Source organism: Herbaspirillum sp. GW821-FHT09A12 (genome assembly GCF_059418325.1).
Genome location: NZ_JBWKPR010000009.1, coordinates 1 through 56,781, shown reverse-complemented (window position 1 = coordinate 56,781; position 56,781 = coordinate 1). Strand labels below are relative to the sequence as shown.

Sequence of the window (56,781 nt, the reverse complement as noted above, 5' to 3'; positions counted from 1 at the left end):
CGCTGCTGGCCATCGCCGTGGTGGCGGCGGTTGCCTGGCTGGCGCATTGGCTGGCGGTGGGGCGTTATATCGAGAGCACCGACGACGCTTACGTCGGCGGCGACATCACCGTCATCTCCCCCAAGGTGGCCGGCAACATCGAGGCTGTGCTGGTCAAGGACAACCAGGCCGTGCATGCCGGCGACCTGCTGGTGAAACTGGATGGCCGCGACTACCAGGCCGCGCTGGCCAAGGCGACGGCGGCGGTGGCAGCGCAGGATGCGGCGCTGGCCAATCTCGACGCCGAGCGCCGCCTGCAGGCATCGGTGATCGACCAGGGCCGTGCCGGCGTGGCCGCGGCCGGGGCCGAGACATCGCGCACCCGCGACGACCAGGCGCGCTACCAGAACCTCTCGGCCAAGGCGGCGGTGTCGCTGCAGGCGGCGCAAAAGGCCGATGCCGACTACCGGCAGGCGCAGGCCAACGGCCAGAAGGCGCAGGCGGCATTGAACGCCGCGCAGCGCCAGCTGGACGTGATCGCCACGCAGAAGCAGCGGGTGCAGGCGGCGTTGCAACAGGCCCAGGCGGAGCAGCGCCTGGCCGAACTGAACCTGGCCTATACCGAATTGCGGGCGCCGGTCGATGGCGTGGTCGGCAACCGCCGCGCGCGGGTCGGCGCTTACGCCACCATCGGCGCGCAGTTGCTGTCGGTGGTGCCGGCACAGGGCCTGTGGGTCGATGCCAATTTCAAGGAAAGCCAGATCGCCCGCATGAAGCAAGGCCAGGCCGTCACCATCAAGGCCGACGTGCTGCCGGGCGAATCCTTCAGCGGCCACGTGCTGAGCCTGGCGCCGGCCACCGGCGCGCAGTTCAGCGTGCTGCCGGCGGAGAACGCCACCGGCAACTTCACCAAGATCGTCCAGCGGGTGCCGGTGCGCATCGCGCTGGACGGCGAGGGCGCGCGGCTGGGCAAGCTGCGTCCCGGCCTGTCGGTGACCGCCGAAGTCGACCAGCGCGCCGGCCGGAGCTGACATGGCGTCCGCCGCCACCGCCGCGCCGGTCGCGCCCCGGCCTGCCCCGGCCCCGGCCATGGGGCTCACGCTCACCACCCGCCAGCGCGTGTTCGCCTTCGCCACCATGTGCGTGGGCATGTTCATCGCGCTGCTGGACATACAGATCGTCTCGGCCTCGCTGGCCGATATCGGCGGCGGCCTCTCGGCGGGCGCCGATGAAACCGCCTGGGTGCAGACCAGTTACCTGATCGCCGAGATCATCGTCATCCCGCTGTCGGGCTGGCTCTCGCGCGTGATGTCCACGCGCTGGCTGTTCTCGGCCTCGGCGGTGGGATTCACCGTCGCCAGCCTGCTGTGCGGGCTGGCCTGGGACATCAACAGCATGATCACCTTCCGCGCGCTGCAAGGCTTCCTCGGCGGCTCGATGATCCCGCTGGTGTTCACCTCCGCCTTCTTCTATTTCCAGGGCAACCAGCGCGTGCTGGCCGCCGCCACCGTGGGCGCCCTGGCCTCGCTGGCGCCCACGCTGGGGCCGACCGTCGGCGGCTGGATCACCAGCAACTATTCGTGGCACTGGCTGTTCTTCATCAACCTGGTGCCGGGCATATTCGTGGCCGTGGTGGTGCCGATGATGGTGAAGATCGACAAGCCCGACCTGTCGCTGCTGCGCGGCGCCGACTATCCGGGCATGGTGTTGCTGGCGCTCGCGCTGGGCTGCCTGGAATACACGTTGGAAGAAGGGCCGCGCTACGGCTGGATGGGCGATGACGTGATCCGCGCCACCGCCTGGGTGGCGGCGATCTCCGGCATCGTCTTCGTCTGGCGCAGCCTCGCCTACGCGCATCCGGTGGTCGACCTGCGCGCGCTCAAGCAGCGCAACTTCGCGCTGGGCTGCTTCTTTTCCTTCGTCACCGGCATCGGCCTGTTTGCCACCATCTACCTGACGCCGGTATTCCTGGCGCGCGTGCGCGGCTTCTCGGCGCTCGACATCGGGCTGGCGATCTTTTCCACCGGCCTGTTCCAGATCCTCGCCATCCCGGTCTACACCATGGTGGCGCGCAGGGTCGACCTGCGCTGGCTGATGATGTTCGGGCTGGCCTGCTTCACGCTGTCGCTGTGGAACTTCACGCCCGTCACGCACGACTGGGGCTGGCGCGAGCTGCTGCTGCCGCAGGCGCTGCGCGGCTTCTCGCAACAGTTCGCCGTCGCCCCGGTGGTGACGCTGACCTTGGGCTCGCTGGCGCCGGAACGCCTGAAGCTGGCCTCGGGGCTGTTCAACCTGATGCGCAACCTGGGCGGCGCGATCGGCATCGCGGTGTGCGGCACCATCTTGAACGACCGCACCAACCTGCATTTCCTGCGCCTGGCCGAACACCTCAACGCCGGCAACGAGGCGATGGCCGACATGCTGCGCAACGGCGCGCACAACCTGCTGGCCGCCGGCGTGGATGCCGGCGCGAACGAAGCCGGCGCCTTGCGCAACCTGGCGCGACTGGCCATGCGCGAGGCGCAGACCCAGGCCGTGGCCGACGCCTTCTTCGTCATCATGCTATGCCTGCTGGCGGCCACGCTGATGGTGCCGCTGATGCGCAAGGTGGAACCGCCCAAGGCGCCGCCGCCGGATGCGCATTGAGGGATTGCGGGCAGGCATCGCTGGCCTGATCGAAAGCGGCGGCTGGCTCTATGGCCATGCCGCCGGCCTCATTTAGGCTCTGTCGTATCGCCCTTGACGGGCATCGACAAAGCCGGAGCGTTCATGTCCCGATCTTCCCCATCCTCTCCATTCTTGCCGGGCGTCGACGTCGAGATGCTGCAAGCCTTCTCGGACGCCTGGAACCGCCACGACCTGGACGCGCTCATGCAATTCATGCACGAGGATTGCGTCTTCCTGAGCGCCGCCGGCAATGCCGCGCACGGCACCCGCCATGCCGGCCATGCGGCGGTGGCGCAGGCCTTCGCCTCGGCCTGGGCCAGCTTCCCGGATGCCCAGTGGCGCAACGGACGGCACTGGGTGGCAGGCGAGCGCGGCGTATCCGAATGGACCTTCACCGGTACCGCGGCCGATGGGACGCGGGTGGAAGCCGACGGCGTCGACCTGTTCCTCTTCCGCGACGGCAAGATCCTGCAAAAGAACGCGTTCCGCAAGGACCGCCCGCGCATTGTCGCCTGATCCCTTGGTCGCCCGATCCCTTTCCGCCGCCCCTGCCATGAACCGTTTCCCTGCCGCCGCCGCTCCCTACGATCCGGCTTTCGATCCGCTGGTGTCGCAATCGCCCGGCCGCAACATGGACTACGCGCCTACCTACTGGGTCGCCAGCGCCGGCGCGCCGCCGGCCGATGACGGCCCCATTGCGGGCGACGTCGATGCCGATGTGGTCATCATCGGATCGGGCTTCACCGGCTTGGCGACCGCATTGTTCCTGGCGCAGGAGCATGGCATCCGCGCCACCGTGCTGGAGGCGAACCGGGTGGCCTGGGGCTGCACCAGCCGCAACGGCGGGCAGGGCCAGAACGCCAGCGGACGGCTGTACCGCTCGCAGTGGATCGAGCGCTGGGGCTTGCCCGCCGCCCTGCGCCTGGACCAGGAGATCCGCGCCGGCTTCGACACCTTCCGCCAACTGGTGCAGCAGATCGATTGCGATCCCCAGCCGGGCGGCCATCTTTACATCGCGCACCGGCCCAAGAAGATGGCCTTCCTGGAAAACGAGGCGCGCGTGATGCGCGAACACTTCGGCTACGCCACGCGCATCCTCGGCGGCGACGAAGTGCGGCGCGACTGGTGCGCGGACCAGGAGGCGGCAGGCGCCATGCACGAGCCGGAAGGCATCTGCGTGCATCCGCTGAAGCTGGCCTTCGGCTATCTGGACAAGGCGCGCGCGCTGGGCGCCCGCGTGCATCCGTCGAGCCCGGTCACCGGCTGGGAAACGCGCAACGGTGTGCATCATCTGCGCACCCCCGGCGGCATCGTGCGCGCCCGCGCAGTGGCGGTGGCCACCGGCGCCTATGGCTTGCCGGGCTTGACGCCGCTGCTGAAGAACCGGATTTTCCCGGTGCTCTCCAACTCCATCGTCACGCGCCCGCTGACCGACGAAGAACTGGCGGCGACCAACTTTCTCACGCATCAGGCCATCACCGATACCCGCACCTTGCGCTTCTATTACCGTTTGCTGCCGGACCGCCGCGTGCAGATCGGGAGCCGCAGCGCCATCGCCGGCGCCGACGCGCATCGGGAATCGCATTACCGCCTGCTGGCCGATGGGCTGGCGCGCAAGTTTCCCGCGCTCAAGGGCATACAGATCGATTATTCGTGGTGGGGCTGGGTCGATGTCAGCCACGATATGATGCCGCGCGTGGTGCAACCCGATCCGGCGCAAAGCGTGTATTACGCGCTGGGCTATGGCGGCAACGGCGTGTCATTCTCGGCGCACGCGGGGCGGCGCATGGCCGAGCGCATCGCCGGCTTGCGCGGGCCCGAGATCGATTTGCCGATCTACGGCAGCGCATTGCCGTTTCCGCGCCAGGGCGAATGGGCCGCGCCGTTCCGGCGGCTGGGGCAAAGCATGCTTTACCGCTGGTACTGGCTGCGCGACGAAGTGCTGTAGGCAACGGCAAAGGGCCAACGCCAGTAATGCCGTTCAGTGAAGCGCTGAACGGCATTTGTGTTTGTGGTGGTTTGTGGAGTCCAGATTCCGTTCGCCCTGAGTAGCTGCGCAGCAGCGTATCGAAGGGCAGGCAAAGCCGCTGACGCCGGTGCGCTGGCTTCGATACGGCCCTGGCGGGCCTACTCAGCCCGAACGGGGTCTGTGATGAGAGTTTCAGAATTAGAACGCATCTCACGCCTATTTATGAAATGAGTTCTAGTCTTGACTGAACGGCATTGTCCGCCGCCCGCCGCTTCAGCGCGGCGGACGCAGCCGGTTGGCCAGCGCGGCCAGTTCGCGGATGCCGGGTTCGATGCGCTCCAGCGCGATCGAGGAAAATCCCAGCCGCACGCAATCGAACCGGCCTTCTTGCCGCAGAAAGAAGGGGTCGCCCGACTCGATCAGAATACCCTGCTCGAAAGCCGTCTGGCGCAGCGCGCGCGTGTCGGTGCCGGCGGGGAAGCATCCCCACAAGGCCGAACCGCCGTCCGGCGCGATGAATTCCAGCATCGGCAGATGCGCGCGCACCGCTTCGATCAGCACCGAGGCGCGGCGCGCCAGCTCCTCGCGCATCAGGTGCAGGAAGCGGTCGTAGTGGCCGTGCGAGATGAACAGCGCCGCGGCCATCTGGTTGTTGCTGGCCGGATGGCGGATCATCAGGCGGCGCAGCACGCGCAGTTGCACCACCACTTCCGCCGGCGCCACGATATAGCCGATGCGCAGGCCCGGCGAGAGCGTTTTCGACAGGCTGCCGATATAGATCACGCGCTGTTCATGGTCGATCGCCTTGAGCGCCGGCGACGGTTTGCCGACGTATTGCATCTCGGCGTCATAGTCGTCCTCGATGATGAGGCCATCGTGCCGGCGCGCCCAATCGAGCAAGGCCAGCCGGCGTTCGGTGGAAAGCGTGATGCCGCTCGGGCACTGGTGGCTGGGGGTGCAGTACAGGGTTTGCGCCTGCCGCAGCAGGGCTTCGTCGGGCTGCACGCCGTCGCGGTCGAGCGGCAAGCCCACCAGGCCGGCGCCGCGCCGCAGGAAGATATTGCGCGCATCCATGTAGCCGGGATCTTCCACCGCCACGGTTGAACCTGGCGGCACCAGCAGTTCGCTCACCAGATAGAGCGCCTGTTGCGCGCCCACCGTGAGCAATACCTCATCGCGCCGTGCGGCGATGCCGCGCCGCGGCAGCACGCGTTTAATCAGTTGGTCCACCAAAGAGCCGTTGTCGTGGTCGATGGCATCCGGCGCCCAGTCGCGGATGGAGCTCACATCCAGCGCCTGGCGGCTGCATTCGCGCCAGTCGGCAATCGGGAACAGGCTGGGATCGAACTGGCCGTACAGGAAGGGATAGCGGTAGCGTTGCCAGTCGCCGGGCTTGTCCAGCCATTTCATCCCGGCCGGCAACGCGTGCATGCGCGCAGGCCAGTCCACCTGGCGTTGTTGCGGCCGCTGCTCGCCGGCTTGCGCGGCGCGCGCGCTGTGCCGGCTCTGCGGATAGCGTTCGCTGACGTAGTAGCCGTTGCGCGGCCGGTTCTCCAGATAACCGTCTTCGGCCAGCTTCTCGTAGACCAGCACCACGGTATTGCGCGAGATCGACAGCATGTCGGCCAGTTCGCGGCTGGACGGCAGGCGCATGCCCGCCATCAGGCGGCCGTCCAGCACCGCGTCGACCAGTTGCACGCGCAGCTGGCTTTGCAGTGTCGCCCCGTGCCGATCCGGATCGGGGAAAATCTGGCGCCACATCACCTGATGGGACTCGCTGCCGCGCACGGGGCTTCTCCGCAGTTGCAATGTTTTCCTTCACGCAGGAACCATGCCAGAACGCGCTCGCGCCTACATGCGGCCCTTCCACGGAATCAGTCGCTGCTCCATCTTGCGCATGAGCAGGTCGATCAGGTAAGCCAGCAGGCCGATCACGGCGATGCCCATGATCACCACATCGGTACGCAGGAAGTTGGAGGCGTTGAGCACCATCTGGCCGATGCCGGCCGTGGCCGCCACCATCTCGGCCGCCACCAGGGTGGTCCAGCCGAAGCCGACTGCGATGCGCATGCCGGTCAGGATTTCCGGCAGCGCCGCCGGAAACACCACCAGGCGGATCACTTGCCAGTGGCTCGCGCCCAGCGAACGGGCGGCGTTGATCTGCTCGATCGCCACCGAGCGCACACCGGCCTTGGAAGCCATCGCCAGCGGCGCGAAGCAGGCCAGGTAGATCAGCGTGACCTTGGCGCTTTCGTCGATGCCCAGCCAGATCACGATCAGCGGCAGGTAAGCCAGCGGCGGCAGCGGCCGGTAGAACTCGATGATGGGGTCGGCAATGCCGCGCGCCAGGCGCGAGGTGCCCATCGCGATGCCGAGCGGTACCGCGGTCGCCACCGCCAGCAGGAAGGCGGACATCACGCGGGTGATGCTGATCAGCATATGCTGGGCCAGCGGCGTATCGCCCTGCGTCTGCCCCTGCAGCGCGCCGACGAAGGCGGCGAAAGTGGCCTGCGGCGTCGGCAGGAACAAGGGCTTGATCCAGTGCAGCGCGGTGGCCATCCACCACAGCAGCAACAGCGCGGCGACGGTCATGGTGCTGATCAGCCAGGTGCTGCCCTGGCCCGGCGCGCCATAGCTGCGCATGCGGCGGCGCTTGCGCGCGCGGGCTGTCGCCGGGCCGGGGGCGGGGGCGTGGTGATCGTTCGTCATGGGCAACTCGCGGCAGTCGGTGGCGGGGGCAAGCTCGGGGGCAGCGGCGGCGCTGTTCATCAATGCGCTCCGGAAGAGGTCTCGTGCACCAGGGCCAGCACGCGCTCGCGCGCGGCGATGAATTCGGGATCGGCCTTGGTGCCGCGGGCGTCGCGCGATTGCAGGTAGCGGCGGGCGAAGGGCATGGGCAGGTCATGCATCACGCGGCCGGGGTTGGGCGCCATCACGATCAGGCGCGTGGCCAGGAACAGCGCCTCTTCGACATCGTGGGTGATGAAGAAGAACACGCCTTGCGCTTCGTGCCACAAGTTCAGCAGCAGTTCCTGGATCGATTCGCGGGTGAAGGCATCCAGCGCGCCCAGCGGTTCGTCCAGCAGCATGACCGCCGGCGACGAGGCGATTGCGCGCGCCACGCCCACGCGCTGCTGCATGCCGCCCGACAGTTCGTACACCTGCTTGTAGGCCGACGGCAGAAGGCCCACCTTGTTGAGGCATTCGAGGCCGATGCGGCGCCGTTCATGCAGCGGCATCTTGCGCAGCTTCAGCCCGAACTCGACGTTTTCCACCACATTCATCCACGGCATCAACGCATGCTTCTGGAACACCACGCCGCGGTCCGACCCCGGGCCGTCCACCGGCTCGCCGTCCAGCAACACTTCGCCCCGGGTCGGCGGGATGAAACCGGCGATGGTGTTCAACAGCGTGGTCTTCCCGCAGCCGGAGGCGCCCAGCGCCACCACGAACTCGCCCGCCGGGATCGACAGCGAGACATTGTCCAGCGCCAGGCTGGGAGGTCCCTTGCGGGCCGGATATTCGATCGAGACCTGGTTGATTTCAAGCATGTCCGTTCTCCGTGGATGGATGGCCGATGATGCCGCCGACGCCGCCGATATGCCGCTTACTTGTCGGCGGCGACCGCCTTGACGTATTGGTCGGTCACGCCCACCGAATAGTCCGGCAGGATGGCCTGCAAGGTCTTTTGCTCTTTCAGGAATTCAGCCGTGGCTTGCAGCGACTTGACCGCGCCCGCGCTCTTGCCGCCCGACAGCCACTTGGCCGAAGCCTGCTCGGCCGGCGTCGGGAACTGGTACAGCTTGAGCGCCGCCGCCACCTCTCCCGGCTCGCCGCCGGAGATGGCCGCCACCGCCTTGCCCTGTGGCGTGTCGCCGGTCCACTGGCCCGGATTGGCGCGGTACATGGCGTCGTACCTGGCCAGGATCCTGACGAAGCTCAGCATGAATTTCTCGTTGTCCTTGGCCCAGTCGCGGTTGACCACGAAACCGTCGAAGGTGGCGATGCCGGTGTCGGCGGCGATCTTGCCGGAGCTGGTCACCACCTTGCCGTTGGCGCCGATCTTGGCCAGCACCGGGTTCCAGATGTAGGCGGCATCGATGTCGCCGCGCTCCCAGGCGGCGGCGATTTCAGGCGGGCGCATATTGAGCACCTTGACGTCGGCAGGCGACAGGCCGGCCTGCTTGATCGCCAGCAGCGCGTGGAAGTGGCTGGTGGAGACGAACGGCACGCCCAGGCGCTTGCCCTTGAGTTGCGCCACCGAGGCGATGCCGGAACCGTTGCGCGCCACCAGCGCCTCGGCGTCGTTGATGTTGTCGAGGATCCAGAACAGCTGGATCGGCAGGCCCTGCGACAGGCCGGCGGCCACCGGGCTGGACCCGGCCTCGCCGATCTGCACGTTGCCCGAGGCCATGGCGCGGATCACATCGCCGCCGCCGCCGAACTTGCGGTAGTTCACCTTGTAGCCGGTTTCCTTGGCGGCTTCGTCGAGTTGCTGGGCGTAGCGCCACGGCACCATCATGTCCTGAAAGGCGATGGTGACTTCCTTGCCGGCGGCCAGCGCGTTGCCGGCGGCGGCGATCAGGCCGGCCGCGGCCAGCAGCCGGAGGTTGGAGATCATGCTGCGCAAAACAGATGTTTTCATGCGATACCCCTCGATGAGTTGTGATGTGGAGATCCAGCCGGCAAATGCCGCGGAACAGGGCCGCCATGTGGTTCGGCGCCGCCCGGCACGGCGGGACTGCATGCTGCAACGCATCTACTGTGACGCAGAAAGCGCGCCAGCCGATGGAGCCACAGCGCGCTTTCGATTGGACCAGTGGCGGCGTTGGCGCCGGCGCGGGCAAGCATATCCGGCGGTCGACGGCGGGAGCGGCCGGCACGGCGCCCATGGCGCGCAACCAGGCCGCCATGCGGGCACGGCGTGCATTCCCGCTGTGCAGCGATTCGCGATCGGCACCTTTTTTGTGCATGCGGCGCGGCCGCTTGCGCTGGCTCCATCGAAAGCCGGATTTGGCCTCATGCGTACGCCGCAAGCAATGCAATGATTGCGCCATCTCATCCTGGAGCCGGGCCATGCCTGTCGTCATCTATCTCGCCGTGCCGCGCATGCGCCGGCGCCGCCTTCTGCGGCGCGGAGGAGGCGGGGCATGAACCTGAACGCGGCGGCGCTTGCCGTGCTGCTCGCAGTCAGCCTGCTGGCCGGGTTGGCCAAGGGCGTGACCGGTTTCGGCGGGGCGCTGGTGATGGCGCCCTTGTTCGGCTTGGTCTTGCCGGCGCCGCAGGCCGCGGCGCTGATCGTGCTGGTCAATTGCGCGGCCTCGCTGCAAGGGTGCCGGCGCTGGCTGCGCATGGTGCGCTGGAAGTCGGTGGCGCCGCTGGCGGCGATCGCGCTGGCCTGTACCGCCATCGGCGTGCGCGTCATCGCCGGCGGCAGTTGGCAAGACCTGCACCGCGCCATCGGCATCTGCGTGCTGGCGGTAACGGCCCTGCATATGCTGGGCTGGCGCTGGCGGCATGCCGGCGGCGTGACGCCGACACTGGCCGCTGGCGCGGTGTCGGGCGCCATGACGGCGCTGTGCGGCATCGGCGGGGTGGCGGCGGTGTATTACTTCAATGGCATCGACGCCCAGCGGCGAGACGACGCGCAGGAGAGCGATATCGCCGGTCTGCGCGCCAACCTGCTGGGCTACTTCGCCTTGCTGTTTTCCGGCGCCGCGCTGATCCTGGCAATGGATGGCCAGGTCGGTGCGCCGCAATTGTGGACCAGCGCCGTGCTGGCGCCGGCATTCGCCGCCGGCGTGGCGCTGGGCGAGCGCATCTACGGGATGCTGCCGCAACGCTGGTTCCATCGCATCGTGTCCGCCTTGCTGCTCTGTGCGGGAGTGGCGGCGATGATGGGATGAGAGATCGGGCGCCGCGCCGGTTCCAGCGCCGACTGCAAAAGTAGGTACAAGCAGTCAACCGAACGGCGCCAGCCCCATGCGCCGGCGCGCCAGGTGGATCGAGCCGTTGCGCACCGCCCAGCGCACCGGCAGCGCGGCGACCGCCACCGAGCGGGTCAGCAGGGCGCTGCGCGCGGGCGAGCGTTGTGTCACGCCCAGCATCTGCTGCGCCCAGTCCGGCAGCAGGTCGACCCCGGCGCGCATCATCAGCCGCGTCCACGGCAGGGCCAGCGCGTTGGGCGCAGGCGCGTTCAACACCAGCTCCAGCGTCTTGCGGGTGCGGTCGTCGCAGCGCAGTTGCCGGCGCATCCCTTCGATATAGGCATCGGCCGCCGCGCGCGAACGCGGCACATCCAGCGCGCCCAGCGCCTCGGCCACGCGCGCCATCTCATCGAAGTAGCGGTCTTGCCCGGCGGGCGCGAAATCCGGGTTGCGGTAGCGCAGGTAGGCGCGCAAGAAGCAACTGACCTCGGCCGTGTGCACCCAGCTCAACAATGCCGGGTCGCTGGCGGCATACGGCGTGCCGTCGGGCCCGGTGCCGCTGACTTGCAGGTGGATATGCCGGACGCGCGCGATCAGCCGTTCGGCGTCGGCGCGGCTGCCGAAGGTGGTGCCGGCGATGAACTGCGCGGTGCGGCGCAGGCGGCCCAGCATGTCGTCCTGGAAATTGGAATGGTCCCATACGCCGGCCAGCGGCAGCGGGTGCAGCATCTGCAGCAGCAGCGCCGCCACGCCGCCGGTCAGCATGGCGGTGAAGTCGCTGTGCACCTGCCAGGCGGCCGAGTCGGGGCCGAACAGGCCGGGGTCGCCGGGCGGGGTGAGGAAGTCGGCGCTGCCGGGCGGACGGCTGATGGCCAGCACGCTGGCTTCGATGCGCTTGCGCAGGAATTCCATGCGATGAGAATCCAGGGTGATTGGGGGGAGAGCAGCAGGCAGTTTGCCACAGCCTGTCGGCATCTCTCGGAAGTGGCCGCCGTGGGCGCGCCTAACTGACATTTCTGTCAGAAAAAATTCCTGCCCGCCGGCCGGCACGCCGCGTTGTGCACCGCTACAATAACCGACGCTGCAGGCCGTTCACAAACAAGAACAGGCTAGTGTCCAGGACACTAGATCCGCACAGGCGAAAGCCGGCGGCAGGGGGAGACGGCCCGGCAAGGCATCAGGACTTGGAATCAGGGAGCGGGGCCGCACAGGGGATACGCGCGGCCGCGCATGACAAAAAAGCAAACAGGGCGGCCACGACACGCCGCGTCGCAGCCGGCGATAGCCGGAAACCATCGACGCGCGCTCGCCCGCACCTATTGATGAAATGAGTTCCACCCCATGAACATGGTTGCGCTGGCCTTGCGCCGCCCGTACACCTTCATCGTGATGGCGATGCTGATCGTCCTCGCCACGCCGTTGACCTTGCTCAACATGGCCACCGACATCTTCCCGGAAATCAATATCCCGGTGGTCAGCATCATCTGGAACTACAACGGCCTGTCGGCCCAGGAAATGGGCCAGCGCATCGCCGCCCAGAACGAGCGCGGGCTGACCACGGTGGTGAGCGACATCGAGCACATCGAGTCGCAATCGCTGGCCGGGGTCTCGGTGATCAAGGTGTTCTTCCAGCCCAAGGCCAACATCCAGCAGGCGATCGCGCAGGTGGTGGCCTCGGTGCAGTCGCAGGTGCGCCAGCTGCCGCCGGGCATCACGCCGCCGCTGGTGATCAAGTATTCGGCCTCCAGCATTCCGGTGATGCAGCTGGCGCTGTCTTCGCCGACCCTGCCCGAGCAGACCGTGTTCGACGCCGCGGTGCAGACGCTGCGTCCGCAACTGATCACCATCCCCGGCGTGGCCGTGCCTTATCCCTATGGCGGCAAGTCGCGCCTGATCTCGGTCGACCTCGACACCCAGGCCATGCAGGCGCGCGGGCTGGCGCCGATCGACGTGGTCAACGCGGTCAACACGCAAAACCTGATCCTGCCCTCCGGCACCGCCAAGTTCGGCGCCACCGAATACACGGTCAAGATGAACGGCTCGCCGGAAGCGGTGGCCGGGCTCAACGAGCTGCCGGTGCGCACCGCCAACGGCGCCACCATCTACCTGAAGGACGTGGCCAACGTGCGCGACGGCTTCTCGCCGCAGACCAACGTGGTGCGCCAGGACGGCGCGCGCGGCGTCCTGCTGTCGATCCTCAAGAACGGCGGCGCCTCCACGCTGGACATCGTCGCCAACCTGCGCAAGATGCTGCCGCAGGCGCAACAGACCCTGCCGGAAGACGTCAAGATCACGCCGCTGTTCGACCAGTCGCTGTTCGTGAAAGCGGCGGTGGCCGGCGTGATCAGCGAAGCCCTGATCGCCGCCGGCCTGACCGCGGCGATGGTGCTGCTGTTCCTGGGCAACTGGCGCAGCACGCTGATCATCGGCCTGACCATTCCGCTGTCGATCATGGCCGCCATCCTGGCGCTGGCGGCGCTGGGCGAGACCTTGAACCTGATGACGCTGGGCGGCCTGGCGCTGTCGGTCGGCATCCTGGTCGACCAGGCCATCGTCACCATCGAGAACATCGAACGCCACATGCACCTGGGCAAGCCGCTGCATGACGCCATCATCGTCGGCGCCGGCGAGATCGGCGTGCCGGCCTTCGTCTCCACGCTGTGCATCTGCATCGTGTTCGTGCCGATGTTCTTCCTCTCCGGCGTGGCGCGCTTCCTGTTCGTGCCGCTGGCCGAGGCGGTGGTGTTCGCGATGGTGGCGTCCTACATCCTGTCGCGCACGCTGGTGCCGACGCTGGTGATGCTGCTCATGGGCAGCCACGGCCAGGTCGACGGCGCCAAGAAGAGCCTGCTGCAGCGCGTCTACCTGGCCTTCGACAACCGTTTCGAGCGCGTGCGGCGCGGCTACACGCTGGTGCTGTCCTCGCTGCTGTCGCACCGGCGCCGTTTCGCGCTGGCCTTCCTCGGCTTTTGCCTGCTGTCCTGCCTGCTGTACCCGTTCCTCGGCCGCGACTTCTTCCCCAGCGTCGATGCCGGCCAGTTGCGCCTGCACATGCGCGCGCCCACCGGCACCCGCATCGAAGAAACCGCGCGCCTGGCCGACCAGGTCGAGCGCGTGATCCGCGAGCTGATTCCCGAGAACGAGCTGGAAACCATCCTCGACAACCTCGGCGTGCCCAACTCCGGCATCAACCTTTCCTACAGCAACTCCGGCACCATCGGCACGCTGGACGGCGAAATGCTGATGGCGCTGAAAGAGGGCCACCGCCCCAGCGAAGAGCTGATGGCGCTGCTGCGCGCCGAGCTGCCCAAGCGCTTCCCGGGCGTGGAGTTCTTCTTCCAGCCGGCCGACATCGTCACCCAGATCCTCAACTTCGGTTTGCCGGCCGCCATCGACGTGCAGTTCACCGGCGCCAACATGGAGCGCAATGCCGAACTGGCGGCCGAGCTGACCAAGCAAATCCGGCAGATCCCCGGCGCCGTCGACGCCCACGTACACCAGCGCCTGGACGGCCCGGCGCTGGACCTGCGCATCGACCGCACGCGCTTGCAGCAGTTCGGCCTGTCGGCCTCCAACGTCGGCCAGAACCTGCTGATCGCGCTGTCGGGCAGCTCGCAGACGCAGCCGGCGTTCTGGCTCAACCCCAACAACGGCGTGGTCTACAGCATCGCGGTGCAGTCCCCGCAATACACGGTCGATTCGCTCGACGCGCTGCTCAACATTCCGGTCGGCGCCGGCGCCAATGCGGCAGCCAATGCCGCGCTGCCCAACGCCAACACGCAATTGCTGGGCAACCTGGTCGACGTGCGCGCCGGGCGCCAGATGGCGATCGCCTCGCGCTACAACATCTCGCCGGCCATCGATGTCTTCGTCAGCGTGCAGGGCACCGACCTGGCCAGCGTGGCCGGCAAGGTGGAAAAGCTGGTGGACGAGGTCCGGCCCAAGCTGCCGCGCGGCAGCCAGGTGGTGATCCGCGGCCAGGTGGAAACCATGCAGTCCTCCTTCATCGGCCTGGGCGTCGGCCTGGCGATGGCGATCGTGCTGGTCTACCTGCTGGTGGTGGTCAACTTCCAGTCGTGGATCGACGCCGCCATCATCATCGCCGCCTTGCCGGCGGCGCTGGCGGGCATCGCCTGGATGCTGTTCATCACCGGCACCACGCTGTCGGTGCCGGCGCTGACCGGGGCCATCATGACCATGGGCGTGGCCACCGCCAACAGTATCCTGATCGTGGCCTTCGCCCGCCAGCGCAGGGAGGATGGCGCCACGCCGCTGGCCGCCGCGCTGGAGTCGGGCGCGACCCGCATCCGGCCGGTGCTGATGACGGCGCTGGCGATGATCATCGGCATGATCCCCATGGCGCTGGGCCTGGGCGAAGGCGCCGAGCAGAATGCGCCGCTGGGGCGCGCGGTGATCGGCGGCCTGCTGCTGGCCACCGTATCGACGCTGTTTTTCGTGCCGGTGGTATTCGCCGGCGTGCATCAGAGATTGGCCCGTCGGGCGGAGCGACGCGGATCGCCTATTCCGCCGGCCGGGCACGTACAGGAGAATTGAGTCATGTCGCAAGAACGCCATTCCGAACTGGGCATCCATGCCCTGCCTGATGAGGGCGAGCCGTTGAAGCGCCAGCAGATGATGCGGCGCGCCAGGCTGGTGCTGCTGGTGGTGCTGATCCTGCTGGTCGCGGGCGCCGCGCGCACCGTCATCAGCCGCGTGGCCAACGCGCGCGAACTGCAAGCCGGCACCGCCGAGCGCGCCAAGGTATTCGTGCGCGTGACCGCAGCCAGGAGCAGCGCTGAAGGCCAGACCCTGGCGCTGCCGGGCACGCTGCAGGGCTTCGTGCAGTCGCCCATTTCCGCGCGCTCCTCCGGCTACCTCAAGCGCTGGTACAAGGACATCGGCAGCGAAGTGAAGAAGGGCGAACTGCTGGCCGAGCTGGATACGCCGGAAATCGACCAGCAACTGTCGCAGGCCGTGGCCGCCCGCCAGCAGGCGGTGTCCGGCATGGAGCTGGCCAAGAGCTCGATGGCGCGCTGGGAAGCCCTGCGCAAGAAGGACGCGGTCTCGCAACAGGAACTGGACGAACGCCGCAGCGCCTACGCCCAGGCCAATTCCAACCTGGCCGCGGCCGAGGCCAACGTCGAGCGCCTGCGCCAGGTGGAAGGCTTCAAGCGCATCGTCGCGCCGTTCTCCGGCATCATCACGCGCCGCAACGTCGATGTGGGCGACCTGATCGATCCGGGCGCCGGGCGCGCGCTGTTCGTGCTGTCGCAGACCGACCCGCTGCGGGTATATGTGAACGTGCCGCAGTCTTACGCCAACCTGGTCAAGCCGGGGCAGAAGGTGGTCGTCACCCAGGCCGAACTGCGCGGCCGCAAGTTTGAAGGCAAGGTCGCGCGCACCGCCGGCTCCATCGACCCGTCGACCCGCGCGATGCAGATCGAGGTCAGCCTGCCCAACGTCGACAATGCCTTGCTGCCGGGCGCCTTCGTCCAGGTTGCGCTGCCGCTCAAGCCCAGCGGCACCTTGCTGGTATCGGCGGACACCCTGATGTTCCGGCGCGATGGGGCGATGGTGGCGGCCGTCGATGCGCACAACAAGGTGCGCCTGAAGAAGGTGCAGGTCGGGCGCAATCTCGGCTTGACGGTCGAGGTGCTGGACGGCCTGGACGGCAATGAAAAGCTGATCCTCAATCCCTCCGATTCGCTGGCCGAAGGCGACCAGGTTGAGCCGAGCATGGAGCAGAAGGAAGGCGGCAAGAAAGAGGCCGCATCGTGACTGCCCGCCGCACGCTGGGCACGTTGGGCGCATTGGCCTGCGCGCTGGCGCTGGCCGGCTGCGCCGTCGGCCCGGATTACAAGAAGCCGCAGGTCGACATGCCCGCCGCCTGGACGCCGGAAGCGCCGTGGCGCCCGATGCAGCCGCAGGACGCCGCCGCGCGCGGCGCATGGTGGGAGCGCTTCGGCGATGCCCAATTGAACGCGTTGCAGGAGCAGGCGCTGGACGGCAACCAGACCCTGGCGATTGCCGCGGCGCGCCTGTCGCAGGCGCGCGCGCAACTGAATGTGGCGTCGGCCGGGCAGTATCCGCAAGTCGGCATCAATGCGCGCGCGGCGCGCCAGCGCATTTCCGCCAACCGCCCGCTGACCAACTACAACGCGCCCAACTATGCGACGGTGCAAAACGACTTCGCGCTGGGGCTCAACGTCAGCTATGAGCTCGACCTGTTCGGCCGCGTGCAGCGTTCGGTGGAAGGCGCGGCGGCGTCGGCGCAGCAGTCGGCGGCCGACTTCGAAAACACCCGCCTGCTGCTCACGGCCGAACTGGCCAGCAATTATTTCAACCTGCGCGAGCTGGACATCGAGCTGGATGTGGTGACGCGCGCCATTGCGCTGCAACGCCGCGCGCTGGAACTGGCCACTGCGCGGCATGATCTGGGCGCCACCTCGGGCCTCGATGTGGCGCAGCAGCAGGCGCTGCTGGACAGCACGCTGACCCAGGTCGACGTGCTGGGCAAGCAGCGCGCGCAGTACCAGCATGCCATCGCCACGCTGACCGGCACCCCGGCGCCCGGTTTCTCGATCGCGCCGTCGACCGCCGCCATCGCATTCCCCGACATCCCGCTCGGCGTGCCATCCGAGGTGCTGGAACGGCGTCCCGATATCGCTTCCGCCGAACGCGCCATGGCCGCCGCCAACGCGCAGATCGGCGTGGCCAGCGCGGCCTTTTATCCGAGCTTCATGCTGCAGCCTGGATACGGCGTCGACAGCCGCAACTGGGGCGCGCTGTTCAACGCGCCCAGCGTATTGTGGTCGCTTGGCGTATCGGCCACGCAGAGCCTGTTCGACGCCGGGCGCCTGCGCGCCGGCGTCGATTTCACCCAGGCCGGATACGAAGCCACGGTCGCCGCCTACCGCCGCACCGTGCTGACCGCGATGCAGGAAGTGGAAGACGGCATCACCGGCATCGCCTCGCTGGACCGCGCCTACAGCCAGTCGCAAGCGGCCATCGCCAGCGCGCGCCGGGTGCTGGAGCTGGCCAACAGCCGCTACGAAGGCGGCGTCACGCCCTATCTCGACGTCATCAGCGCGCAGCAGGCATTGCTGAACAGCGAACGGCAGGCGGCGCAGTTGATGGGGCAGCGGCTGCTGACGTCGGTGTTCCTGTTCAAGGCGCTGGGCGGCGACTGGCATGAACGGCGCGAAGCGGCATTCCCGTCGCAAGCCCAGGCGGCCAGCCCGGGCGCGGGCAAATAATTGCGCCGGCGCACTATCGATCCATCACCCTTCGCCGCCATTGGGAAACGCCGGTCCTTGATGCGCCGGCCTGTGATGCGCCGCCGCATTTCCCATGGGCCATTCCTTGATTCAATGGCAAGGCCGCGCCGCCCCATGCCCGGCGCCGCTGACATCTTGCTGACGGCCTCTTGTCATGCCGGCGGGCAACTGCTCGCCAAGGGTTAAATTACCGGCTAAACCCGCCTGTGCTTGCCGATATGGCACATCGCATCCCTGCATAGAATCTCCGAGGGGACTTTGTATCAATCGTCAATTCGAGGGTGCCATGAACTGGTTCTACAACCTGAAAATAGCCAGAAAATTGATCCTTTCCTTTACCGCCGTGATCTTGCTGACGGTGATTCTGGGAGGCTTTGCCATCCGTCAGCTCAGTGCGGTGAACCAGGCGTCCACCGACATTGCGCACAACTGGCTGCCGGCCATCAAGGCCGCGCAAGCCATCCAGGCATCGATGCCGCGCATGCGCATCTCCGAATTGCAGATAGTGACGGCCAACCAGGACAGCGACCGCAATGATGCCGACAAGGCCATCAAGACGCGCCTGGAGATCATCGGCAAGCAACGCGCCGCTTATGAAGCAATGATCTCGGAGCCGGAAGAGAAGGCCCTCTACGCCCAGTTTTCCAAGACCTTCGCCACTTATATCGACGTCAGCAAGCAACTCAAGGCCCTGGCCGTGGACGGCAAGGAAGAAGAGGCGCGGGCGCTGTTCAAGGGCGAGTCCAACAAGCTGTTTCGCACGATGAACGAGCAGCTGGACGGCATCGTCAAGATCAACGATGCCGGCAGCATGCATTCCGACCAGGCCGCCGCGGACATGTACCAGGCCGCCAAGCTGTGGATCGGCTGCCTGCTGGCGGCGATCGTGGTGATCGCCTTCGGCCTGGCCGTCAGCGTGGCGCGCATCGTGTCGCGGCCGTTGGGCGATGCGCTCGAGGTCGCGCAGCGCGTGGCGCAGGGCGACCTGACGGTGGACATCCACGCCACCAGTACCGACGAAACCGGCCAGCTGATGCATTCGCTCAAGGCCATGAACGACAGCCTGCAAAAGATCGTCGGCGAAGTGCGCATCGGCACCGACACCATCAGCACGGCCTCGTCCGAGATTGCCAGCGGCAACCTCGACCTGTCCTCGCGCACCGAGCAGCAGGCCGGATCGCTGGAAGAAACCGCCTCGGCGATGGAAGAGCTGACCTCCACCGTCAAGCAGAACGCCGACAACGCGCGCCAGGCCAACCAGCTGGCGGTGTCCGCTTCCGAGATCGCCAGCCAGGGCGGCAGCGTGGTGGGCCAGGTGGTGGAGACCATGGGCTCGATCAACGCCTCGTCCAGGAAGATCGTGGACATCATCAGCGTGATCGACGGCATCGCCTTCCAGACCAACATCCTGGCGCTGAACGCGGCGGTGGAGGCGGCGCGCGCCGGCGAGCAGGGGCGCGGCTTCGCGGTGGTGGCGTCGGAAGTGCGCTCGCTGGCGCAACGTTCGGCCGCGGCCGCCAAGGAGATCAAGGGGCTGATCGACGACTCGGTGGGCAAGGTCGATGCCGGCAGCGCGCTGGTCGAACGGGCCGGCCACACCATGAGCGAGATCGTCAGCAGCGTGCAGCGCGTGACCGACGTGGTCAGCGAGATCACCGCCGCCACCCAGGAGCAGAGCACCGGCCTTGAGGAAATCAACCGCGCCATCACGCAGATGGACGAGGTCACGCAGCAAAACGCCGCGCTGGTCGAAGAAGCCGCCGCCGCCGCGCAGTCGCTGCAAGACCAGGCCGGCCGCCTGCAGCAGGTGGTCGGGGTATTCAAGCTCAGGCACTGAGTTTGCCCGCCTGAGGGCGTCTGTTCTCCGATCCTCCTGGCTTCCGGGAGATCGCGCAAACAGGCGCCTGGCGCATGTCCATTGGCATGGATCTTGCCAATCCGAGTTGACCAACGGCTCGATAGGACTGCGCATGCCATGACGCTACACAATCCCACCATCAAGCAGCTTGAGGCATTTTGTTGGACCGCCCGCCTGGGCAGTTTCCAGGCTGCGGCGGCGCATTTGTGCACCTCGCAATCGGCCGTTGCCAAACGCGTCACCGAACTGGAAAGCCTGCTCGGCGCGCAGTTGCTGGATCGCTCCGCGCGCAAGTCCAAGCTGACGGCGCAAGGCGAGAGCCTGTTGCTGCGCGCCGAAGACGTGCTCAGCGCCAACGGCAAGCTGCTGGCGACGATGAGCCAGGTCGCGGCGTATCAGGGGCGCGTCAAGCTCGGCGTGTCTGAACTCGTCTCGATGACCTGGCTCCCAAAGTTGGTGCAGAACATCCGCGCGAACCATGTCGGCGCCTTGCTGGAAATGCATGTCGATTCCGGCGTCGGCCTGCTGGCCTCGTTGCGCGAGGGCATGGTCGACGTCGCCATCTGCCCCGGCGCGATCTTCGGGCGCGAATTCGAAAGCATACCGATCGGCGCGGAAGATTTCGCCTGGCTGGCCAGCCCGGCGCTGGGCATTTCCGGCGAGAACCTGACCCTGGAGGGGCTGGCCCGTTATCCGATCCTGATCCATACGGCGCAAGGCGTGTCGGGGGCGAACATCAACCAGCATTTGTGCGGCATCCCCGGCAAGAACACCATGACGGCCAACAGTATGCTGGTCATGTCGCAGCTGGCGATCAACGGCGTGGGCGTGAGCTTTCTTCCGCTGACCTATCTCAAGCCGCATCTGGATGCGGGGGCGCTGGTCAAGGTCAGCACCGAGGCCGGCGTGCAAAGGCTGCCGTTCTACGTGGTCTACCGCAAGCACATGGTGCATCCGCTGACCGAATCGATTATTGAAGCCTCCCGTACCGTGTGCGATTTCTCGGCGCAGCCGTGGCCGCACATGCCGCCGCCGGCGCGCGGCGCCAAACGCGCGCCGGCCGGAAAAAGCCCCACGCGCGCGGCGCTTGCGGAAGACATCCGCCAGCGTGCCGGCCCGGCGCCGGCGGTCTTGCAATAGCCGGCGCCAAGGCCCTAGCCCGCCCGTTCCAGGATGGCCAGCCAGAGCGTCGTGCTCAGCACGGAAACCAGCGTGCTGGCCGCGACGCCGGCGGCAATCGATTGCTCATTGGCCTGGTAGCGCATCGCCAGCAGGTAAGAGTTGATGCCCACCGGCATCGCCGCGAACAGCACCGCCACGCCGGTAAACACCGGCGGCATGGAAAACACCCGCGTCGCCAGCAGCCATACGGCGAGCGGATGGATCAGGAGTTTGCCGGCGCAGATCAGGCCGATGCCGCGCCATTGCCCCGCCAGCCCCAGCCGCTGGATCGAAGTGCCCAGCGCGAACAAGGCGCAAGCCGACGCGGTGGCGCCCAGGGCGGCGACGATATCGCGGCCGATGCCGGAAAACGGGATGCCGGAAAAGCGCACCAGCGCGCCCAGCAGCAGCGCCAGGAACATCGGGTTTTTCAGCAGCGAACGCGCCATGCTGCGCATCGATGCCGATACCGATGTGCCGTCCTGCGCCTCCAGCACGAAGGTGGCCGCGCCCATCATCAGCGGCATGTGCAGCGCCAGCAGCATGAAAAGCGGCAGGGCGCCGGCATCGCCGAAGGTGTGCAGGATCAGCGGCACGCCGACGAACACGGTATTGGACTGGCTGGTGGAAAATCCCAGCATCGCCGCATGCTTGCGCGGCTGGCCGAGCCAGAAGCGGGCCGCCAGTGCGCAGGCGATCCAGACGATGGCGGCGCCGCCGAAATAGGCCAGCCAGAAGCCGGGCACCAGTTCGCCCTGGATGTCGGGCCGCGTCAAGGCATTGAAGATCAGCGCCGGCACGGCAATCGAAAACACATACTCGGTCAGGCCCTTCTCGACGTTCTCGCTGACATAGCGCAAGCGGGCCGCCGCCCAGCCGCCGAAGATGACGGCAAACACGGGAATGATTGCGGACAATACGCTCATCGGTAAATCCCCAGCACCTGCGCGCGCTTGCGCAGCAACGCGTGCACCACGCCCAGGGTCGGGACCGCGACCTGCTTCATGCGCGCCAGGTCGAGCAGGGCGCCCAGCAGGCTGTCGAGTTCGGGCGGCCGCAGCGCTTCGAAGTCCTGCAGCATGGAACTCTTGTGCCTGCCGATGCCCTTGATGAAACCATATTGATCGGCCGATGCGCGGTAGCCGCAGGCGTGGGAAACCGCGATCATTTCCTGCCCCATCGCCTGCACCAGCGGCAGCAGCTCGGCATCATCGATCAGGTCGGCGCTGCAGGCGCCGGTCAGCCCGCCCAGGGGGCCGGTCACGATGTTCATGAACAGCTTCTTCCAGATATCGTCGGCCAGTTGCGCCGACGCGATGCCGACGCTGTCATTCTGGTTGAGCAGCCCGGCCAGGTACTGGACCCGCGCCGAGTGCCGATGGTCGGGCTCGCCGAAGGTAAAGGCGCCGTGCGGGCTGGAGTTCCATATCACGCCCGGTTCGATCACCTGGTTGGCCGACCCGGCGATGCCGCCGATGATGCGCGGCGCATCGACTGCCTGCGATAACGCGTCGATGGTGGCGGCAATGCGGGGCGACCATACGGCATCGGCGCCGCCCAGCTTGTTGAGCAGCCACCACGGCAAGCCGTTGATCATGAACACCACGCCGGTATGCGGCATCAGCAACGGCGCAATGGCGCCGGCGACATCGGCCAGCGCGGTGGTCTTGACCGCCACGATGACGATATCCTGCGGCCCCAGCTCGCGCGCATCCTGCGCGGCGCGGATGGGCGCCAGCCAGTCGCGCCCGGCCGCCGTTTTCAGGCGCAGGCCGCGCGCGCGGATCGCCTGCAGCATCTCGCCCCTGGCCAGCGCGCTGACGTCGGCGCCGGCCAGCGACATCTTGACGGCCAGGTGGCCGCCGATGGCGCCGCATCCCAGAATACAAATTTTCATGATGGTTCTCGCTGCCGCTTCAGGACAGCGCCGCGCAGAAGCGGGCCAGCGCGTCCAGGCCCTGGCGGATCTCGTCTTGCGACATGGAGTAGGACAGGCGGAAATAGCCCGGCATGCCGAATGAGGAGCCCGGCACGATAGCCACCCCGGCCTCGTCGATGGCGGCCTTGGCGAAGGCCGCATCGTCGTCGATGCGCGCGCCCTTGGATGTGGTTTTGCCGAACAGGCCGGCGCAATTCACGAACAGGAAAAAGGCGCCACCGGGCGAGGCGCATTGCAAGCCGGGAATGCGCGCCAGCAGTTGCATGGCGCCATCGCGGCGGCGCGCGTAATCGTCGCGGTTGCTGGCGATGTAGGGTTTGGGGTCTTCCAGCGCGGCCAGCGCCGCGGCCTGGGTAATCGTGCTGGGCGCGCCGAGGATATGGCTGAGGAAGGAGCCCATGGCCGTCATGACCTGCTTGGGGCCGGCGGCGAAACCGAGACGCCAGCCGATCATGCCGTAGCCCTTGGAAAAGCCGTTGATGACGATGATGCGTTCTTTCAGGTCGGGCGCCAGCTGCGCGGCGCAATAGTGTTGCTTGCCGTCGTAGACCAGGTGTTCGTAGATGTCATCGGTGACGATGAAGATGCGTGGATAGTCGCGCAGCACGGCCAGCACGTCCTGCAATTCCTCCCGGCTGTACACCGCGCCGGTCGGGTTGCCGGGCGAGTTGAGCAGCAGTACGCGGGTGCTGGGCGTGATGGCCGCGCGCAGCGTCGCCGGGGTGAGCTTGAAGCCGCTGTCTTCCGGGCAGGGCAGGATCGTCAGCGACGCGCCCGCGAGGGTGACCAGCGATGGGTACGAGACCCAGTAGGGCGCCGGCACGATGACCTCGTCGCCGGCGTCGCACAATGCCATGAAGGCGGTGTAGAGCAGCGGCTTGGTGCCGGTCGCCACCACGATTTCATCGGGCGCATAGGCGAGGGCATTGTCTTCCAGGAACTTGCGCGCGATGGCTCGGCGCAACGGCAGGCTGCCGGTGGCCGAGCCGTATTTGGTGTCGCCGGTGGCAATGGCCTTGATGCCGGCCATGCAGATGTTGTCGGGCGTCGGAAAGTCGGGCTCGCCGGCCACCATGGAGATGACCTGCTGGCCTTGCGCTTTCTTTTCATTGGCCAGCGCGATCAGGGCCATGGTCATCGAAGGTTCGCTGTGCATCGCGCGTTGGGAGAGTTTCATCTGGTTTTCCTGGTTGAAGTTGCAAAGAGGTCAATGGCGCAGGCGCGAGTTCGCCCCCGCCGTGGCATACGGCTTAATCAAATAACAAAGGAAGTCGGGAACGCTAGTGCCGTACAGAACTCAGGAACCTGCGCACGCGTTCGTTCTGGTTGTCCATGAAAAACTGCTCGGTCGGCGCGTCCTGCAAGAGCGCGCCCTGTTCAAGAAACCAGACGCGATCCGCCGCCTGTCTGGCGAAGTGCATTTCATGCGTGACGCACATCATCGTCATCCCTTCTTCGGCCAGGCTTTTCATCGCCGCCAGCACCTCCCCGACCATTTCCGGGTCGAGCGCGCTGGTGGGCTCGTCGAACAGGATCAGCCTGGGCTCCATGGCCAGTGCGCGCGCGATCGCCACGCGCTGCTGCTGGCCGCCGGAAAGCTGCGACGGATACTTGGCGGCATGCGCTTGCAAGCCCAGCCGGCGCAGTTGCGCCATGGCGCGCTCGAGCGCCTCGGACTTGCCCATCTGCTTGACCCGGCGCAGCGCCACCGCGGTGTTGTCGAGCGCCGACAGATGCTGGAACAGGTTGAACGACTGCGCCACGAAACCGATGCTGCTGCGTAATTGGTTGACGTTGATCAGGCCGTCGTGGATGTCTTGCCCGCCGACGAAGATGCGCCCGCCGCTGATCGGCTCCAGACGGTTGATCATCCGTATCAGCGTCGATTTTCCCGATCCGGAAGAGCCGCACAGGACGATGGTGGAACCTTGCGGCACGGTGGCGCTGATGCCATTGAGCACCAGCTGTTCGCCGTATTTCTTGACGACGTTTTCGAGGATCACGGTATCGATGCTCATGGCGCGGCTTCCGTGTGCAGCGCCGTTGGCGCCATGGCGCCGGAGGAGCGGGCGCGCTGGATGCGCCGCTCCAGATAGGCGGCAAAGCCGCTCAGCAGATAGTTCATGATGAAATAGGCGAGCGCCACGATCAGGAAGACTTCAAAGGGCTGGGTGAACAATGTCGCATTGAGCTGGTTGGCGGCGAAGGCCAGCTCGTTGGCGCCGATGATGTAGCCGACCGAGGTGTCCTTCACGATGCCGACGAACTGCGTGACGATGCTGGGCAGCATGTTCATGACGACCTGCGGCAGCACGATGCAGAAGGTGCGCGTCGCATAACCCATGCCCAGGGCATGGGCCGCCTCCATCTGCCCTTTGGGCAGGGCGACGATGCCGCCGCGCATGATTTCGGCGATGTAGGCCGATTTGTACAGCACCAGCGAACCGATCAGGGTCGTGACCGCGCCGATCTCCTTGCCGATCAGCAGCGGCAAGGCGAAATAGGCCCAGAAGATCAGCATCAGGAACGGCATGGCGCGCATCAGCTGGACCAGCGCCGTGGCCGGCCGGGCCAGCCAGGCGATGCCCGAGGTCATGGCCAGCGCCAGTGCGATCGATACCGGGATGCACAGCAGCAGGCTGGCGACGGCCACGATCAGCGTCATGCACAGGCCGCCCAGCGGCCCGTAGGGATACTGGCCGATCAGCAACAGCAGCCAGTTGTCCTGGATGATCTGGACCATCTGAATCATTTGCCGGCCCTCCAGCGGGGTTTGTCCAGCCGGGCGCCGGCGGCCATCAGGGCGAAGGCGATGGCGACATAGATCACGGTGGTCACGGTGAAGACGGCGAAGGTGCGGTAGGTGGCGTCCTGGATGGCGCGCGTCTGATAGGTCAGCTCGACCACGCCTATCGTCATGGCCAGGCTGGTCGATTTGAAGAACAGCAGGGCCTGGTTCATGATGGCGGGCGCGGCGGTGCGCAGCGCCTGCGGCAATACGATCCAGCGCATCGACGACAAGTAGGAAAAGCCGAGCGCGCGCGCGGCTTCGACCTGGCGCGCATCCATGGCGCGGATGCCGCTGCGCAGGTCTTCGGAGACATAGGCGCCGAAGGCCGATGCCATGGCGATGAAGGCAAACAGGAATTCGACCGGCTGCCGGTTGATCCACAGCCGCATGCCTTCAGGGAAGAGCTGGGGGACGCCGAAGTACCAGATGAAAATCTGGATGACCAGCGGCACATTGCGATGGAATTCGACATACAGGGCGATGCTCCAGCGCAGCAGGCGCAACGGCAAGGCGCGCAGCACGGTGAGCACGATGCCCCAGGCGAAACCGAAGAGGAACATCAGCAGCGTCAGCTTGAGCATCTCGATGACGCCGGCCAGCAGCTGCCCGCCATAGGGCGCCCTGAGCACTGCCAGAAAGTCGGATAGCTGCATGGATGGAGACCGGGGCAGGTAGGTCGTTGCGGCTGGCGCCTGACTTCCGGCGCCGGCCGCGGCAAGGTGGTGGGAGCGCAAGGCCGCCTGGGGCGCGCCTTTATGCTCCTTTATGCTCCGCTGCGCTGCATTTACGGGGCGATCTTCTCGACCTTGAAGCGCCGGACCATGTTGAACTCCGAGTCCTTGCCGACGAACTTGTCGAAGATCTTGTCCAGCTCGCCCTTCTTGTCGGCATCCAGCAAAGCCTGGTTGACCGCCTCGACCAATGCGCCTTCGCCCTTCTTGATGCCCAATCCGTACGTCTCCGCGAACAAGGGCGGATCGACCAGCAGGTTGATCGCATCCGGCGTGTTTTGCATGCGCTTCTTGTATTGCTGCAGGAAGATCTCATTGAGCGCCACCGCGTCGATCTTGCCCTGGCGCAGCGCCAGCAGGACCTGGGCGATATCGTCGAAAGTCACCTGGGTGGCCTGGGGGATCTTTTCCTTGGCCGCCGCTGCCGAGGTGGTTGCGCTGCCGGCGCCGATACGCTTGCCGGCAAACTGCTCCCACGAGGTGTATGACGCGCTGGCCGGGAAGCCGAGCACGGTCAAGGTCTTGTAATAGGCATAGCTGAAATCGATCTGCTCGGCGCGGGCCGGCGTCCATCCGAGCGCGCCGGCGACGATATCGACGCGTCCCTGGCTGACTTCCGGAATGCGGGCGGCGACGGCGACGACCTTCACTTCCGCCTTGACCTTGAGGTGCTGGGCGATCAGCTTGCACATCTCGATGTCGTAGCCGACCGGCTCACGGGTCTTGGGATCCTGGTAGCCGAAGGGCGGGACGGAACCCAGGACGCCACAGACCAGCGTCCCCTTTTTCCTGACATCGTCGAGCTGGTCCGCATGGGCCAACTGGTTGCCAACGAGGGCCAGCGTGCCCAGCGCAAAGGCGGCAATCGTGTTCTTGCGTGCTTTGGTGTTCATGATGTCGGGAGTCCGTAGAGTGATGGAACAGTCCCTAGTGTCGGAGTTGTGCTGCAAGTGCACAAACGAATAATTGGCGGGGGGATGCAGGAAGAAAAGTGCGATGGAGGAGGCGCGCCGTCTGCCCGGCGCCGGCCCCGATGCCCGGGGACTTACGCGTCGGCATCCACGACCGATCCCGGCGCCTTTTTATGGTCGAAGACGGTGTAGCTCATGGCCGCCAATATCCACACGCCGATGCCCCCGTAAAGCATCAGGTCGCCGAAGCCATTGACGAGCGCGGCCCGCGCCAGCGCTTCGGCGGCGCCTGAGGCCAGGTTTCCTGCAGCAATCGATTCCGCCATGGCGTGCAATTGCGGCGTCGGGATATTGTCCGCCATGTTCTTGCGCAGATAAGACAGCACGCTTTCCTGCAGCAGCAATCCCATCACCGCAATGTTGATGGCCAATGTGATGAGCCGCGCGCTCATGTCGATTCCCGATGCCATGCCGGCGCGGTTGGCGGGCACCGCGCCAGTCGTGGTATTGGTCACCGGGGTATTGGTCAGGCCCAGCCCGATGCCGGCCAGCAGGCAACCCGGCAGCATGCTCAGCCAGTTGGCATGTTCCACGCCGCAGCCATGCCACATCAACATGAAACCCAGGCCCAGCGTCAACAATCCTGCGGGAATCACCAGCTCGGGGCCATGGCGCAAAGACAGGCGTTCGGCGAACGGCGGAACGACCAGGGTCGGCAAGGTATATGCCAGCAGGCACAAGCCGGCGTCGAAGGCGTCGTAGCCGAGCACCGACTGGTAATACAGGGGCAGGTAGATCATCAGCGGCCAGAAGCTGAAGTTCATGCCGATGGAACCGAGCAAGGCGCCGGAAAAATGCCGGATCCGGAACACCGAGAAATCGAACATCGGATGGGCGCTGCGCATTTCCACATGGACGAACAGCGCCAGGCTCAGGAGGGCGGCGCCCGCGATGCAAGCGCCTGCCATGCTGGCGATGCCGGGATCGCCGCCTTGCGTGATGAGGTAGGTCATGCCGAAGACCCCGAGGGACAAGGTGCACATGCCGGCAAGATCCAGCCGCTTTGCGTCGGCATCGGCGTCGCGCGACTCTTCCACGCCAAGGCAAGTCAGGAGCAGGGTCAGCGCCGTCAGCGGCACGTGAACCAGGAACACCCATTGCCAGTTCAGCAGGGCCACGATGCTGCCGCCGGCCAATGGGCCGAATCCGAGCCCGGCGCCGAACACGATGCCGAAGGCGCCGAAAGCGCGGCTGCGTTCGCGCTCCTGGCGGAACTGCGCCGCCAGGATTGACAGCAGGCAGATCAACATGGCGCCGCCGCTCATGCCTTGCAGGAAACGGCTGACGATCAGCAGCGGCATGCTGGCGGCGATGCCGCAGATGAGCGAAGTGATCCCAAAGCAGGACAAGGCGGCGATGAACAGGCGTTTGCGGCCGTAGCGGTCAGCCAGCGTGCCGGCGGCCATCAGGACGGTGGTGCAGGCAATGGTGTAGGCGTTCATGACCCATTGCATGTCTTTCAGGTCGCCATGCAACAGGCGCTCCAGGGTCGGCAGGATGACCGGGACGCTGGAGATTTCCAGGCCGAACATGAGGGCGGCAAGACAGACCGAGAGCAAGGCGAACAGATTGGCGCGGGAGGACGAAAGCGGCATGGACTGGGTTTCCTTGGCAGGAATGCGGATGGGAAACCGATTCTAGGTAATACTGATTCATGCCACAAATGATTTAATTTCGTTCAATATATTAAGATTCGTAATGAATTTTCCTGGCGGCGGGCCATCATGAATCTGGATTCTTCCCTTTTGCGCACTTTCGTGGCCGTACATGACACGGGCAGTTTCACGCGTGCGGCCGAACGCCTGCACTTGACGCAATCGGCCGTGAGCCACCAGATCCGGCGGCTCGAAGAGCAGCTCGGACGGCCGCTGCTGTTGCGCACCACGCGCCGCTTGAGCGTCACCGAGGACGGGATGGATCTGGTGCAATATGCGCAACGGATCCTGGAGGCGCTGGATGCCCTGGAGCAGCGCTTTCGCCCGTCGCCTATCGTCGGAGAAGTTCGCTTTGGCGCGCCGGAGAATTTTGTTGGCGACCGCCTGCCCACGCTGCTCTGCCAGTTTGCCCGCGCCTTCCCCGCCGTGAGGCTGGACGTGCGCGTCAACATGAACCTCGATTTGCATGCGCTGGTGGCGACGGGCGAGCTCGACCTGGCCGTTGTCATGACGGCGGGAGAGCCGCAGCAAGGCACGCTGATCCGCCAATCGCAACTGGTCTGGGTGGCCGCCGACACGTTTTACCTGCCGCCGGGCGGCCCGCTTCCCTTTGCTTTTTTTCCGCTACCCTGCATCAACCGGAACGTCGCCATCCGTGCCCTGGACGATACCAAGGTGAAATGGCAGGCGGTCTTTACCTCGCCAAGCCAGCAGGGCATCAGTGCCGCCGTCCTGTCAGGCCTGGCCATTTCCATCTTGCCGCGCGAAAATCTTGAGCCGGGCATGCGCGTCATCGACGGCTGCTACGGCTTGCCCGCCTTGCCCAAGGCGAACTTCTCGCTCATCTGGAATGCCGATGGCAGGACGCCTGCGAGCCTGGCGTTCGGGCAACTCATATCGGAAAATTATCAAGCTTGAGCGGCCGCCGGCAGTTCGAAGCTGTAGCCGACCCCATACACCGCCTGGATCGCGTTGTGGCCGGGGAAGAACGGCTCCAGCTTGCGCCGCAGGTTCTTGATATGGGTGTCGATGGCGCGGTCGGTGACCGAGCGGTATTCATCGTGCAGGTGGTTGAGCAGCTGTTCGCGCGAGAACACTTGTCCCGGCGCGCCGGCGAAGGTCTTGAGCAGGCGGAACTCGAGCGGCGTGAGGGCCAGCGCCTCGCCGCGCACGCTGGCCTGGAGGCGGGCTTCGTCGATGACCAGCGGCGAGGCTGCCGAGGTTGCCGGCGCATCGTTGGCCGGGCGCTGCAGGCGGCCGTTGCGGCGGAGCATGGATTTGACGCGCGCCACGATCTCGCGCGGGCTGAACGGGGTCTTGCAGATGTAATCGTCGGCGCCCAGCTCCAGGCCGCGCAGGCGGTCTTCTTCTTCCACCCGCGCGGTCAGCATCAGCACCGGCACGTCGGTGAAGCCGCGCAGCTCGCGGCAGATGTCCCAGCCGTTGCGTCCGGGCAGCATGATGTCCAGCAGCACCAGGTCGGGCAGCCTGGCGCGCACCGCCGGCACCGCGTCGTCGCCATGGGCCACGTGGCGCGAACTGTAGCCGGCGGCGGCCAGGTATTTCTGCAGCAGCTCGGCCAGCTTGGGCTCGTCTTCGATGATCAGGATCTCGGCGCTGGCAGGCGCTTCGAACTGGAAATTGTCGTTCATGCCATTGCCTCCGGCGCCGGGGCGCCCGCCGGCAGCGCGATGGTCAGGCGCAAGCCGCCCAATGGCGAGGCCTCGGCGTTGATCGTGCCCTGATGCGCCTCGACGATGCGGCGGCAGATCGCCAGGCCCAGGCCGGCGCCGCCGCTGGCGCGGTTGCGCGAAGCCTCGACCCGGAAGAAGCGCTCGAACAGGCGCGCCAGCGCCGGCGCTTCCACCCCCGGCGCGCTGTCGTCCAGGACCAGTTGCCATTGTTGTTGTTGCTGCTGTTGCTGTTGTTGCAGGCTGCAGCGCAGCTCCAACCTGCCGCCCCGGTCGGTATAGCGCAGGCTGTTTTCGAACAGGTTGTTCAATAGCTGCTGCAGGCGCGCGCCGTCGGCGTGCAACGGTATCGATTCGGGCAGGTGCAGGGCGATATCCAGGCCGCGTTTGCGAAAGCCCTCTTCATAGCTGCGGGCGGTGTCGCGCAACAGCAGCGCCAGGTCGATGTCGGTCTTGCGGTAGGCCAGCGCGCCGGCGTCGGCCAGCGACAGGTCGTAGAGGTCGCCCACCAGTTTGTTGAGATGGTCGACTTCGCTCTTGAGCGAGCGCAGGGTCTGCTCATCGGGTTGCAGCACGCCGTCTTCCAGTGCTTCCAGCTGGCCGTTGAGGATGCCCAGCGGGGTGCGCAGTTCGTGCGAGACGTCGGCCATGAATTCGCGCCGCAGCTTTTCGTTGCGTTCCAGCGTCGTGGCCAGCTGGTTGAAGTCTTGCGCCAGCCGGCCGACTTCGTCGCCCGATTGCACTTCCACCCGGATCGCATAGTCGCCGCCGGCCAGTCGGTGGGTGGCGCGCGCCACGCGCGTCAGGGGCCGCAGCAGCACGCCGGAGATGCGTATCACCATGAAGGCCGCCAGCATGATGGCGATGACCGCGATGATGATCTGCGCCAGGAACTGGCTCTGCTGGAAGCGCAGGTCGACTGCGCCGATCACGTTTTCGAACGGCGTTTGCGCGATCCAGCCGACAATGGCGTCGTCTTGCATGAGCGGGCGCAGGCGCGCGTCGGGGCCGATGTTGGGATAGCCGATGACCAGCTTGCGGTTGGCGTCGAGCAGCGAGAAGCGCAGCGTGGCGCCGGTCAGGTCGGAGGGCGTGAAGGTGGGGCCGGAAGCGGCGCCGTTGTGTTCGACGATGACCGGTTTCATCAGCTCGAACCAGGTGCGCGGATTGTCGCGGATGAACTCCCAGTTGCCGTTTTCGCGGTAGGCCTGTTCCACCCGCGGGACCAGGTCTTCCATGCGCTGCTGCGCCTGCTCGTTGAGATAGCCCAGGAAATCGCGGGTGAAGATGTAATGCCCCGCGCCGTTGATCGCCACGATCAGCACCACGATCAGCGCCAGCATCGCGTAGAACAGCTTGAGGCGGATGTTGGCGCGGTAGAAGAAGCGGTCGGTCAGGTCCGCTATCGGATCGGGGATGAGCTTGGACACGGTTGGAAGTCGATGCTGTAAACGGATGTAAGGAGATGGCAAAGGGCATGCGGGCATGGCCTGCGACTTGTACCAGCTTAACAAGATAAGGCGCTTGGGGGGGATGATGTTGTAAATGAAGCTTTGCTCAATTTTCCCCCACATTTGGTTTTTATGATGCAAGGTCCAAATTAAGTCCATTACGCCCGGCCCTTGCCAGAATTTCAAGCAACAGGACGGGCAGAAAGCCAACGACGATGCCCGACAAGAACACTTCATCCCGTTCCATTTCCCTGCCCGGCCTGCCGGCGATGACCCGCCTGGCCGCGGCCCTGATGCTGGCCGCCGCGCTGGCGGCCTGCTCCAAGTCCGGCAACCAGCCGCCGGCCCAGGGCCAGTCCGAGGTCGGCTACGTGGTGGTCAAGGCCCAGCGCCAGGTGCTCACCACCGAACTGCCCGGCCGCACCACCGCCTACCTGGCGGCCGATATCCGCCCGCAGGTGGGCGGCATCATCCAGAAGCGCCTGTTCAAGGAAGGCGCGACGGTCAAGCAGGGCCAGCCGCTGTACCAGATCGACGCCGCCAGCTACCAGGCCTCCTATGACAGCGCCAAGGCTTCGCTGTTGAAGGCCGAGGCCACGCTGGCTTCCTCCCGCCTGAAGGCCCAGCGCTACGCCGAACTGGACAAGATCGACGCCGTCGCCAAGCAGGACAACGACGACGCCCAAAGCACGCTGCGCCAGAACCAGGCCGACGTCGAAGTGCAGAAGGCGGCCGTGAAGACCGCCGCCATCAATCTCGAATACACCAGGATCCTGTCGCCCATCTCCGGCCGCATCGAGAAGTCGAGCGTGACGCCGGGCGCGCTGGTGACGGCCAGCCAGACCACCGCGCTGACCACGGTGCAGCAGATCGACCCGATCTACGTGGACGTGACGCAATCGACGGTGGAACTGCTGCGCCTGCGGCGCGAGCTGGCCAGCGGACAGATCAGGAAGAGCGGCGAGAATTCGGCGCCGGTCAAGATCGTGCTGGAAGACGGTTCCACCTACGATCGCCCGGGCAAGCTGGAATTCTCCGGCCTGTCGGTCGACACCGGCACCGGCATGATCACGCTGCGCGCGGTGGTGCCCAATCCGGATGGCATCCTGCTGCCGGGCGCCTATGTGCGCGCGGTGCTGGAAGAAGGCGTGGACGACCAGGCCCTGCTGGTGCCGCAAAAGGCGGTCAGCCGCGACCAGACCGGTGTCGCGACCGCGCTGGTGATCGGCGCAGGCGGCAAGGTCGAACAGCGCCTGCTGACGGTGGCGCGCGCGGTGGGCAACAACTGGTGGGTGACCAAGGGCATCACGCCCGGCGACAAGCTGATCGTCGACGGCCTGCAGAAGGTGCGCAGCGGCGACGTGCCGCGCGCCATCGACATCACCGACACGCTGCAGAAGGATCTTGCCAGGGAAGCGGCCGCCGCGGCCGCCGACCCGTCCCTCGGCGGCGACGCCGGCGCGAAGTAAGGGGAACACATGGCACGTTTCTTTATCGACCGGCCCATCTTCGCGTGGGTCATCGCCATCATCATCATGCTGGGCGGCATGATGTCGATTCGCTCGCTGTCGCTGGAGCAGTATCCCGACATCGCCCCGCCCAAGGTCAACATCAAGGCGACCTACACCGGCGCCTCGGCCAAGACCCTGGAAGACTCGGTGACCCAGGTCATCGAGCAGCAGATGAAGGGCCTGGACAACCTGCAATACATGTCGGCCAGCTCCAGCTCGGCCGGTAGCGCCACCGTGGCGCTGACCTTCACCGCCGGCACCAATCCGGACGTGGCGCAGATGCAGGTGCAAAACAAGCTGCAGCAGGTCACCGCGCGCTTGCCGCAGGCGGTGCAGAACAACGGCGTGACGGTGACCAAGGCCTCCACCGATATCCTGATGGTGATGTCGCTGACCTCGGACGACCCGCGCATTACCGCCATCGACATCGGCGACTTCATCAGCAGCACGCTGACCGACCAGATCAGCCGCGTCGAAGGCGTGGGCGATGTCACCGCCTTCGGCACCAACTACGCCATGCGCATCTGGCTCGACCCGGCCAAGCTGCAGAAGTACGCGCTGATGCCCTCCGACATCACCAGCGCGCTGGAAGCGCAGAACACCGAAGTCTCGGCCGGCGAGATCGGCGCGCTGCCGGCGGTGCCCGGCCAGCAGATCAACGCCACCATCACCGCGCGCAGCAAGCTGACCACGGCCGACGAGTTCAAGCAGATCATCGTCAAGTCCTCCAGCGACGGTTCGGTGGTCAAGCTGTCGGACGTGGCGCGCGTGGAGCTGGGCGGCGAAAGCTACCAGGTCGCCTCGCAGCAGAACGGCAAGCCTTCCTCGGCGCTGGCGATCCAGCTGGCCACCGGCGCCAACGCGCTGGCCACGGCCGACGCGGTCAAGAAGAAGATGGCCGAACTCGAGCCCTACTTCCCGGCCTCGATGAAGTTGAAGACCAACATCGCCTATGACACCACGCCGTTCGTGCGGGTGTCGCTGGAAGAAGTGGTCAAGACCCTGATCGAAGCCATCGTGCTGGTGGTGCTGATCATGTACCTGTTCCTGCAGAACATCCGCGCCACCTTCATTCCGGCCATCACGGTGCCGGTGGTGCTGCTGGGCACGTTCGGCATCCTCGCCATGTTCGGCTACTCGATCAACACGCTCACCATGTTCGGCCTGGTGCTGGCCATCGGCCTGCTGGTGGACGACGCCATCGTGGTGGTGGAAAACGTCGAACGCCTGATGAACGAGCAGAAGCTCAGCCCCAAGGAAGCCACCCGCAAGTCCATGCAGGAGATCACCGGCGCGCTGGTCGGCATCGCCATGGTGCTGTCGGCGGTGTTCATCCCGATGGCCTTCTTCGGCGGCTCGACCGGCGTGATCTATCGCCAGTTCTCGATCACCATTGTCTCGGCCATGGCGCTGTCGGTGATGGTGGCGCTGACGCTGACCCCGGCGCTGTGCGCCACGCTGTTGAAGCCGCATGCCGGCAACCATGTGCAGCAGGGTCGTTTCTTCAGCTGGTTCAACCGCACTTTCGACCGCAACGCGGGCCGCTATCGCGGCGGCGTGGGCGGCCTGCTCAAGCGCGGCAAGCGCGGCCTCCTGATGTATGGGCTGATCGTGGCGGCGATGGCGGTGATGTTCATGCGCCTGCCCACCTCCTTCCTGCCCGAGGAAGACCAGGGCGTGCTGATGGCGCAGATCCAGCTGCCCACCGGCGCCACCGCAGAGCAGACCAGCGCGGTGGTCAAGACGGTGCAGGAATACTTCATGAACAAGCCGGAAGTGGTGGACTCGGTGCTGGCCATCGTCGGCGCCGGCATCGGCGGCAACAGCCAGAACGGCGCGCGCGCCTTCATCCGCCTGAAGGACTGGAGCGCGCGCACCGGCGCCGGCCAGTCGGCCACCGAACTGGTGCGCCGCGCCAACGCCGACCTGTCCAAGATCCGCGGCGCCCGCGTGTTCCTGATGAATCCGCCGGCAGTGCGCGGCCTGGGCCAGAGCTCCGGCTTCGACCTTGAGCTCAAGGATGTGGGCGGCGTCGGCCACGATGCGCTGGTGCAGGCGCGCGACCAGTTCCTGCTGCTGGCGCGCCAGAATCCGCGCCTGGCCAACGTGCGCACCACCGGCCTGGACGACACGCCGCAGCTGCGCGTGACCATCGACGACCGCAAGGCCGACGCGCTGTCGATCTCGACCGCCAACATCAACGACACCATGGCCACCGCCATGGGCGGCACCTATGTCAACGACTTCCTGTCCAACGGCCGCGTGAAGAAGGTCTATGTGCAGGGCGACTCCGCCTTCCGCATGCAGACCGAAGACCTGAACCGCTGGTATGTGCGCAATTCGGCCGACCAGATGGTGCCGTTCTCGGCCATCATGACCAGCAAGTGGTCGTTCGGCCCGTCGCTGCTGGAGCGTTATAACGGCGTGTCTTCGTTCGAGATCGTGGGCGAACCGGCGGCCGGCGTGAGTTCGGGCGACGCCATGACGGAAGTCCAGAACCTGGTGGCCAAGCTGCCCGCCGGCGTGGGCTTCGAATGGACCGGCGCCTCCTACCAGGAACGCCTGTCCGGCAACCAGGCGCCGATGCTGTATGCGATCTCGATCCTGTTCGTGTTCCTGTGCCTGGCCGCGCTGTATGAGAGCTGGTCGGTGCCGTTCGCGGTGATCCTGGCGGTGCCGCTGGGCATCGTCGGCACGGTGCTGCTGACCGGTTTGTTCGGCATGAGCAACGACGTCTACTTCCAGGTCGGCTTGCTGACCACGGTGGGACTGTCGGCCAAGAACGCGATCCTGATCGTGGAGTTCGCCAAGCAATTGCACGAGTCCGGCAAGTCCTTGTGGGATGCCACGCTGGAAGCGGTGCAACTGCGCTTGCGCCCGATCCTGATGACCTCGCTGGCCTTCATGATGGGCGTGCTGCCGCTGGCCATCGCTTCCGGCGCCGGCTCGGCCAGCCGCCGCGCGATCGGCACCGGGGTCTTGGGCGGCATGATTTCGGCCACCATCCTCGGCCTGTTCTTCGTGCCGCTGTTCTACTTCGTGATCGGTTCCTGGCTGGAGCGCAAGGGCAAGGCCAAAGCCAAGACCGATGGCAATCACGGCAACGACCAACCCATGCAAAAGGAGGGCGTGTGATGCAAACGCTCGCTGACAACAACAAGACTTTCCTGCGGCGTTCGGCGCTGGCGCTGGCCTTGGCCACGGCGCTGGCCGGCTGCGCCAACCTGGCGCCGGACTATGCGCAACCGGCCGCGCCGGTGCCGGCCAACTGGTCGCAAAAGGTGGACGGCAAGCAGATCGTTGCCGCTGCCGGCGACCAGGCGGCAACGAACAATGCGAATGCGGACAGCATCGGCTGGCGCCAGTTCTTCCTCGATCCGCGCTTGCAGCAGGTGATCGCCATGTCGCTGGAGAACAACCGCGACCTGCGCGTGGCCGCGCTCAATATCGAGAAGGCGCGCGCGCAGTACCGCATTACCGACGCCGACCGCTACCCGGCCATTTCCGCCACCGGCAGCAGCACCGCCAGCCGCACGCCGGCGCAGCTCTCTTCCAGCGGCAGCGCCACCGTGTCGCACCAGCAGAGCGCGACGGTCGGCATCAGTGCGTATGAGCTGGACTTCTTCGGCCGCCTCAAGAACCTCTCGGATGCGGCGCTGGAAACCTACCAGTACCAGGTCGAAACCCGTCGCAGCACGCACATCAGCCTGGTCGCCGAAGTGGCCACGGCCTGGCTGACGCTGGCTTCCGACCGCGAGTTGCTCAAGCTGGCGCAGGACACGCTGCAAAGCCAGTCGCGCACGTATGAACTGAGCCAGCGCAGCCATGACATCGGCACCGTCTCCGGCGTCGACCTGGCCAGCCAGGAAGCGACCGTGGAATCGGCGCGCGCCGATGTCGCCCAGTACACCGCGCAGGTGGCGCAAGACATCAACGCGCTGCGCCTGATGGCAGGCGCCGACCTGGATGAGGCGCTGCTTCCGCAAGGCTTGCCGCAGACCGCCAGCGTGCTGCTAGAGACGCCGGCCGGCTTGCCGTCCGAAGTGTTGCTGCGCCGTCCCGACGTGCTGGCGGCCGAGCATACGCTGAAGTCGGCCAATGCCGACATCGGCGCCGCGCGCGCCGCCTTCTTCCCCAGCATCACGCTGACCGCCGACGGCGGCACCGCCAGCCGCACGCTGGGCGGGCTGTTCAAGCCGGGCAGCGCGTCATGGAGCTTTGTGCCGTCGATCAACCTGCCCATCTTCAACGCCGGCAGCCTGCGCGCGAGCCTCGACTCGGCCAAGATCACGCGCGATATCGATGTGGCCAATTACGAGAAGGCGGTCCAGACCGCGTTCCGCGAAGTGGCCGATGCGCTGGCGGTGCGCGCCACGCTGGACCAGCGCATGCAGGCGCAAACCAGGGTGGCGGCGGCCAACGAGAAATCCTATCGCCTGTCGGAAGCGCGTTACCGCAACGGCATCGACAGTTACCTGACGACGCTGGTGTCGCAACGCTCGCTGTACAGCGCGCAACAGACGCTGATTTCGCTGCGACTGACCGAGCAGAGCAACCGCATCACGTTGTACAAGGTGCTGGGCGGGGGATGGAATGAACAGAGCCAGCCGCCGCAGGCGGTTGCGGACGGCAAGAGCGCGTCCTGACGGCTGCGCCATGCAAACGCCCCGCAGGCTGGATTGCCTCCAGCCTTCGGGGCGTTTTGCCGCCGTCTTGGCGACGTCACATTTTTCGGCGATGATCGGGATTTCCCCTCCGGATGCTGTTGCCGATGTCCCGTAACGTAGAAATCAAAGCCCGCATACCGGGCATTCAAGCCATCCTGCACAAGGTGGTGGGCATTGCCGACCAGGGCCCCATTGAAATTGCGCAGGACGACACCTTTTTCCGCTGCGATGCCGGGCGATTGAAACTCCGCCAGTTTTCCACCGATCAGGGCGAATTGATTTTTTATCGCCGCGCCAATCAGGCCGGCCCCAAGGAATCCTTTTTCGTCCGCACTGCCACCGCCGAGCCGGCCGCCCTGCGCGAGGCCCTGTCATTGGCTTACGGCGAATCTGGCCGGGTCATCAAGCAGCGCACCCTGTTCCATGCAGGACGAACCCGTATCCACCTGGACCGGGTGCAGGGGCTGGGGGAATTCGTCGAACTTGAAGTGGTGTTATCGGAAGGCGATGCCATCGAGGACGGCATCCGCGAAGCGGAAGACATCATGCAAAAGCTCGGCATTGAAGCTGCGCAACTGATTGACTCGGCTTATGTGGATCTGCTCGGCATGGCGCCCGCGGGCGCTTGACCGAGGGATCCACTTGCCGTTGCCGCCAGGCATCGGCCGGCGTCAGGCGCCGTCGGGAATCTCCGGATCCACCAGTTGCGCCAGCAGCTGCAGCGATTCCTGCCATCCGGCATAACAGAACTCTAGCGGGATCATCGGCGGGATGCCTTCCTGCACGACGTTGAGTTCACTGCCGGTCAGCACCGGCCGGATCGTTACCGTCACCTTCATTTCGCCGGGCAGGTTGGGATCGTCGAACTTGTCGGTGTAGACGATGCGCTCATTGGGCGCCAGCTCGACATAGGTGCCGCCGAAGGAGTGCGAGCTGCCGGTGCTGAAATTGGTGAACGACATCTTGTGCGAGCCGCCCACGCGCGCATCCATGTGATGCACCTTGGCGGTAAAACCATGCGGCGGCAGCCATTTCACCATCGCATCGGGATCGAGGAAGGCGCGATAGACGCGCTCGGGCTTGGCGCGCAGGACGCGGTGCAGGCGGACGGTGTTGAGGGTGTTCATGGGTGTTTCCTCCTTGAAGAAAATGGCAAGCGATCCGTGTGTGCGCTTGCTGTCGGGCTTATACCGCGGGACGGCCGTGATCCACGGTTCGTAAACAGCCCTTATAGTATGCCTGTCCGGGGCCGGCGCAAACGCGCGCTACGCGCAAGCACATCCATGCCGCATACGCCGCCAACTTCACATATCATTCCTCTTTTCCCGAGCCAACCTTTGCCGCCCATGCCTGCTTCCGACGAATTCCCTTTCCCCCGCCACGCCGTCATCATCGGCGCCGGCGCCATCGGCCTGATGAGCGCCATCCATGCGCTCGACCAGGGGCTGCAGGTGACCTTGCTGGACTTCAACGAAGCCGGCAGCGAAGAGGCCTCGAGCTACGGCAACGCCGGCTGGCTGTCGTCGCATTCGGTGATTCCGCCGGTGGAGCCGGGGATGTGGAAAAAGGTGCCGGGCTATCTGGCCGATCCGCTGGGGCCGCTGTCGATCCGCTGGCGTTATCTGCCGCGGCTGATGCCGTGGCTGCTGCGCAATCTGGCCAGTGCGCGGCGCGAGCGCATCCGCGCCACGGCCCGCGCCTTGCGTTCGCTGGCGGTCGATGCGCGGCGGCTGCACCAGGAGGTGGCGCAGCGTGCCGGCGTCGGCCATCTGATCGATACCTCTTCGGGCGTGCTGCATGTCTACCGTTCGCGCCGGCACTTTGAGGCCGATGCCTTCGGTTGGGGCGTGCGCCATGAACTTGGCATCCGATGGACCGAACTGGAAGGCGAGGCGCTGCGCCGGCGCGAACCGGATCTCGATCCGGCGTTCGGGTTTGCCGTGCATGTGGATGAGGCCGGCCATTGCCGGAACCCCGGCGCTTACATGCAGGCGCTGGAAGCCTATGCGTGCGCACGGGGCGCGCGCCGGGTGCAGGGGCGCGCCACCGGTTTCCGTATCGAAGAGGGGCGCTTGAAGGCGGTGCTGACCGGGGATGGCGAACTTGCCTGCGACGCCGCCGTGATTTCAGCCGGCGCGCGTTCCAGGCAACTGGCCGCCGCTGCCGGCGACCGCGTGCAGCTGGAGAGCGAACGCGGCTACCACGCCAGCATCGCCGGCCATGCGCAGCAAGCCACTGCGCGCACGCCGATGATGGTGTCCGAATTTAAGGTCATCGCCACCCAGATGGATGGCGGCTTGCGCATTGCCGGCCAGGTCGAGTTCGCCTCGTTCGAGGCCGCACCCGATTGGCGGCGCGGCGAGATCATGCGCGACATCGCATTGAAACTGTTCCCGGGATTGCCGCGCGAGCTGCCGGCAGCGGATGTGAAATTCTGGCTGGGCCGCCGCCCCAGCACCTCCGACGGCATGCCCTGCATCGGCTATGCCAGCGCCAGCCGCGACATCGTCCATGCCTACGGCCACGGCCATATCGGCCTGGGGTGTTCGGCGCGCACCGGGCGCATCGCCGCCCAGCTGCTGGCGGGGCAGGAACCGGAGATCGACCTGGCGCCGTTCAGCGCGCAGCGTTTCTGAGACTTCAGAATGCAATGTCCTGCACTGCCTTGACGGTCGTGCGCACGTCATACGCGCCGAGGTTGGACCAGGTGGCATTGTGGTGGGCCCCCGCCGCGTGCCTGCCTTCATTGCGCCAGATGGTCGCGCAAATGCCTGCCGCGATATTCCTTGCGGAACAATCCCCGCCGCTGCAATTCCGGCACCACCTTGGCCGCGAAGTCGTCGAAGCCGTAAGGCAGATGCGAGGGCGAGATGACGAAGCCGTCGGCGCCTTTTTGTTCGACGATATGCTCCAGCCAGTCGGCGATATCGGTCGCGGTGCCGGCCACTTGCGGCGTCAGCACGCCTTGCGCGTAGAGGCGGCCGGCATCGGCCAGGGTGAGCTGGCGCTCGGCCGAGATTTCTTTCAACAGCTTGAACAGGCCCTGGATGCCGCCCACCTGCACATCGCCGATGGGCGCATCCAGCGGGTAGGCGGAGAAGTCCACGTTCATGTGGCTGGACAAGGTCGACAGCCCCACCAGCGGGTCGGCCAGGGCGTTGGCTTCTTCACGCAACTGCTCGGCATGCGCGCGCGACTGGCCGACGAAGGGCATGACGGCGGACAGGATCTTGATGTCTTGCGGGCGGCGGCCGAACTTGTCGGCGCGGCCCTTGAGGTCGTCGTAAAAGCGTTGCATGCGCGCCAGGTCGGGCTGGATGTTGAACACCACTTCGGCCCAGCGCGCGGCGAAGTCCTGGCCACGGTCGGATGAACCGGCCTGGATGATCACCGGGCTGCGCTGCGGCGAGGCCGGGATGTTGAGCGGGCCGCGCACATTGAAATGCGTGCCGGCGTGGTCGATGGCCTCGACCTTGCCGGCGTCGGCATAGCGGCCGTCGGCGCCCAGCTGCAAGGCGTCCGGCTGCCAGCTGCGCCACAGCTTGTGGGCGACGTCGAGGAATTCGTCGGCGCGGTCGTAGCGCACGTCGTGCGGCAGCGTTTCCTTCAGGCCGAAGTTGTCGGCCTCGCCCTGGTTGACCGAGGTCACCACGTTCCAGGCGGCGCGCCCGCCGGAAAGGTGGTCCAGCGTGGCGAACTCACGCGCCAGGCTGTAGGGCTGCGAATAGGTGGTGGAGCGCGTGGCGCCCAGGCCGATGCGTTCAGTGACCGCGGCCAGCGCGCCGAGGATAGGCAACGGGTCCAGCCGCGTGGCGTCCTGGTCGCCGGTGGCGATGCCGTGGCGGTGGCTCTCGCCGTAGCGGGTCGAGACCGCCAGCCGGTCGGCGAAGAACAGCAGGTCGAAATTGGCGCGCTCCAGCGTCTGCGCGATGTGGCGGTAATAGTCCAGCTGCAGGAAGCCGCCGGGGCTGCTTTGTGGATGCCGCCACAGCGCCTGGCTGTGGGCGGCATTGCCGGCGATCAGGAAGGCGGCCAGGTGCATTAGACCAGTACCTCGGGGTAGACCTTGTCCTGCACCCGCACCGCGCTTTTCAGCAGGCCCAGCTTGAGGAAGGCGTCGGCGATCTGCTGCTGTTCGGCGACGATGCCGGCGTCGACCGCCACCGTGGTGTAGTTGCGGCGCTCGGTGGCCAGCTTCAGCACCTTGGGATCCACGCCCAGTTGCGGCGCCAGCAGGTCGGCGGTTTCCTGCGGATGCGACTGGGTCCAGTTGTTGGCCTTCTTCAGTTCGGCGAACAGCGTGCGCACGATGTCCTTGTTCTGGTCGACGAACTTCGGCACGGCCAGATGGAAGGTGCGGTTGTTGGACAGCCCGCTGCCGTCGCGCAGGATGCGCGGACGGGTCGTGATCTCCTGGCCGGCCAGGAAGGGGTCCCACAGCGTGGCGGCATCGACGTTGCCGGACTGGAACGCCGCGCGCACATCGGCGGCGTTGGTGACGTAGACCGGTTCGATGTCGTTGTAGGTCAGGCCCACTTCTTCCAGCGCCTTGAGCAGCAGGAACTGTACGTTCCAGCCGCGCCCGGTGGCGACCTTCTTGCCCTTGAGGTCCTTGACGGTGCGGATCGGCGAATCCTGGGCCACGAAGATGGCGATGCCCTTGGGATACGGTTGCTCGGCGCCGAGGTAGACCGCGTTCACGCCCGAGGCGTTGGCGAACACCGATGGCGTATCGGCGGCGTGGCCGAAATCGATGGCGTTGGCATTGAGCGCTTCGGTCAGTTGCGGGCCGGCCGCGAACTCGAACCATTTCACCGACCAGCCGCGCGGCTGCAGCGCCTGCTCCAGCTGGCCGGTGCCCTTGAGTATATTGAGCGTGTTGAACTTCTGGTAACCGATGCGCAAGACCTTGTCCTGCGCGGCCCGCACCAGCGGCGCGCCGCCGGCCAGCGCGCCGGCCGCCAGGCCTTGCAGCAGCAGGCGCCGCTTGAGATTGTGTTGTCCGCCGTTCATGCCCGATCCCCTTTTATCATCCAAAAGGCAACAGGGTAGGCAACGGCGGGGCGCACGGGAAGGAAGAATTCCGCAGTTGTAAATGCGAAATTATTTGAAGCCAGGCCCCGATCTATTGCTTTTGCGCCACTGCGGCAATTTGTCCCATTGCCGGGCATGGGCGGGATTTTATAGAATGGCGGTTCTCCATCGAACCGGCAATTCCCCATCTTCCCCATGACCGCACTTTTCGATCGCGTCGAAACATTCATGCGCAAGGCCTCAGGACTGCACATCGTGCTGGCCCTGTTGCTGGTGTGCGGCTTGTTGTGCTGGGCCGTCTGGGTTTGGGCTACCGGCGAGGGCCGGACGCCTTTCGCCATGTTCGACTTCTGCATTACGCCGCCGGCAGCCGCCGGAAAGTAAACGTCGCCAGCCGTTAAAATGGGCGCTCGTTTTACTGACGAGGCCGCATGCGCCCCCAATCCGCCACTTCCCGTTCTCCCATCCGTTTCCATCCGCGCCTGACGCTGCAAACGCTCACGCGCGGCGACGGCCTGCTCGGCATGCGCGCGCACGGCCTGTTCGGCCCGCGCGGCGGCATGGTGACGGTGGCGCAGATCGACTGGATCTATGGCGAAGGCGCACAACGCTGGAGCATGCCGGCCCCGGTGCGCTTTGAAGACGAAGGCGGCGCCGGCTACACGCCGGCGCATGTGGTGCGCGACGTGCCGGCTGAAACGGCGGCGCTCGAACTGATCCGCGAACAGGGTTTCCTGCCGCTGCGCGAAGACGCCTTGCAATGGCGCGCGCATAATCCCCTGCACGATGCCGGCCCGTTATGGACGCTGGTGCAGGAAGCTTCCTTCGGCGACTTCTGGGCCGACCAGGCGCCGCGCCTGCAGCAGCTCGGCTGGCAACTGGTGGTCAAGCCAGGCTTCGCGCATGAGAGCGTGCCGGTGACCGCCTGGCGTTTCATCGTCAGCAGCGAGACCGGCGAAGTGCTGGGCAAGGAAGTGGCCGCGCCCTTGCAGCCGCGCGCATTTTCAAGCGAGGTGTTCGACGGCCTCGATCCGTCCGGGCGCTGGTTGCTGTCGATCGGCATCGAGGTCGATGGCGAGAGCATGGATGTCGGCCCGATGGTGGCCGATTTGCTGCGGCGCGACCCGCGCTGGGCCGATGCGCAGCAGGTCGAAAAGATGGACGACCACGCGGTGATCTCGCTGCGCGCGCCGGGAGGGCGCCGCATCGACGCCATGGCCGGGCCGTTGAAAGCCGTAGTGCTGGCGCTGCTCGATTTGCTGGGCGACGTCAGGCGCAAAGAGGGGCCATTGACCCTGACGCCTTGGGACGTCCATCGGCTGGACGCCATCCATGCCGCGCTGCTGGATCTGGACGGCGGCGCGCCCTGGCACATGAGCGGCGAAGCCGGCGTGCTGCAACTGGCGCGGCGTTTGCGCGAGGCCGGCGCGGTTCCAAGACTGGGCAGCATCGACGCGCCGCAGGGACTGGGCATCGCACTGCGCGGCTATCAGCTGCAAGGCGTGGCCTGGCTGCAGTATTTGCGCGCGCAAGGGCTGGCCGGCATCCTGGCCGACGACATGGGGCTGGGCAAGACCGCCCAGGTGCTGGCGCACATGCTCATCGAACAGCAAGCCGGCCGGCTCGACCTGCCGGCGCTGGTGGTGGTGCCGACCTCGCTGCTGTTCAACTGGCAGCAGGAGGCGCAGCGCATCGCGCCGGCCTTGCGCGTACTGGTGCTGCATGGCGAAGGGCGCGCCCGGCATATCGAAGCCATCGGCAACGGCGCGGCCGACCTGGTGCTGACCACCTATCCCTTGTTATGGCGCGACCTGGGCGAACTGGCCCGCCTGCGCTTCCACCTGCTGGTGCTGGATGAGGCGCAAACGGTGAAGAACGCTGCTTCGCGCAGCGCCACCGCCGCGCGCAAGCTGCACGCGCGCCACCGCATCTGCATGACCGGCACACCGCTGGAAAACCATCTGGGCGAGTTGTGGACGCAATTCCATTTCCTGATGCCGGGCTTCCTGGGCGATGCGCGCAGCTTCTCGCGCCTGTGGCGCAAGCCCATCGAAGAGCAGGGCCAGACCGTGCGCGCACGTTTGCTGGCGCAGCGCGTGCGTCCCTTCATCCTGCGCCGGCGCAAGGAAGACGTGCTGCAGGAACTGCCGCCGCGCATCGAAATCATCGAACGCCTGCAACTGCAAGGGCGCCAGCGCGAGCTGTATGAAAGCGTGCGCATCGCCGCCGACAAACAGGTCAGGCGCGCGCTGCTGCGTCGCGGCTTGACCGGTTCGCACGTCACGGTGATGGATGCGTTGCTCAAGCTGCGCCAGGTCTGTTGCGACCCTTATCTGCTCAAAGGAGGGCGCATGCCCAAAGACATCGAGCGCGCCAAGCTAGAGCTGCTGCGCGACATGTTGCCGGCGCTGGTGGCGGAAGGGCGGCGTATCCTGGTGTTCTCGCAATTCACGGCGATGCTGGCGCTGATCGAAGCCGAGCTGCGCGAACTCGGCCTGCCCTGGCTCGCGCTCACCGGCGACACCGAACCTGCCGCGCGCGGCGCCGTGATCGCGCAATTCCAGGCGCGCCTGGCGCCGCTGTTCCTGATCAGCCTCAAGGCCGGCGGCGTCGGCCTGAACCTGACCGCGGCCGATACGGTGGTGCTGGTCGACCCCTGGTGGAACCCGGCGGTGGAAGAGCAGGCCATCGCCCGCGCGCACCGCCTGGGGCAGACGCAGCAAGTGTTCGTCTACAAGCTGGTGGTGGCAGGCAGCATCGAGGAGCGGCTGCTGGAACTGCAGGCGCGCAAGTCGGCGCTGGCCGAAGGCGTGCTGGGGCGCGACGATACGCAAACGGTCAAGTTCGGCGAGGAAGAGTTGCAGGCTTTGCTGGCGCCGCTGGGAGCGGGGATTGCCGAGAGGGTAGTCGCAACCTCATCCCCTTCGTCCCAGGGGCTGTTTAGGGCCTGTTAACAGACCCCAACAACAGACCCTAAACAACAGACCCCCAACAACAGCTCCGATCCTAAGCTTGCGCCACCGCTGCGCGTTTGCCAACGAAGCAGACAATCAGCACCATCGCCAGCAATTCGACCAGCGCGATGCCGATCAGGCCCTGGGTGTAGCGGCCGGTGGTGGTCTTCAGGTAGCCCAGCAGTTGCGGCGAGAAGTAGCCGGAGAGATTGGCCACTGAATTGATCACCGCCAGCCCGATGGCGATGGCGCTGCCGGACAGGTATTGCCCCGGCAATTGCCAGAAGATCGGTATCGCGCCCATGGTGCCGGCCGATGACAGCGCCAGCGAAAGGATCAGGCCGGCCGCATTTTTTTCGCCGACGAAATAGGCCGCCAGCAGCAAACCGGCGGCGCCGATGGCGGCGGCTACCGCCGTGTGCAGGCGCGCTTCCTGGCGGCGGTCGGACAGCCAGCCGTTGAGCACCATCCCGCCCCAGCCGCAGGCATAGATGCCGCTCATGATCCAGCCCAGCGTCTTGATGTCGGTGAAGCCGACCTCCTTGACCAGGCTGGGGCCGTAATACACCAGCGTCGCGTTGCCGGCGATGATGCAGAAGAACACGGCGATCAGCACCCAGATCTTGCCGTTCCTGAGCGAGGCGAAAAAGCTGTGTTCGCGCGGGCCCAGCTTGCGGTCTTCGTCGGCCAGCTCGGCGGCGATGTGTTCCTTTTCGCGCGCGGAGAGCCATTTGGCCTTGGACGGCAGGTCGGTCAGGATGAAGAAGGCGACGATGCCGACGATCACCGAAGGAATGCCTTCGACGATGAACAGCCATTGCCAGCCTTGCATGCCGAAAGCGCCCTGGCTCATTTCCATGATGTAGGCCGCCAGCGGGCTGCCCACCACCAGCGAGATGGCCGAGGCCGAGACGAACAGGCCCAGCGCCTTGCCGCGCCGGTGCGTCGGCAGCCAGTAGGTGAGGTAAAGGATCACGCCCGGTTGCAGGCCGGCTTCGAAGGCGCCCATCAGGAAGCGCAACAGGTAGAACTGGCCGGGCGTCTGCACCCATGCCATCGCCACGCACACGATGCCCCAGCCGATGGTGATGCGCATGATGGTTTTGCGCGCGCCGATCTTTTGCAGCAGCATGTTGCTCGGCACCTCGAACAGGAAGTAGCCGATGAAGAAGATGCCGGCGCCGGCGCCGTAGATCGCATCCGACCATTGCAGGTCGTTCATCATGGTCAACTTGGCAAAGCCGACGTTGACGCGGTCGATCCAGGCCAGGAACCAGATCAGCGTGACGCAGGGGACGATGCGCCAGACCACCCGGCGGAAGGTGGCATCGTGTTCATTCAACGCCGTGGAGGCGGGTAGCGGCGACGCGGTTTCGACTACGGACATGGGCTCTCCCTGGAATGGACGATGGCTGCCGCGAAACGTGCATGACCGGAAACCGGGTTGCCGCGGCCTTGTCAGGAGAGCATTTTCCATGCCATGGCTTGCGCCCTCCGGCGGCGTTTGTGCGGCCGGGAGATATTTCCGTTTCCGATAACTTGAAATAAGCGAAGGATGGGGCGCCGGGCGGGCCGGGTTGCCGCAAGAATGCGGCCATTGTGCCGTAAGGCTTGCCCACGCTGGTTTTGCCCGGCATCGGGGAGTAATTTCCCGATAGCTTTATTTCTATCCCGGCGATAGCTGCCGGCGATTATTCCACTTGGCAGAACACTCAATTCTCGTTTCCCGCGTTTTTCTCCATGATGCGAATCCCTACACTGCAGTCATCGATGAACGACATCGCAACGCAAGAAACGATGCGGTTCTGAGAGAGAGGCACATGTCATCTCACATAACCGAAACATGTACCGCTGAATGCCATCGCGCATATCCGACTCAACACCCTAAGGAGAAATATCATGTCTGCAAAGTATATCGTCGCCGCCGCACTGGCCCTGTCCGCTTCTTCCCTGGCATTTGCCGAAGCACCGTATCCGGTTGAAAAGCCTTTCGTTTCGCACACCACCCGCGCCGCCGTCAAGGCCGAGCTGGCCAAGGCACAGGAACAAGGCCTGGCGAACCAGGCTGATTCGGTCTACCCGATCGTGACCACGGTCCCTGCCAATCGCGGACTGCAAACCGCCGGCAGCGCCCAATCGTCGACTTACGCCGGCGCCTGATGGCCGGCAGGGCGGGGCGCGCGGTTGAACCATGCCGGCGCTTCCCGCCCACTGTCATTGCGTAGTTGAAAAGCAGGTAAAACAAGAAAAGAGGAAACCATCATGTTGCACCAACTGTTCTCACGCGGTTTGTCCGTCTATCCGAGGATCTACATGCAGTTCGCCGCCCTGGTCGGCCTGCTGATCGCCGCCGAGTTCAGCATGGGAACGCTCAGCATGATGCTGACCCAGCGGGCGGTATACCGGGTCTCGCAACGCCTGCGGCGCGTGCGGCACCGTCGTGACGCCTCGCGCAGGACGCGCGATGAACATATCGGCGGCAATTGCCGCGCCTGAGTCTTCCTCTTTCCTGAGTACTCTGGCAAGAGTGGCCCGATGCGAATGATGTCGCATCGGGCTTTCGCTTTTTTGGACGCGGTGCGCGGGCCGCGACGGCAGCGCCGTCGGCGTCAGGCAGATCGCCTTCCCGGCCTTGTTTTTTCATGCCAATCCCGCATCCGGCGCGCCTTATGCCAAAATGGCATGGGACACCGGCGGCCTGCATTTGTATAGTGGCTGCCGGGCGAATCGTCGGGCGGCGCACCGTCTGCGCCAGGTGGATCGGGAAACAATGGAAATCAAATGGGTTGAGGACTTCCTCTCGGTGGTGGAGACGCTGAATTTCAGCCGCTCGGCCAAGCTGCGCAATGTCACGCAGCCGGCTTTCGGCCGCCGCATCCGCTCGCTCGAGACCTGGCTGGGCGCCGAGCTGTTCGACCGCTCTTCCTATCCTTGCACGCTGACCCCGGCCGGCGAATCCTTCGTGCCCATCGCCAGGGAAATGCTGAACCAGTCGATGCAGGCGCGGCTGGTCTTGCGCGGCCAGCTGGCCGGCGCGCAGACGGCGGTCAGGTTCGCCATGCCGCACACGCTGCTGCTGACGGTGTTTCCCAAGCTGCTGTCGGAGATTGAAAAGAAAGTCGGCGCCATCGCCACCATGGTCATGGCCGGCAACGTGCACGATGCCGTGATGGCCTTGGTCGAACGCAACTGCGACTTGCTGATCTGCTATGACCACCGCCAGCAGGGCATCGCCCTCGACACCGAGCGCTATGACGTGCTGTCGCTGGGCAAGGAGCCGCTGCGCCCCTATGTGAAGACGCTGCCCAACGGCAAGCCCAAATACGTACTGCCGGGCACGCCCAACGATCCCTTGCCGTTCCTCAGTTATTCGCCGTATTCGTCGCTTTCGCGCATCGTCGAGAAGGCGCTGCATACCAGCCCGCGCCGCGTGCACCTGTTCCGCCGGTTCGAGACCGACCTGGCCGAAGGCTTGAAGAACATGGCGGTGGAAGGCCACGGCATCGCCTGGCTGCCGGCCAGCGCGGTCGCGCGCGAAGTGGCCGAAGGCAAGCTGACGCTGGCGATCGCCCCCAACGACAGCGAAGCTCTGGAGCAAGGGCTGTGGTGCGATGAAATGAATATCCGCGTCTATCGCCGCCTGGACGGCGCTCATCCGGAAATCGACCGCATCTGGAATTACCTGAAGGCCGAGCATGCGGGCGGATGACGATCCCGCATGCCCGGCCTGCATTTGAACCGTTTCAACATTTTCACCCGATTGAAGGAGTCCCCATGAAATTGCTCAGCAACCAGCAGATCAGCGAGCTGCTCACCACCGAAGACGCCATCGGCGCCATGCGCGAAGCGTTCGCGGCAGCCGGCGAAGGCGCCCACCAGGGCCGCGTGCGCACCAGCGCTTCCAATGGCGTGATGCTGTCGATGATGGGCGCGGTGATTCCCGGCGCGGGCATCGCCGGCGCCAAGGTCTACACCACCATCAAGGGGCAGTTCAAGTTCGTGATCGTGCTGTTCTCCAGCGAGACCGGCGCGCCGCTGGCCACCATCGAAGCCGACACCATGACCGGCCTGCGCACCGCCGCCGCCACCGCGGTGGCTTGCGACGCGCTGGCGCGTCCCGATGCGCAGGTGCTGTCGGTGATCGGCACCGGCGTGCAGGCGCGTTCGCATGTGCCGGCCTTGCTGCAGGTGCGCAAGTTCAAGGAAGTGCTGGTGGCCGGCCTGTCCGGCCAGCAGGAACTGGCCGAGGAAATCACCCGCACACTGGGCGTGCCGGCGCGCGTGGTAGCGGTCGATGAAGCGGCTGCTGCCGCCGACGTGCTGGTGACCGTGACCCGTTCGGCCACGCCGCTGTTCGACGGCAAGCTGCTGCGCCCGGGCGCCTTCGTGGCGGCGGTCGGCGCCTCCAAGGCCAATGTGCGCGAGCTGGACGACACCGCCATCGCGCGCGCCGCCGCGCTGTTTGTCGAATGGAAGCCGCAGGCGCAACAGGAAGCCGGCGACCTGCTGCAATGCGCGCCCGGCACCTTCGACTGGAACAAGGTGCTGGAACTGGCGCAGGCGGTGGACGGCAGCATGCCTTACCAGCGCCGCGCCGACGACATCGTGATCTACAAGGCCATCGGCATCGGCCTGGAAGACGTGGCGCTGGCCGGCCTGGCTTACCGCAAGGCTTGCGCCAAGTACGGCTGGTAAGCGCTGCTGTTGTGGCATGAGAAAACGCCGCAGGCCGGGATGGTCTGCGGCGTTTTTCTTTGAGCGGCGCGTATTGGCCTCAGGCCGATGCCTTGTCCGGCACGCGCGGCGGCGCCGGCTTGGCGCGCAGCGCGATGGCCGTGGCCAGCAGCACGGTGGCGATGCCGGCCACGGTGCCGACGGTGACCGCTTCATCCAGCAGCAGCCAGGCCCACAGCGAGGCGAACACCGGGATCAGGAAGGTGACCGTGACCGCGCGGGTGGCGCCTTCGGTCGAGATCAACTGGAAGAACAGGGCATAGGCCAGGCCGGTGCAGACCACGCCCAGCACCAGCACCGCCAGCAGCGATGCCAGGGTGCCGGCCTGCAGCGCGTGCGGCAGGCCGGGCAGGGCCAGGGGCAACAGGCATAGCGAGGCGGCGAGCTGGCTGCCGGCCGCGATCGCGATGGGAGAGATGCCGCCGCCGCGCATGCGCGTGAAGGTGGCGGCGAAGCCATAGCTGAGCGCCGCGCCCATGCCGGCAAGCACGGCCAGGATCACCATCGCATCCACCCGCATCGGCCCGATGCCCACCAGCACCCCAACCCCGAACAGGCCCAGCACGAAAGACGCCATGCGCACCGAGGTCAGCCGTTCGCCCAGCAACAGGAAGCCGAACAGCGCGGTGAAGATCGGCGCCAGCGAATTCATGGTGGCCATGTAGGAGGAAGGGATGTACAGCGCCGACCAGGCGAACAGGCTGAACGGGAATGCCGTATTGGCGATGCCGATGACCAGGTACGGCAACCAGTTGCGGCGCCATTGCAGCGGCACGCCGCGCGAGCGCGCGAAAGCCAGCAGCGCCAGCGTGGCCAGGGCGGTGCGGCCGAAGGTGGTGAGCATGGGCCCCAATACCGGCGCGGCGATGCGCATGAGCATGAAGCTGGTGCCCCAGATGGCGGCGAGCAGGAGCAGCCTGGCGATATTCGATGAAGACATGGCGGCGATCGAATGCGGTGGAGCAGCGAGTGTAATGCGCGTCGTCACCTGCGGCATAGGTACAGTTGCACGGATTTCCACCGGGCCACCTTGCGCGTCCGTAACAGTGTTGCGTGCGGCTGTTGTTCAACTGTACATGTCGCTTGATCCGTACAACTGCTAATGTCTGCACGGTCAACATAAAGGGAGGCGGATGTGCTCAAGATCTACGGCAGGGACAATTCCATCAACGTGCGCAAGGTATTGTGGGCCTGTGCCGAGCTGGGCATCGCATGCCAGCGCGAGGATTGGGGCATCGGTTTTCGCTCGACCAGGGAACCGGCGTTTCTCGACATGAACCCGAACGCCATGGTGCCGGTGATCGATGACGACGGTTTTGTGCTATGGGAGTCGAATTCCATCCTGCGCTACCTGGCCGGCCAATACGGCGCCGCCGTGCTCTATCCGATAGCGCCCCGCGAGCGGGCCCGCATCGACCAGTGGATCGACTGGCAGGCCAGCGACCTCAACCGTGCATGGAGCTACGCCTTCATGGCGCTGGTGCGCAAGTCGCCGGCGCATGGCGACGCGCAGCAACTGGCGGCTGCCATCGAAAGCTGGAGCGGTTTCATGCGCGTGCTGGAGCGGCAATTGCAGCAGACCGGCGCCTATGTCGCCGGCGATGCCTTTTCGCTGGCGGATATCCCGGTCGGCCTGTCGGTCAACCGCTGGTTCGGCACGCCGCTGGCGCATCCGGACTTGCCGGCGGTGGCGGCCTACTATGCATTGCTGACGCAACGGCCGGGCTTTCGCGCGTTTGGACGCAACGGCATGGCCTGAGTTTTTACCCTTGATGGACTGGGGGAATGGGGCTGCATGCGGCGGGGAGGTTACACTTCGGTCTCGCGCATTTTTATCCGCGCTTTTCCTTCTTGCCAAACCGTCCATGAACCGAAAGAAAAAACTGTTGTTCCTCGCCGCCTTTCTGGGATGCCTGCTGCTGTCGAGCGTGCCGCTGATTGCGCTGCTGTTTTATTGATACAGCAGCGCAAGCGCGCCAGCCTGGAGCGGATCAGTAACGTTCCAGCCAGTGCGCGTAGGGCGCCGGCAATGTCCACGAGGGGCGCTCCACGCCCAGTTCCTTGGCGGCGAAATAAGGCCAGTGCGGATTGACCAGGTGCGCGCGGCCGACCATCACCACATCCAGTTGCTGCTCCTTGACCATGCGTTCGGCGATCTCCGGGGTGCCGAAGCCCCAGGCCGAGGATACCGGCACATCGGCTTCGCGGCGCACGCGCTCGGCGATCGGGCCGAGGAAGGCCGGTCCCCAGGGGACATTGGTTTCTGCAATGGTGAAGCCGATGGAGACGCTGATCATGTCCATGCCGGCAGCCTTGAATTCCCGCACCAGGCCGATCGATTCCAGCAGCGTTTGTTCGTCGCGACCGTCATATTCGAGCACGCCGAAACGCACCGTCAGCGGCAGCTTTTCCGGCCACACCTGGCGTACCGCGCGCAGGGTTTCCAGCAGGAAGCGCGCGCGGTTTTCCACGCTGCCGCCATAGATGTCGTCGCGCTGGTTGGCGTGCGCGGAGAAGAAGCTCTGCGCCAGATAGCCATGGGCGAAGTGCAGCTCCAGCCATTCGAAACCGACGTCGCGCGCACGGATGGCAGCATCGACGAAGTCCTGGCGCACGCGGGCGATGTCGTCGATGGTCATGGCCTTGGGTACCTTGGGCAGGCCTTTGCCATAAGCAATCGCCGAGGGGCCGATGGTCGGCCAGCCGCGGGCGTCGCCTTCGGCGATATGGTCGTCGCCTTCCCACGGAAGGTTGGCGCTGGCCTTGCGTCCGGCATGGCCGATCTGGATGCCCGGCACCGCGCCGGCCTTCTTGATCGCCTGCACCACCGGCGCGAAGGCCTGGGCCAGGTCGTCCGACCAGATGCCGGTGCAAGCCGGCGTGATGCGGCCTTCGGGCGAGACGGCGGTGGCTTCGACGATCACCAGCCCGGCGCCGCCGCGCGCGATGCTGGCGTAGTGGGACAGGTGCCAGTCGTTGGCGCGGCCGTCGACGGCCATGTATTGGCACATCGGCGGCACCGCGATGCGGTTGCGCAGGGTAAGGTCTTTGAGCTTGAACGGTTGGAACAGGGCGGACATTGGGGCCTCTTGAGATGGGGTCATATTCGGTAGTTCGAATATTTTCGAAATATGGAAACAGTATAACCCAAGGTGTATCATGTTGCAGATGCGCCCCTACAAACATCCCGCCGCCAGCGAGCTGGTCCTCGAACGCGTGCTTTATGCCTTGAGCGATTCCATCCGCCTGGACATCGTGCGTCACCTGGCGCGCGTGGCATGTGCGACCTGCGGCGAGCTCGACGGCGGCCGCCCGAAATCCACCGTCTCGCACCATTTCAAGGTCCTGCGCGAAGCGGGCCTGGTGCTGACCGAGAGCACCGGCACCACCCTGATGAATACGCTGCGCCGCGCCGATATCGAAGCCCGGTTCCCGGGCCTGCTGTCGGCGATCCTGTCGCAAGGCGCGCCGGCCGCGCGCAAGGCCGCCGCCAAAAAAGCCAGGGCGCAGTAACGGCCGATGCCGGTTATCGCCGCCAGGGCCCTAGCTGGTTTTGGTCACCTTGCTCAGATGCCTGGGCTGGTCCGCATCCATGCCCCGCGCCGCCGACAATTGCGCGGCCATCACATAGAACGCCTGGATGGCGACAATCGGATCGAGGTCGGGCGTGGCTGCCACCGGCAGCGTCAGGTCGCGCTGCGCGATATCGGCCGGGGCGGCCAGCAGCACCTTGGCGCCGCGATGGCGCATCTCGTCGGCCAACTGCACCATGCCGGCCTGGGTCGGCCCGCGGGTGGCGAACATGAGCAGCGGATACCCCTCGTCGATCAGCGCCATCGGCCCGTGCTTGATCTCGGCGCCGCTGAAGGCTTCGGCCTGGATGGCGCAGGTTTCCTTGCATTTCAGGGCGGCTTCCAGCGCCAGCGGAAAGCCGATGCCGCGGCCCACCACCATGATGCGGTCGCTGGCGGCCAGCGCCTCGACGGCGGCCGACCAGTCGCTGCCGGCCGCCAGGCGCAGCGCATCGGGCAGGCTGTCGATCCCGTGCAGAAAGGCCGCATCGTCCTGCCAGTGGCCCGCCAGCAGCGCGCCGGCCACCAGGCTGGCGATGAAGCTCTTGGTGGCGGCCACGCTGGTTTCCACGCCGGCATGCAAGGGAATGCTCCATTCGGCCGCCGCCGCCAGCGGTGAGGCGGCATCGTTGACCAGCGCCAGCGTGGTGGCGCCGCCGGCGCGAAAATAGCGGATCGGTTCGACCACGTCGGGGCTTTGGCCAGACTGCGAAATGGCGATGGCCAGCGCGTTCTGCGTCATCAGCGGCGCACGGTTCAAGGTCACCAGCGACATCGGCAGCGAGGCCACGATATGCCCCAGCCGCGCCATGGTGAGATAGGCGCAATAGCCGGCGGCATGGTCGGAACTGCCGCGCGCCACGGTGACGATGCCCGAGGGCGGCGCCGCGCGCAGCCGCTGGCCGAGTTCGGCGTAGCGTTCGCGCTCGCGCGTGACTTGCACGGCCACATGGTCGGCGGCCGAACGGGCCTCCTTGAGCATTTGGGACTCATCAGGCATGAGCGAGGTCAATCTCTTCTCCTTCCACATAAACGGCCTTCAAGGCGAACTGGCGGTCCAGCACCACGATGTCGGCATGGCAGCCGGCGTTGAGGCGGCCGCGGTCATCCAGGCCGAGATAGTCGGCCGGATAGGTCGAGGTGCGCAGCGATGCTTCCGACACGTCCAGCCCCAGCGAAACCAGGTTGCGCAGCGCCTGGTCCATGGTCAGGATGCTGCCCGCCAGGGTGCCGTCGGCCAGCCGCACGCCGCCGGCGCATTTGTGCACCACCTGGCGGCCCAGCGTGTAGTCGCCGTCGGGCATGCCGGCGGCGGCGGTGGAATCGGTCACGCAATACAGGCGCGGGATGGCGCGCAGCGCGGCGCGGATGGCGCCGGGGTGCACGTGCAGCAGGTCGGGAATCAGCTCGGCATATTTGGCGTGCGCCAGCGCCGCGCCGGCCATGCCGGGCTCGCGGTGGTGGAAGCCGCTCATGGCGTTGAACAGGTGGGTGAAGCCGGAAGCGCCATGCGCCAGCGCGGCCACGCCGTCGTCATAGCTGCCCAGCGTGTGGCCGATCTGCACCTTCAGGCCGCGGTTGGCCAGCTTGCAGACCAGCTTCAGGTGGCCGTCGACTTCGGGCGCGATGGTGATCAGCTTCAACGGCGCCAGGCTGTTGAGGTAATCGACTTGCTCCAGCGAGGCCTCGATGGCGAAGTCGGGTTGCGCGCCCAGCTTGCCTGGGTTGATGTAGGGGCCTTCCAGGTGCACGCCGAGGATGCGCGCGTGGCCGGCCGCGCGTTGCGCGCAGGCCGCGCCGACTGCCTTGAGCGCGCTTTCCAGCTCATCCAGCGGCGCCGTCATGGTGGTGGCCAAGAGACTGGTGGTGCCGTGCCGGGCATGCAGGCGGGTGATGGCGGCTACCGCATCGCCGCCTTCCATTACATCACGGCCGCCGCCGCCATGCACATGCAGGTCGATGAAGCCCGGCAGGATGTAGTCGCCTTCGTCGATCAGGCGCGGTTCGCGCCGCAGCGGCCGGCCTTCGATCGAGCGGATGCGTTCGTCGAAGACGATATCGCCGCTGACCCAGCCCTGGGGCGTCAGCACATTGCCATGGATATTCTTGATGGTGTTCATGGTGTCACTCCTGGAGCGTGTTAGGGCCTGTTAACAATTAATTTGCGAGTGCGAGTGTCCAGCAAGCGTTGTCTGCCTAGGCGTGGCGACGCGTCGTAGCGGTGCTACGGCAAGGAGCCGCA

At 66.0% G+C, this 56,781-nt stretch carries 47 protein-coding genes (1 of these 47 only partly in view); 24 read left to right on the top strand and 23 right to left on the bottom strand.

From position 1 onward, the window contains the following. From AC07N6_RS17565 to AC07N6_RS17550, 4 genes are all read left to right on the top strand, one after another. On the top strand, positions 1 to 1,010 hold the 3' portion of the coding sequence (locus tag AC07N6_RS17565) for an HlyD family secretion protein (RefSeq protein WP_494781399.1). The gene continues 88 nt to the left of window position 1, outside the view; only the last 1,010 of its 1,098 coding nucleotides appear in the window; its start codon lies off the left edge, out of view; the stop codon is at positions 1,008 to 1,010. 1 nt (position 1,011) lies between these two features. Further along, a complete protein-coding gene (locus AC07N6_RS17560; RefSeq protein WP_494781400.1) occupies positions 1,012 to 2,625 on the top strand; it encodes a DHA2 family efflux MFS transporter permease subunit in 1,614 nt (537 codons plus the stop codon). Positions 2,626 to 2,748: 123 nt separating this feature from the next. Further along, positions 2,749 to 3,162, top strand: coding sequence for a nuclear transport factor 2 family protein (locus tag AC07N6_RS17555; RefSeq protein ID WP_494781401.1), 414 nt, complete (start codon positions 2,749 to 2,751; stop codon positions 3,160 to 3,162). Between the two features lie 37 nt (positions 3,163 to 3,199). After that, the gene (locus tag AC07N6_RS17550; protein ID WP_494781402.1) at positions 3,200 to 4,594 is read left to right on the top strand and encodes an NAD(P)/FAD-dependent oxidoreductase; all 1,395 of its coding nucleotides are present in this window, start codon (positions 3,200 to 3,202) and stop codon (positions 4,592 to 4,594) included. Positions 4,595 to 4,888: 294 nt separating this feature from the next. Here the strand turns inward: AC07N6_RS17550 and pdxR are convergent, their stop codons facing one another. The 4 genes from pdxR to tauA form a co-directional block, all read right to left on the bottom strand. Continuing rightward, positions 4,889 to 6,403: a MocR-like pyridoxine biosynthesis transcription factor PdxR gene (gene pdxR, locus AC07N6_RS17545; protein WP_494781403.1), complete on the bottom strand. Its 1,515-nt coding sequence runs from the start codon at positions 6,401 to 6,403 to the stop codon at positions 4,889 to 4,891. Positions 6,404 to 6,466: 63 nt separating this feature from the next. Next, the gene (locus tag AC07N6_RS17540) at positions 6,467 to 7,384 is read right to left on the bottom strand and encodes an ABC transporter permease subunit (protein WP_494781404.1); all 918 of its coding nucleotides are present in this window, start codon (positions 7,382 to 7,384) and stop codon (positions 6,467 to 6,469) included. Beyond that, positions 7,384 to 8,166: a taurine ABC transporter ATP-binding protein gene (locus AC07N6_RS17535; RefSeq protein WP_494781405.1), complete on the bottom strand. Its 783-nt coding sequence runs from the start codon at positions 8,164 to 8,166 to the stop codon at positions 7,384 to 7,386. The genes AC07N6_RS17540 and AC07N6_RS17535 overlap by 1 nt, the downstream gene beginning before the upstream one ends. A 56-nt stretch (positions 8,167 to 8,222) precedes the next feature. Continuing rightward, positions 8,223 to 9,260: a taurine ABC transporter substrate-binding protein gene (gene tauA / locus AC07N6_RS17530; RefSeq protein WP_494781406.1), complete on the bottom strand. Its 1,038-nt coding sequence runs from the start codon at positions 9,258 to 9,260 to the stop codon at positions 8,223 to 8,225. Positions 9,261 to 9,765: 505 nt separating this feature from the next. On the opposite strand from tauA, the gene AC07N6_RS17525 reads away from it, so the two are divergent. Then, positions 9,766 to 10,521: a sulfite exporter TauE/SafE family protein gene (locus AC07N6_RS17525; RefSeq protein WP_494781407.1), complete on the top strand. Its 756-nt coding sequence runs from the start codon at positions 9,766 to 9,768 to the stop codon at positions 10,519 to 10,521. Positions 10,522 to 10,575: 54 nt separating this feature from the next. On the opposite strand, the gene AC07N6_RS17520 is transcribed toward AC07N6_RS17525, so the two are convergent. Further along, positions 10,576 to 11,454 (bottom strand): oxygenase MpaB family protein, encoded by an 879-nt coding sequence (locus AC07N6_RS17520; protein WP_494781408.1) that lies wholly within the window; start codon positions 11,452 to 11,454, stop codon positions 10,576 to 10,578. A gap of 429 nt (positions 11,455 to 11,883) precedes the next feature. Between AC07N6_RS17520 and AC07N6_RS17515 the strand changes: the two genes are divergently transcribed. From AC07N6_RS17515 to AC07N6_RS17495, 5 genes are all read left to right on the top strand, one after another. After that, the gene (locus AC07N6_RS17515) at positions 11,884 to 15,096 is read left to right on the top strand and encodes an efflux RND transporter permease subunit (protein WP_494781409.1); all 3,213 of its coding nucleotides are present in this window, start codon (positions 11,884 to 11,886) and stop codon (positions 15,094 to 15,096) included. Between the two features lie 3 nt (positions 15,097 to 15,099). Continuing rightward, positions 15,100 to 16,320, top strand: coding sequence for an efflux RND transporter periplasmic adaptor subunit (locus AC07N6_RS17510; RefSeq protein WP_494781410.1), 1,221 nt, complete (start codon positions 15,100 to 15,102; stop codon positions 16,318 to 16,320). Then, complete coding sequence (locus AC07N6_RS17505) at positions 16,317 to 17,798, top strand: efflux transporter outer membrane subunit (protein WP_494781411.1); 1,482 nt, start codon at positions 16,317 to 16,319, stop codon at positions 17,796 to 17,798. Before AC07N6_RS17510 ends, AC07N6_RS17505 begins: the two co-directional genes overlap by 4 nt. A gap of 307 nt (positions 17,799 to 18,105) precedes the next feature. After that, a complete protein-coding gene (locus AC07N6_RS17500) occupies positions 18,106 to 19,656 on the top strand; it encodes a methyl-accepting chemotaxis protein (RefSeq protein ID WP_494781412.1) in 1,551 nt (516 codons plus the stop codon). Positions 19,657 to 19,794: 138 nt separating this feature from the next. Then, on the top strand, positions 19,795 to 20,817 hold the full coding sequence (locus tag AC07N6_RS17495; protein ID WP_494781413.1) for a LysR family transcriptional regulator: 1,023 nt from the start codon (positions 19,795 to 19,797) through the stop codon (positions 20,815 to 20,817). A 14-nt stretch (positions 20,818 to 20,831) separates the two neighbouring features. Here the strand turns inward: AC07N6_RS17495 and AC07N6_RS17490 are convergent, their stop codons facing one another. The 8 genes from AC07N6_RS17490 to AC07N6_RS17455 all read right to left on the bottom strand — a co-directional run bounded on the left by AC07N6_RS17490 (position 20,832) and on the right by AC07N6_RS17455 (position 28,865). After that, the gene (locus AC07N6_RS17490) at positions 20,832 to 21,764 is read right to left on the bottom strand and encodes an AEC family transporter (RefSeq protein WP_494781414.1); all 933 of its coding nucleotides are present in this window, start codon (positions 21,762 to 21,764) and stop codon (positions 20,832 to 20,834) included. Next, entirely contained in the window at positions 21,761 to 22,735 is a 975-nt protein-coding gene (locus AC07N6_RS17485) for a ketopantoate reductase family protein (protein ID WP_494781415.1), read from the bottom strand. Before AC07N6_RS17485 ends, AC07N6_RS17490 begins: the two co-directional genes overlap by 4 nt. 19 nt (positions 22,736 to 22,754) lie before the next feature. Continuing rightward, on the bottom strand, positions 22,755 to 23,954 hold the full coding sequence (locus AC07N6_RS17480; protein ID WP_494781416.1) for a pyridoxal phosphate-dependent aminotransferase: 1,200 nt from the start codon (positions 23,952 to 23,954) through the stop codon (positions 22,755 to 22,757). Between the two features lie 103 nt (positions 23,955 to 24,057). Beyond that, the gene (locus AC07N6_RS17475) at positions 24,058 to 24,795 is read right to left on the bottom strand and encodes an amino acid ABC transporter ATP-binding protein (protein WP_494781417.1); all 738 of its coding nucleotides are present in this window, start codon (positions 24,793 to 24,795) and stop codon (positions 24,058 to 24,060) included. Continuing rightward, positions 24,792 to 25,529 (bottom strand): amino acid ABC transporter permease, encoded by a 738-nt coding sequence (locus AC07N6_RS17470; protein ID WP_494781418.1) that lies wholly within the window; start codon positions 25,527 to 25,529, stop codon positions 24,792 to 24,794. Before AC07N6_RS17470 ends, AC07N6_RS17475 begins: the two co-directional genes overlap by 4 nt. After that, the gene (locus tag AC07N6_RS17465; protein ID WP_494781419.1) at positions 25,526 to 26,221 is read right to left on the bottom strand and encodes an amino acid ABC transporter permease; all 696 of its coding nucleotides are present in this window, start codon (positions 26,219 to 26,221) and stop codon (positions 25,526 to 25,528) included. The genes AC07N6_RS17470 and AC07N6_RS17465 overlap by 4 nt, the downstream gene beginning before the upstream one ends. A gap of 131 nt (positions 26,222 to 26,352) precedes the next feature. Beyond that, positions 26,353 to 27,192 (bottom strand): transporter substrate-binding domain-containing protein, encoded by an 840-nt coding sequence (locus tag AC07N6_RS17460; protein WP_494781420.1) that lies wholly within the window; start codon positions 27,190 to 27,192, stop codon positions 26,353 to 26,355. Between the two features lie 152 nt (positions 27,193 to 27,344). Next, positions 27,345 to 28,865, bottom strand: a complete 1,521-nt coding sequence (locus tag AC07N6_RS17455; protein WP_494781421.1) for an MFS transporter — start codon at positions 28,863 to 28,865, stop codon at positions 27,345 to 27,347. A gap of 129 nt (positions 28,866 to 28,994) precedes the next feature. Between AC07N6_RS17455 and AC07N6_RS17450 the strand changes: the two genes are divergently transcribed. Beyond that, positions 28,995 to 29,843 (top strand): LysR family transcriptional regulator, encoded by an 849-nt coding sequence (locus tag AC07N6_RS17450; protein WP_494781422.1) that lies wholly within the window; start codon positions 28,995 to 28,997, stop codon positions 29,841 to 29,843. On the opposite strand, the gene AC07N6_RS17445 is transcribed toward AC07N6_RS17450, so the two are convergent. Continuing rightward, positions 29,834 to 30,577 (bottom strand): response regulator, encoded by a 744-nt coding sequence (locus AC07N6_RS17445; RefSeq protein WP_494781423.1) that lies wholly within the window; start codon positions 30,575 to 30,577, stop codon positions 29,834 to 29,836. The two genes, AC07N6_RS17450 and AC07N6_RS17445, sit on opposite strands and share 10 nt — an antisense overlap. Next, a complete protein-coding gene (locus AC07N6_RS17440) occupies positions 30,574 to 32,046 on the bottom strand; it encodes an ATP-binding protein (protein WP_494781424.1) in 1,473 nt (490 codons plus the stop codon). Before AC07N6_RS17440 ends, AC07N6_RS17445 begins: the two co-directional genes overlap by 4 nt. A 236-nt stretch (positions 32,047 to 32,282) precedes the next feature. Here AC07N6_RS17440 and AC07N6_RS17435 point away from each other — a divergent pair, with 236 nt between their 5' ends. The 4 genes from AC07N6_RS17435 (at position 32,283) to AC07N6_RS17420 (ending at position 38,874) form a co-directional block, all read left to right on the top strand. Further along, positions 32,283 to 33,536 (top strand): efflux RND transporter periplasmic adaptor subunit, encoded by a 1,254-nt coding sequence (locus AC07N6_RS17435; RefSeq protein WP_494781425.1) that lies wholly within the window; start codon positions 32,283 to 32,285, stop codon positions 33,534 to 33,536. 9 nt (positions 33,537 to 33,545) lie between these two features. Further along, on the top strand, positions 33,546 to 36,713 hold the full coding sequence (locus tag AC07N6_RS17430) for an efflux RND transporter permease subunit (RefSeq protein ID WP_494781426.1): 3,168 nt from the start codon (positions 33,546 to 33,548) through the stop codon (positions 36,711 to 36,713). Continuing rightward, positions 36,713 to 38,224: an efflux transporter outer membrane subunit gene (locus AC07N6_RS17425; protein ID WP_494781427.1), complete on the top strand. Its 1,512-nt coding sequence runs from the start codon at positions 36,713 to 36,715 to the stop codon at positions 38,222 to 38,224. Before AC07N6_RS17430 ends, AC07N6_RS17425 begins: the two co-directional genes overlap by 1 nt. Positions 38,225 to 38,349: 125 nt before the next feature. Beyond that, positions 38,350 to 38,874 carry a class IV adenylate cyclase gene (locus tag AC07N6_RS17420; RefSeq protein ID WP_494781428.1) on the top strand — a complete coding sequence of 175 codons (525 nt, stop codon included), beginning with the start codon at positions 38,350 to 38,352 and terminating at the stop codon, positions 38,872 to 38,874. Positions 38,875 to 38,916: 42 nt separating this feature from the next. Here the strand turns inward: AC07N6_RS17420 and AC07N6_RS17415 are convergent, their stop codons facing one another. After that, entirely contained in the window at positions 38,917 to 39,372 is a 456-nt protein-coding gene (locus tag AC07N6_RS17415) for an SRPBCC family protein (RefSeq protein ID WP_494781429.1), read from the bottom strand. 219 nt (positions 39,373 to 39,591) lie between these two features. On the opposite strand from AC07N6_RS17415, the gene AC07N6_RS17410 reads away from it, so the two are divergent. Continuing rightward, complete coding sequence (locus tag AC07N6_RS17410) at positions 39,592 to 40,881, top strand: NAD(P)/FAD-dependent oxidoreductase (protein WP_494781430.1); 1,290 nt, start codon at positions 39,592 to 39,594, stop codon at positions 40,879 to 40,881. Positions 40,882 to 40,988: 107 nt separating this feature from the next. Here AC07N6_RS17410 and AC07N6_RS17405 read toward each other — a convergent pair whose 3' ends face one another. Together AC07N6_RS17405 and AC07N6_RS17400 are read right to left on the bottom strand one after the other, a co-directional pair. Next, a complete protein-coding gene (locus tag AC07N6_RS17405; protein WP_494781431.1) occupies positions 40,989 to 42,287 on the bottom strand; it encodes an LLM class flavin-dependent oxidoreductase in 1,299 nt (432 codons plus the stop codon). Further along, entirely contained in the window at positions 42,287 to 43,258 is a 972-nt protein-coding gene (locus AC07N6_RS17400; protein WP_494781432.1) for a sulfonate ABC transporter substrate-binding protein, read from the bottom strand. The genes AC07N6_RS17405 and AC07N6_RS17400 overlap by 1 nt, the downstream gene beginning before the upstream one ends. Positions 43,259 to 43,474: 216 nt before the next feature. Between AC07N6_RS17400 and AC07N6_RS17395 the strand changes: the two genes are divergently transcribed. After that, entirely contained in the window at positions 43,475 to 43,663 is a 189-nt protein-coding gene (locus tag AC07N6_RS17395) for a metallothio multi-domain protein (RefSeq protein ID WP_494781433.1), read from the top strand. Positions 43,664 to 43,710: 47 nt separating this feature from the next. Further along, positions 43,711 to 46,233 (top strand): DEAD/DEAH box helicase, encoded by a 2,523-nt coding sequence (locus tag AC07N6_RS17390; protein WP_494781434.1) that lies wholly within the window; start codon positions 43,711 to 43,713, stop codon positions 46,231 to 46,233. Positions 46,234 to 46,285: 52 nt separating this feature from the next. On the opposite strand, the gene AC07N6_RS17385 is transcribed toward AC07N6_RS17390, so the two are convergent. Next, the gene (locus tag AC07N6_RS17385; protein ID WP_494781435.1) at positions 46,286 to 47,620 is read right to left on the bottom strand and encodes an MFS transporter; all 1,335 of its coding nucleotides are present in this window, start codon (positions 47,618 to 47,620) and stop codon (positions 46,286 to 46,288) included. 512 nt (positions 47,621 to 48,132) lie between these two features. On the opposite strand from AC07N6_RS17385, the gene AC07N6_RS17380 reads away from it, so the two are divergent. From AC07N6_RS17380 to AC07N6_RS17365, 4 genes are all read left to right on the top strand, one after another. Further along, positions 48,133 to 48,393 carry a DUF4148 domain-containing protein gene (locus AC07N6_RS17380; RefSeq protein WP_494781436.1) on the top strand — a complete coding sequence of 87 codons (261 nt, stop codon included), beginning with the start codon at positions 48,133 to 48,135 and terminating at the stop codon, positions 48,391 to 48,393. Positions 48,394 to 48,495: 102 nt separating this feature from the next. Then, positions 48,496 to 48,729: a hypothetical protein gene (locus AC07N6_RS17375; protein WP_494781437.1), complete on the top strand. Its 234-nt coding sequence runs from the start codon at positions 48,496 to 48,498 to the stop codon at positions 48,727 to 48,729. 274 nt (positions 48,730 to 49,003) lie between these two features. Then, on the top strand, positions 49,004 to 49,942 hold the full coding sequence (locus tag AC07N6_RS17370; RefSeq protein ID WP_494781438.1) for a LysR family transcriptional regulator: 939 nt from the start codon (positions 49,004 to 49,006) through the stop codon (positions 49,940 to 49,942). Positions 49,943 to 50,007: 65 nt separating this feature from the next. Next, entirely contained in the window at positions 50,008 to 50,928 is a 921-nt protein-coding gene (locus AC07N6_RS17365; protein WP_494781439.1) for an ornithine cyclodeaminase family protein, read from the top strand. Positions 50,929 to 51,007: 79 nt separating this feature from the next. On the opposite strand, the gene AC07N6_RS17360 is transcribed toward AC07N6_RS17365, so the two are convergent. Further along, on the bottom strand, positions 51,008 to 51,907 hold the full coding sequence (locus AC07N6_RS17360; RefSeq protein ID WP_494781440.1) for a DMT family transporter: 900 nt from the start codon (positions 51,905 to 51,907) through the stop codon (positions 51,008 to 51,010). A 195-nt stretch (positions 51,908 to 52,102) separates the two neighbouring features. Here AC07N6_RS17360 and AC07N6_RS17355 point away from each other — a divergent pair, with 195 nt between their 5' ends. Then, complete coding sequence (locus AC07N6_RS17355) at positions 52,103 to 52,726, top strand: glutathione S-transferase family protein (protein ID WP_494781441.1); 624 nt, start codon at positions 52,103 to 52,105, stop codon at positions 52,724 to 52,726. 232 nt (positions 52,727 to 52,958) lie between these two features. On the opposite strand, the gene AC07N6_RS17350 is transcribed toward AC07N6_RS17355, so the two are convergent. After that, positions 52,959 to 54,047 (bottom strand): NADH:flavin oxidoreductase/NADH oxidase, encoded by a 1,089-nt coding sequence (locus AC07N6_RS17350; RefSeq protein WP_494781442.1) that lies wholly within the window; start codon positions 54,045 to 54,047, stop codon positions 52,959 to 52,961. An 88-nt stretch (positions 54,048 to 54,135) separates the two neighbouring features. Between AC07N6_RS17350 and AC07N6_RS17345 the strand changes: the two genes are divergently transcribed. Continuing rightward, entirely contained in the window at positions 54,136 to 54,480 is a 345-nt protein-coding gene (locus AC07N6_RS17345; RefSeq protein WP_494781720.1) for an ArsR/SmtB family transcription factor, read from the top strand. A gap of 30 nt (positions 54,481 to 54,510) precedes the next feature. Here the strand turns inward: AC07N6_RS17345 and AC07N6_RS17340 are convergent, their stop codons facing one another. Beyond that, a complete protein-coding gene (locus AC07N6_RS17340) occupies positions 54,511 to 55,521 on the bottom strand; it encodes an SIS domain-containing protein (RefSeq protein ID WP_494781443.1) in 1,011 nt (336 codons plus the stop codon). Between the two features lie 10 nt (positions 55,522 to 55,531). Continuing rightward, positions 55,532 to 56,659: an N-acetylglucosamine-6-phosphate deacetylase gene (gene nagA / locus AC07N6_RS17335; RefSeq protein WP_494781444.1), complete on the bottom strand. Its 1,128-nt coding sequence runs from the start codon at positions 56,657 to 56,659 to the stop codon at positions 55,532 to 55,534. Positions 56,660 to 56,781 lie beyond the last annotated feature (122 nt).

What these genes read in the sequence shown, in the direction of transcription:
- AC07N6_RS17560 (WP_494781400.1), top strand. Translation starts at nt 1,012, where the DNA reads ATGGCGTCCGCCGCCACCGCCGCGCCGGTCGCGCCCCGGCCTGCCCCG.
- AC07N6_RS17555 (WP_494781401.1), top strand. Translation starts at nt 2,749, where the DNA reads ATGTCCCGATCTTCCCCATCCTCTCCATTCTTGCCGGGCGTCGACGTC.
- AC07N6_RS17550 (WP_494781402.1), top strand. Translation starts at nt 3,200, where the DNA reads ATGAACCGTTTCCCTGCCGCCGCCGCTCCCTACGATCCGGCTTTCGAT.
- AC07N6_RS17540 (WP_494781404.1), bottom strand. Translation starts at nt 7,384, where the DNA reads ATGAACAGCGCCGCCGCTGCCCCCGAGCTTGCCCCCGCCACCGACTGC.
- AC07N6_RS17535 (WP_494781405.1), bottom strand. Translation starts at nt 8,166, where the DNA reads ATGCTTGAAATCAACCAGGTCTCGATCGAATATCCGGCCCGCAAGGGA.
- tauA (WP_494781406.1), bottom strand. Translation starts at nt 9,260, where the DNA reads ATGAAAACATCTGTTTTGCGCAGCATGATCTCCAACCTCCGGCTGCTG.
- AC07N6_RS17525 (WP_494781407.1), top strand. Translation starts at nt 9,766, where the DNA reads ATGAACCTGAACGCGGCGGCGCTTGCCGTGCTGCTCGCAGTCAGCCTG.
- AC07N6_RS17520 (WP_494781408.1), bottom strand. Translation starts at nt 11,454, where the DNA reads ATGGAATTCCTGCGCAAGCGCATCGAAGCCAGCGTGCTGGCCATCAGC.
- AC07N6_RS17515 (WP_494781409.1), top strand. Translation starts at nt 11,884, where the DNA reads ATGAACATGGTTGCGCTGGCCTTGCGCCGCCCGTACACCTTCATCGTG.
- AC07N6_RS17510 (WP_494781410.1), top strand. Translation starts at nt 15,100, where the DNA reads ATGTCGCAAGAACGCCATTCCGAACTGGGCATCCATGCCCTGCCTGAT.
- AC07N6_RS17500 (WP_494781412.1), top strand. Translation starts at nt 18,106, where the DNA reads ATGAACTGGTTCTACAACCTGAAAATAGCCAGAAAATTGATCCTTTCC.
- AC07N6_RS17495 (WP_494781413.1), top strand. Translation starts at nt 19,795, where the DNA reads ATGACGCTACACAATCCCACCATCAAGCAGCTTGAGGCATTTTGTTGG.
- AC07N6_RS17490 (WP_494781414.1), bottom strand. Translation starts at nt 21,764, where the DNA reads ATGAGCGTATTGTCCGCAATCATTCCCGTGTTTGCCGTCATCTTCGGC.
- AC07N6_RS17485 (WP_494781415.1), bottom strand. Translation starts at nt 22,735, where the DNA reads ATGAAAATTTGTATTCTGGGATGCGGCGCCATCGGCGGCCACCTGGCC.
- AC07N6_RS17480 (WP_494781416.1), bottom strand. Translation starts at nt 23,954, where the DNA reads ATGAAACTCTCCCAACGCGCGATGCACAGCGAACCTTCGATGACCATG.
- AC07N6_RS17475 (WP_494781417.1), bottom strand. Translation starts at nt 24,795, where the DNA reads ATGAGCATCGATACCGTGATCCTCGAAAACGTCGTCAAGAAATACGGC.
- AC07N6_RS17470 (WP_494781418.1), bottom strand. Translation starts at nt 25,529, where the DNA reads ATGATTCAGATGGTCCAGATCATCCAGGACAACTGGCTGCTGTTGCTG.
- AC07N6_RS17465 (WP_494781419.1), bottom strand. Translation starts at nt 26,221, where the DNA reads ATGCAGCTATCCGACTTTCTGGCAGTGCTCAGGGCGCCCTATGGCGGG.
- AC07N6_RS17460 (WP_494781420.1), bottom strand. Translation starts at nt 27,192, where the DNA reads ATGAACACCAAAGCACGCAAGAACACGATTGCCGCCTTTGCGCTGGGC.
- AC07N6_RS17455 (WP_494781421.1), bottom strand. Translation starts at nt 28,865, where the DNA reads ATGCCGCTTTCGTCCTCCCGCGCCAATCTGTTCGCCTTGCTCTCGGTC.
- AC07N6_RS17450 (WP_494781422.1), top strand. Translation starts at nt 28,995, where the DNA reads ATGAATCTGGATTCTTCCCTTTTGCGCACTTTCGTGGCCGTACATGAC.
- AC07N6_RS17445 (WP_494781423.1), bottom strand. Translation starts at nt 30,577, where the DNA reads ATGAACGACAATTTCCAGTTCGAAGCGCCTGCCAGCGCCGAGATCCTG.
- AC07N6_RS17435 (WP_494781425.1), top strand. Translation starts at nt 32,283, where the DNA reads ATGCCCGACAAGAACACTTCATCCCGTTCCATTTCCCTGCCCGGCCTG.
- AC07N6_RS17430 (WP_494781426.1), top strand. Translation starts at nt 33,546, where the DNA reads ATGGCACGTTTCTTTATCGACCGGCCCATCTTCGCGTGGGTCATCGCC.
- AC07N6_RS17425 (WP_494781427.1), top strand. Translation starts at nt 36,713, where the DNA reads ATGCAAACGCTCGCTGACAACAACAAGACTTTCCTGCGGCGTTCGGCG.
- AC07N6_RS17420 (WP_494781428.1), top strand. Translation starts at nt 38,350, where the DNA reads ATGTCCCGTAACGTAGAAATCAAAGCCCGCATACCGGGCATTCAAGCC.
- AC07N6_RS17415 (WP_494781429.1), bottom strand. Translation starts at nt 39,372, where the DNA reads ATGAACACCCTCAACACCGTCCGCCTGCACCGCGTCCTGCGCGCCAAG.
- AC07N6_RS17410 (WP_494781430.1), top strand. Translation starts at nt 39,592, where the DNA reads ATGCCTGCTTCCGACGAATTCCCTTTCCCCCGCCACGCCGTCATCATC.
- AC07N6_RS17405 (WP_494781431.1), bottom strand. Translation starts at nt 42,287, where the DNA reads ATGCACCTGGCCGCCTTCCTGATCGCCGGCAATGCCGCCCACAGCCAG.
- AC07N6_RS17400 (WP_494781432.1), bottom strand. Translation starts at nt 43,258, where the DNA reads ATGAACGGCGGACAACACAATCTCAAGCGGCGCCTGCTGCTGCAAGGC.
- AC07N6_RS17395 (WP_494781433.1), top strand. Translation starts at nt 43,475, where the DNA reads ATGACCGCACTTTTCGATCGCGTCGAAACATTCATGCGCAAGGCCTCA.
- AC07N6_RS17390 (WP_494781434.1), top strand. Translation starts at nt 43,711, where the DNA reads ATGCGCCCCCAATCCGCCACTTCCCGTTCTCCCATCCGTTTCCATCCG.
- AC07N6_RS17385 (WP_494781435.1), bottom strand. Translation starts at nt 47,620, where the DNA reads ATGTCCGTAGTCGAAACCGCGTCGCCGCTACCCGCCTCCACGGCGTTG.
- AC07N6_RS17380 (WP_494781436.1), top strand. Translation starts at nt 48,133, where the DNA reads ATGTCTGCAAAGTATATCGTCGCCGCCGCACTGGCCCTGTCCGCTTCT.
- AC07N6_RS17375 (WP_494781437.1), top strand. Translation starts at nt 48,496, where the DNA reads ATGTTGCACCAACTGTTCTCACGCGGTTTGTCCGTCTATCCGAGGATC.
- AC07N6_RS17370 (WP_494781438.1), top strand. Translation starts at nt 49,004, where the DNA reads ATGGAAATCAAATGGGTTGAGGACTTCCTCTCGGTGGTGGAGACGCTG.
- AC07N6_RS17365 (WP_494781439.1), top strand. Translation starts at nt 50,008, where the DNA reads ATGAAATTGCTCAGCAACCAGCAGATCAGCGAGCTGCTCACCACCGAA.
- AC07N6_RS17360 (WP_494781440.1), bottom strand. Translation starts at nt 51,907, where the DNA reads ATGTCTTCATCGAATATCGCCAGGCTGCTCCTGCTCGCCGCCATCTGG.
- AC07N6_RS17350 (WP_494781442.1), bottom strand. Translation starts at nt 54,047, where the DNA reads ATGTCCGCCCTGTTCCAACCGTTCAAGCTCAAAGACCTTACCCTGCGC.
- AC07N6_RS17345 (WP_494781720.1), top strand. Translation starts at nt 54,136, where the DNA reads ATGCGCCCCTACAAACATCCCGCCGCCAGCGAGCTGGTCCTCGAACGC.
- AC07N6_RS17340 (WP_494781443.1), bottom strand. Translation starts at nt 55,521, where the DNA reads ATGCTCAAGGAGGCCCGTTCGGCCGCCGACCATGTGGCCGTGCAAGTC.
- nagA (WP_494781444.1), bottom strand. Translation starts at nt 56,659, where the DNA reads ATGAACACCATCAAGAATATCCATGGCAATGTGCTGACGCCCCAGGGC.